51 protein-coding genes (1 of these 51 cut by a window edge) are annotated in these 46,173 nt (G+C 37.7%); 21 read left to right on the forward strand and 30 right to left on the reverse strand.

The window, feature by feature from the left end; genetic code table 11:
* On the forward strand, positions 1 to 24 hold the 3' portion of the coding sequence (locus tag BMX40_RS14210; protein WP_090871057.1) for a DMT family transporter. 300 nt of this gene lie to the left of the window's left edge; the window shows 24 of its 324 coding nt (coding positions 301–324); its start codon lies off the left edge, out of view; it ends in the stop codon at positions 22 to 24.
* A gap of 26 nt (positions 25 to 50) precedes the next feature.
* Positions 51 to 398, forward strand: coding sequence for a DMT family transporter (locus BMX40_RS14215; protein WP_090871059.1), 348 nt, complete (start codon positions 51 to 53; stop codon positions 396 to 398).
* 186 nt (positions 399 to 584) lie between these two features.
* On the opposite strand, the gene BMX40_RS14220 is transcribed toward BMX40_RS14215, so the two are convergent.
* From BMX40_RS14220 to BMX40_RS14235, 4 genes are all read right to left on the reverse strand, one after another.
* Positions 585 to 2,867, reverse strand: coding sequence for an ATP-dependent DNA helicase (locus BMX40_RS14220; protein ID WP_090871061.1), 2,283 nt, complete (start codon positions 2,865 to 2,867; stop codon positions 585 to 587).
* A gap of 100 nt (positions 2,868 to 2,967) precedes the next feature.
* Positions 2,968 to 3,150: a XapX domain-containing protein gene (locus tag BMX40_RS14225; protein ID WP_090871063.1), complete on the reverse strand. Its 183-nt coding sequence runs from the start codon at positions 3,148 to 3,150 to the stop codon at positions 2,968 to 2,970.
* Positions 3,151 to 3,163: 13 nt separating this feature from the next.
* Positions 3,164 to 3,319: a XapX domain-containing protein gene (locus tag BMX40_RS14230; RefSeq protein WP_090871065.1), complete on the reverse strand. Its 156-nt coding sequence runs from the start codon at positions 3,317 to 3,319 to the stop codon at positions 3,164 to 3,166.
* 80 nt (positions 3,320 to 3,399) lie between these two features.
* A complete protein-coding gene (locus BMX40_RS14235) occupies positions 3,400 to 3,924 on the reverse strand; it encodes a D-glycero-alpha-D-manno-heptose-1,7-bisphosphate 7-phosphatase (RefSeq protein WP_090871068.1) in 525 nt (174 codons plus the stop codon).
* A gap of 188 nt (positions 3,925 to 4,112) precedes the next feature.
* Here BMX40_RS14235 and BMX40_RS14240 point away from each other — a divergent pair, with 188 nt between their 5' ends.
* Positions 4,113 to 4,871, forward strand: coding sequence for a DUF2087 domain-containing protein (locus tag BMX40_RS14240; RefSeq protein ID WP_090871071.1), 759 nt, complete (start codon positions 4,113 to 4,115; stop codon positions 4,869 to 4,871).
* Positions 4,872 to 4,910: 39 nt separating this feature from the next.
* Here the strand turns inward: BMX40_RS14240 and BMX40_RS14245 are convergent, their stop codons facing one another.
* Positions 4,911 to 5,444: an endonuclease/exonuclease/phosphatase family protein gene (locus tag BMX40_RS14245; protein WP_244513568.1), complete on the reverse strand. Its 534-nt coding sequence runs from the start codon at positions 5,442 to 5,444 to the stop codon at positions 4,911 to 4,913.
* Positions 5,445 to 5,765: 321 nt separating this feature from the next.
* Here BMX40_RS14245 and BMX40_RS14250 point away from each other — a divergent pair, with 321 nt between their 5' ends.
* Positions 5,766 to 7,352: an alkaline phosphatase family protein gene (locus tag BMX40_RS14250; protein WP_090871073.1), complete on the forward strand. Its 1,587-nt coding sequence runs from the start codon at positions 5,766 to 5,768 to the stop codon at positions 7,350 to 7,352.
* A gap of 25 nt (positions 7,353 to 7,377) precedes the next feature.
* Complete coding sequence (locus BMX40_RS14255; protein ID WP_090871075.1) at positions 7,378 to 8,172, forward strand: polysaccharide deacetylase family protein; 795 nt, start codon at positions 7,378 to 7,380, stop codon at positions 8,170 to 8,172.
* Positions 8,173 to 8,319: 147 nt separating this feature from the next.
* On the opposite strand, the gene BMX40_RS14260 is transcribed toward BMX40_RS14255, so the two are convergent.
* Positions 8,320 to 8,667 carry a helix-turn-helix domain-containing protein gene (locus tag BMX40_RS14260; RefSeq protein ID WP_090871077.1) on the reverse strand — a complete coding sequence of 116 codons (348 nt, stop codon included), beginning with the start codon at positions 8,665 to 8,667 and terminating at the stop codon, positions 8,320 to 8,322.
* 457 nt (positions 8,668 to 9,124) lie between these two features.
* On the opposite strand from BMX40_RS14260, the gene BMX40_RS14265 reads away from it, so the two are divergent.
* Complete coding sequence (locus BMX40_RS14265) at positions 9,125 to 9,904, forward strand: carbon-nitrogen family hydrolase (protein ID WP_342028685.1); 780 nt, start codon at positions 9,125 to 9,127, stop codon at positions 9,902 to 9,904.
* A 378-nt stretch (positions 9,905 to 10,282) separates the two neighbouring features.
* Here the strand turns inward: BMX40_RS14265 and BMX40_RS14270 are convergent, their stop codons facing one another.
* Together BMX40_RS14270 and BMX40_RS14275 are read right to left on the reverse strand one after the other, a co-directional pair.
* Positions 10,283 to 11,371, reverse strand: a complete 1,089-nt coding sequence (locus tag BMX40_RS14270; protein ID WP_090871082.1) for a metallophosphoesterase — start codon at positions 11,369 to 11,371, stop codon at positions 10,283 to 10,285.
* Positions 11,364 to 12,317, reverse strand: coding sequence for a Gfo/Idh/MocA family protein (locus BMX40_RS14275; RefSeq protein ID WP_244513570.1), 954 nt, complete (start codon positions 12,315 to 12,317; stop codon positions 11,364 to 11,366). The genes BMX40_RS14270 and BMX40_RS14275 overlap by 8 nt, the downstream gene beginning before the upstream one ends.
* 115 nt (positions 12,318 to 12,432) lie before the next feature.
* Here BMX40_RS14275 and BMX40_RS14280 point away from each other — a divergent pair, with 115 nt between their 5' ends.
* Entirely contained in the window at positions 12,433 to 12,819 is a 387-nt protein-coding gene (locus BMX40_RS14280; protein ID WP_090871084.1) for a YidH family protein, read from the forward strand.
* An 88-nt stretch (positions 12,820 to 12,907) separates the two neighbouring features.
* On the opposite strand, the gene BMX40_RS14285 is transcribed toward BMX40_RS14280, so the two are convergent.
* The 4 genes from BMX40_RS14285 to BMX40_RS14300 all read right to left on the reverse strand — a co-directional run bounded on the left by BMX40_RS14285 (position 12,908) and on the right by BMX40_RS14300 (position 18,294).
* On the reverse strand, positions 12,908 to 14,611 hold the full coding sequence (locus tag BMX40_RS14285) for a methyl-accepting chemotaxis protein (protein WP_090871086.1): 1,704 nt from the start codon (positions 14,609 to 14,611) through the stop codon (positions 12,908 to 12,910).
* A 135-nt stretch (positions 14,612 to 14,746) separates the two neighbouring features.
* Positions 14,747 to 16,618 carry a PTS fructose transporter subunit IIABC gene (locus BMX40_RS14290; protein ID WP_090871088.1) on the reverse strand — a complete coding sequence of 624 codons (1,872 nt, stop codon included), beginning with the start codon at positions 16,616 to 16,618 and terminating at the stop codon, positions 14,747 to 14,749.
* 15 nt (positions 16,619 to 16,633) lie between these two features.
* A complete protein-coding gene (gene pfkB / locus BMX40_RS14295; RefSeq protein WP_090871091.1) occupies positions 16,634 to 17,545 on the reverse strand; it encodes a 1-phosphofructokinase in 912 nt (303 codons plus the stop codon).
* Positions 17,542 to 18,294, reverse strand: a complete 753-nt coding sequence (locus BMX40_RS14300) for a DeoR/GlpR family DNA-binding transcription regulator (protein ID WP_090871093.1) — start codon at positions 18,292 to 18,294, stop codon at positions 17,542 to 17,544. Before BMX40_RS14300 ends, pfkB begins: the two co-directional genes overlap by 4 nt.
* A 450-nt stretch (positions 18,295 to 18,744) precedes the next feature.
* On the opposite strand from BMX40_RS14300, the gene BMX40_RS14305 reads away from it, so the two are divergent.
* The 4 genes from BMX40_RS14305 (at position 18,745) to BMX40_RS14320 (ending at position 21,451) form a co-directional block, all read left to right on the forward strand.
* Positions 18,745 to 19,104 (forward strand): PadR family transcriptional regulator, encoded by a 360-nt coding sequence (locus tag BMX40_RS14305; RefSeq protein ID WP_090871095.1) that lies wholly within the window; start codon positions 18,745 to 18,747, stop codon positions 19,102 to 19,104.
* Positions 19,094 to 19,858, forward strand: a complete 765-nt coding sequence (locus tag BMX40_RS14310; RefSeq protein WP_090871097.1) for an HAAS domain-containing protein — start codon at positions 19,094 to 19,096, stop codon at positions 19,856 to 19,858. The genes BMX40_RS14305 and BMX40_RS14310 overlap by 11 nt, the downstream gene beginning before the upstream one ends.
* 77 nt (positions 19,859 to 19,935) lie before the next feature.
* Positions 19,936 to 20,493 carry a CDP-alcohol phosphatidyltransferase family protein gene (locus BMX40_RS14315; protein WP_090871099.1) on the forward strand — a complete coding sequence of 186 codons (558 nt, stop codon included), beginning with the start codon at positions 19,936 to 19,938 and terminating at the stop codon, positions 20,491 to 20,493.
* Positions 20,494 to 20,662: 169 nt separating this feature from the next.
* Entirely contained in the window at positions 20,663 to 21,451 is a 789-nt protein-coding gene (locus BMX40_RS14320) for a metal-dependent hydrolase (protein WP_090871101.1), read from the forward strand.
* Between the two features lie 76 nt (positions 21,452 to 21,527).
* On the opposite strand, the gene BMX40_RS14325 is transcribed toward BMX40_RS14320, so the two are convergent.
* Positions 21,528 to 23,204, reverse strand: coding sequence for a transglutaminase domain-containing protein (locus BMX40_RS14325; protein WP_090871103.1), 1,677 nt, complete (start codon positions 23,202 to 23,204; stop codon positions 21,528 to 21,530).
* Positions 23,205 to 23,373: 169 nt separating this feature from the next.
* Between BMX40_RS14325 and BMX40_RS14330 the strand changes: the two genes are divergently transcribed.
* Positions 23,374 to 24,375 carry an LLM class flavin-dependent oxidoreductase gene (locus BMX40_RS14330; RefSeq protein WP_090871105.1) on the forward strand — a complete coding sequence of 334 codons (1,002 nt, stop codon included), beginning with the start codon at positions 23,374 to 23,376 and terminating at the stop codon, positions 24,373 to 24,375.
* A 169-nt stretch (positions 24,376 to 24,544) separates the two neighbouring features.
* Here the strand turns inward: BMX40_RS14330 and BMX40_RS14335 are convergent, their stop codons facing one another.
* The 8 genes from BMX40_RS14335 to BMX40_RS14370 all read right to left on the reverse strand — a co-directional run bounded on the left by BMX40_RS14335 (position 24,545) and on the right by BMX40_RS14370 (position 31,300).
* Positions 24,545 to 25,027: a GyrI-like domain-containing protein gene (locus BMX40_RS14335; protein WP_090871106.1), complete on the reverse strand. Its 483-nt coding sequence runs from the start codon at positions 25,025 to 25,027 to the stop codon at positions 24,545 to 24,547.
* Positions 25,028 to 25,069: 42 nt separating this feature from the next.
* Positions 25,070 to 25,453 carry a VOC family protein gene (locus tag BMX40_RS14340; protein WP_090871108.1) on the reverse strand — a complete coding sequence of 128 codons (384 nt, stop codon included), beginning with the start codon at positions 25,451 to 25,453 and terminating at the stop codon, positions 25,070 to 25,072.
* A gap of 205 nt (positions 25,454 to 25,658) precedes the next feature.
* Entirely contained in the window at positions 25,659 to 26,273 is a 615-nt protein-coding gene (locus tag BMX40_RS14345) for a PH domain-containing protein (RefSeq protein WP_090871110.1), read from the reverse strand.
* Between the two features lie 171 nt (positions 26,274 to 26,444).
* A complete protein-coding gene (gene nagE, locus BMX40_RS14350) occupies positions 26,445 to 27,896 on the reverse strand; it encodes an N-acetylglucosamine-specific PTS transporter subunit IIBC (protein ID WP_090871111.1) in 1,452 nt (483 codons plus the stop codon).
* A gap of 115 nt (positions 27,897 to 28,011) precedes the next feature.
* Complete coding sequence (locus BMX40_RS14355) at positions 28,012 to 28,836, reverse strand: PRD domain-containing protein (protein WP_090871112.1); 825 nt, start codon at positions 28,834 to 28,836, stop codon at positions 28,012 to 28,014.
* Positions 28,837 to 28,878: 42 nt separating this feature from the next.
* The gene (locus BMX40_RS14360) at positions 28,879 to 29,361 is read right to left on the reverse strand and encodes a PTS sugar transporter subunit IIA (RefSeq protein WP_244513572.1); all 483 of its coding nucleotides are present in this window, start codon (positions 29,359 to 29,361) and stop codon (positions 28,879 to 28,881) included.
* A 364-nt stretch (positions 29,362 to 29,725) separates the two neighbouring features.
* Positions 29,726 to 30,631 (reverse strand): hydroxymethylglutaryl-CoA lyase, encoded by a 906-nt coding sequence (locus tag BMX40_RS14365; RefSeq protein ID WP_090871115.1) that lies wholly within the window; start codon positions 30,629 to 30,631, stop codon positions 29,726 to 29,728.
* Between the two features lie 366 nt (positions 30,632 to 30,997).
* Positions 30,998 to 31,300, reverse strand: a complete 303-nt coding sequence (locus BMX40_RS14370) for a hypothetical protein (RefSeq protein WP_090871117.1) — start codon at positions 31,298 to 31,300, stop codon at positions 30,998 to 31,000.
* Positions 31,301 to 31,429: 129 nt separating this feature from the next.
* On the opposite strand from BMX40_RS14370, the gene BMX40_RS14375 reads away from it, so the two are divergent.
* The 3 genes from BMX40_RS14375 to BMX40_RS14385 all read left to right on the forward strand — a co-directional run bounded on the left by BMX40_RS14375 (position 31,430) and on the right by BMX40_RS14385 (position 34,071).
* Positions 31,430 to 31,915 carry an Hsp20/alpha crystallin family protein gene (locus BMX40_RS14375; protein WP_170840806.1) on the forward strand — a complete coding sequence of 162 codons (486 nt, stop codon included), beginning with the start codon at positions 31,430 to 31,432 and terminating at the stop codon, positions 31,913 to 31,915.
* A 90-nt stretch (positions 31,916 to 32,005) separates the two neighbouring features.
* On the forward strand, positions 32,006 to 33,160 hold the full coding sequence (locus BMX40_RS14380) for an agmatinase family protein (RefSeq protein WP_090871121.1): 1,155 nt from the start codon (positions 32,006 to 32,008) through the stop codon (positions 33,158 to 33,160).
* A gap of 74 nt (positions 33,161 to 33,234) precedes the next feature.
* Positions 33,235 to 34,071 (forward strand): ATP-binding cassette domain-containing protein, encoded by an 837-nt coding sequence (locus tag BMX40_RS14385; RefSeq protein WP_090871123.1) that lies wholly within the window; start codon positions 33,235 to 33,237, stop codon positions 34,069 to 34,071.
* 45 nt (positions 34,072 to 34,116) lie between these two features.
* Here the strand turns inward: BMX40_RS14385 and gerPC are convergent, their stop codons facing one another.
* The 4 genes from gerPC to BMX40_RS14405 form a co-directional block, all read right to left on the reverse strand.
* Complete coding sequence (gene gerPC / locus BMX40_RS14390; RefSeq protein WP_090871125.1) at positions 34,117 to 34,599, reverse strand: spore germination protein GerPC; 483 nt, start codon at positions 34,597 to 34,599, stop codon at positions 34,117 to 34,119.
* 30 nt (positions 34,600 to 34,629) lie between these two features.
* Positions 34,630 to 34,830, reverse strand: a complete 201-nt coding sequence (locus tag BMX40_RS14395) for a hypothetical protein (protein ID WP_170840807.1) — start codon at positions 34,828 to 34,830, stop codon at positions 34,630 to 34,632.
* Between the two features lie 31 nt (positions 34,831 to 34,861).
* Entirely contained in the window at positions 34,862 to 35,086 is a 225-nt protein-coding gene (locus BMX40_RS14400; RefSeq protein WP_090871129.1) for a spore germination protein, read from the reverse strand.
* A 78-nt stretch (positions 35,087 to 35,164) separates the two neighbouring features.
* Positions 35,165 to 35,392 carry a spore germination protein gene (locus BMX40_RS14405; protein WP_090871133.1) on the reverse strand — a complete coding sequence of 76 codons (228 nt, stop codon included), beginning with the start codon at positions 35,390 to 35,392 and terminating at the stop codon, positions 35,165 to 35,167.
* A 179-nt stretch (positions 35,393 to 35,571) separates the two neighbouring features.
* Here BMX40_RS14405 and BMX40_RS14410 point away from each other — a divergent pair, with 179 nt between their 5' ends.
* The 5 genes from BMX40_RS14410 (at position 35,572) to cbiQ (ending at position 38,721) form a co-directional block, all read left to right on the forward strand.
* Positions 35,572 to 35,868, forward strand: coding sequence for a hypothetical protein (locus BMX40_RS14410; RefSeq protein ID WP_090871135.1), 297 nt, complete (start codon positions 35,572 to 35,574; stop codon positions 35,866 to 35,868).
* Between the two features lie 158 nt (positions 35,869 to 36,026).
* Positions 36,027 to 36,638: a CbiM family transporter gene (locus BMX40_RS14415; protein WP_090871138.1), complete on the forward strand. Its 612-nt coding sequence runs from the start codon at positions 36,027 to 36,029 to the stop codon at positions 36,636 to 36,638.
* 30 nt (positions 36,639 to 36,668) lie between these two features.
* Positions 36,669 to 37,076, forward strand: coding sequence for a hypothetical protein (locus BMX40_RS14420; protein ID WP_139177948.1), 408 nt, complete (start codon positions 36,669 to 36,671; stop codon positions 37,074 to 37,076).
* 85 nt (positions 37,077 to 37,161) lie between these two features.
* A complete protein-coding gene (locus BMX40_RS14425; RefSeq protein ID WP_090871142.1) occupies positions 37,162 to 37,983 on the forward strand; it encodes a DUF4198 domain-containing protein in 822 nt (273 codons plus the stop codon).
* 12 nt (positions 37,984 to 37,995) lie between these two features.
* Positions 37,996 to 38,721, forward strand: coding sequence for a cobalt ECF transporter T component CbiQ (gene cbiQ, locus BMX40_RS14430; RefSeq protein WP_090871144.1), 726 nt, complete (start codon positions 37,996 to 37,998; stop codon positions 38,719 to 38,721).
* A gap of 283 nt (positions 38,722 to 39,004) precedes the next feature.
* Here the strand turns inward: cbiQ and BMX40_RS14435 are convergent, their stop codons facing one another.
* The 5 genes from BMX40_RS14435 to BMX40_RS14455 form a co-directional block, all read right to left on the reverse strand.
* A complete protein-coding gene (locus BMX40_RS14435; protein ID WP_090871146.1) occupies positions 39,005 to 40,039 on the reverse strand; it encodes a Gfo/Idh/MocA family protein in 1,035 nt (344 codons plus the stop codon).
* A 4-nt stretch (positions 40,040 to 40,043) separates the two neighbouring features.
* Entirely contained in the window at positions 40,044 to 41,027 is a 984-nt protein-coding gene (locus tag BMX40_RS14440) for an ABC transporter permease (RefSeq protein ID WP_090871147.1), read from the reverse strand.
* A complete protein-coding gene (locus BMX40_RS14445; protein WP_090871149.1) occupies positions 41,005 to 42,534 on the reverse strand; it encodes a sugar ABC transporter ATP-binding protein in 1,530 nt (509 codons plus the stop codon). The genes BMX40_RS14440 and BMX40_RS14445 overlap by 23 nt, the downstream gene beginning before the upstream one ends.
* 122 nt (positions 42,535 to 42,656) lie before the next feature.
* Positions 42,657 to 43,616 (reverse strand): substrate-binding domain-containing protein, encoded by a 960-nt coding sequence (locus BMX40_RS14450; protein WP_425287862.1) that lies wholly within the window; start codon positions 43,614 to 43,616, stop codon positions 42,657 to 42,659.
* 117 nt (positions 43,617 to 43,733) lie between these two features.
* Positions 43,734 to 44,723 (reverse strand): LacI family DNA-binding transcriptional regulator, encoded by a 990-nt coding sequence (locus BMX40_RS14455; RefSeq protein ID WP_090871153.1) that lies wholly within the window; start codon positions 44,721 to 44,723, stop codon positions 43,734 to 43,736.
* A gap of 208 nt (positions 44,724 to 44,931) precedes the next feature.
* Here BMX40_RS14455 and BMX40_RS14460 point away from each other — a divergent pair, with 208 nt between their 5' ends.
* The gene (locus BMX40_RS14460) at positions 44,932 to 45,900 is read left to right on the forward strand and encodes a sugar phosphate isomerase/epimerase family protein (RefSeq protein WP_090871156.1); all 969 of its coding nucleotides are present in this window, start codon (positions 44,932 to 44,934) and stop codon (positions 45,898 to 45,900) included.
* Positions 45,901 to 46,173 lie beyond the last annotated feature (273 nt).

Raw genomic sequence — 46,173 nt, forward strand, 5'->3', positions numbered from 1 at the left:
TTAAACATAGAAGGAGTTCATTAAATCTATGGATAGAAAGAGGTAGAGGTATGAAGGGGTTTATTTATTTAACACTATCCATCATTTCAGAGGTTTTGGCTACTACAATGCTTAAACTGTCCGAAGGGTTTACAAACCTATTTCCGACTATAGGTTTAATTGTTGGGTATGTTATTTCCTTTTACTGCTTATCATTGTGTCTTAAAAGGCTTCCGTTAAGTCTAGCTCATGCCATCTGGGCAGGTGGAGGCACAATTTTAACAGCTTTAGTTGGTATGATCTTATGGGACGAAATCGTAACTGCGTTGAATTTAGTTGGTTTTCTATTAATTATAGGTGGCGTCATAATTTTGAATGCAACAAAAGATGTTGAAGCCGAAGAGGCTCCTTCATACTAACAATTCCTTGTGCAGCTATTAATGAAAATAGCTAGATATAATACTGTTGTTAGGAATTCGGAAAACTATTTATTAAAGTTTATCTTCAATCCGTGGAGGGTTCTTTATCCCCCACGAATTATCAGATAGTCCTGCATGTTAAACTTATAAATTATACAACCCTTTAAAGTGGAAGGAGTCACGATTTTAAGATTCATATCCAATCGTATAATTCTTCCACTCATACGGTAATAAAGCTTGATATTTACCCTGGAGAAAGCGATCATCTACTAAAGCAATTGTTCCTCTATCTTTATCCGATCGTATTAACCTCCCACCAGCCTGAAGAACTTTATTCATCCCTGGGTAAACATAAGCATAATCAAATCCATTTTTTCCAATAGATTGAAAGTAGTCTTTTATAATATTTCGTTCTAACCCGATTTGCGGAAGACCTACACCAACAACAATGACTCCCCGAAGACGATCTCCTACTAAATCAATCCCCTCCGAAAAAATCCCCCCTAAGACAGCAAAACCTACTAATCTTTCCGCGCTATTCGATTGAAATGCTTGCAAGAATTCCTCTCGCTCATCCTCAGACATTCCAATCTCTTGAATCTTTGTCTTGATTTGCGGGGCTGCTTGAATAAAATCTTCATAAACTAATCGCATGTAATGATACGAAGGAAAGAAAACCAGGAAATTCCCTAACCTATCCTCTAACATATCGATAAAAAATTTTACCATGGAATCCTTCGTTTTTTCTCGGTCTTGATATTTGGTTGATAATGGTTGAATAATTACTTCCGCATTCTCCCTAGCAAATGGAGATGGTATCGATAAGACATAATCATCATTTACACCACCTAAAAGATCTTTGTAATAGTCCCCTGGAATTAATGTAGCTGAAAAGAAAACTTTTGATCGGTATCCTTTTCCTGCTTTTCTAATAAGCTGGGAAGGGTCGAGACAAAAGAGTTTAATTTTCACTTCGCTTTTATGTACTTCTAAATAAGAAATAAACCGCTCATCATATAACTTGGATATCTTTACAAATGCTTGTGAAGCAAAATAAGCGTCTAACAACAAAGCATCTGCATCTCCATTTTGCGCTAACTCCGCTTCTGCTTCTAATGCAAATGATTCAGCAAGATCAACCAAATCACTATCTAATTCTTTTTTCAGACTCACCTGCTGCTTTTTTAATTCCAGTAAATGATCATTGATTGCTTTAGCTGCTTGCGCGATCGAACGGCTTTTTCCTTTATAATCCCTTTTCAATTGAAGGAACTGTGATTTAAATAATTCTGCTGAGTACATCTCTCGAGCCCGATCTACTAAGTTATGAGCCTCGTCAACTAGTAGCACCGTTTGCTTCTTTTGCTCCTCGTAAAGACGTTTTAAAGAAACGCTCGGATCAAAAATATAATTGTAATCACATATAACAGCGTCAGATGCATAAGCAAGATCTAATGAAAATTCAAAGGGACATACACGGTGTTTACGTGCATATGATTCGATAACCGTACGATTCATTTGTTTTTCATTTTCTAAAATATCTAAAACAGCTCCATTTATCCGATCGTAATACCCATCTGCAAATGGGCAATGCTCCTTAGAGCAGATCGTCTCGTCCTGAAAACAAACCTTATCTTTTGCAGTAATGGTTACCGTTTGGATATCCAATCCTTTCTTGATCAATAACGCAAATGCCTCTTCTGCAGCTGTTCTCGTAATCGTTTTGGCAGTTAAATAAAAAATTCGATTAAGATGACCTTCCCCGATTGCTTTGACAGCAGGGAACACGGTTGATATCGTTTTTCCAATTCCAGTAGATGCCTTTGCAAACAATGTCTTTTTAGCTACTGTTGATTTATAAACAGCACCAGCCAGTTGGCGCTGGCCACTTCGGTACTCTGTAAATGGAAAGGAAAGCTCCTTGCTACTTTTATCTCGACTTACCTCGTGTTCCAGTCTGTTTTTCGCGTACGGGATATATTTTTCAATAACATCTTGTACATAGGTTTCCATTTGTTCATAGGTCATGCTTCGTTGAAACTGCTTTTGCTCCTCTGTTTTCACATGCATATATGTTAATTGGATGGTTATCTTTTCTAAGTCATGATCCCCCGCATAAATATATCCATAGAATATCGCTTGCGCCCAGTGCACTGGATGCGTATCTTCCTGAATATCGTCAAGGCTATGAGACGTGGATTTAATTTCATCAATGATTACAGAGCCATCTTCATGAATAAGTAGTCCATCACAACGACCGTCAACTTGAATAAGGAGGTCATCATGAGGAATTTCAGCTTGAACATAGACCTCCTTTTGGTCACCTTCTTTATAGGTTTGTTGAATTCTTTGATGCGCCTTCGTTCCTTCTAGCATGGAAGTGGCAGACCGAAATCCTGACTCGATACTCCCACTTCGAAATACATACTCTACTAAACTTCTTACGGAAATCTTAATCCCTTTTACCATCGTATCACCCGTTCATTATCATTATGTTAAGTTTAGCAGTTTATCGAGAATAAAGAAATGTTCCTCAAATGAAAAGACCTCATCCATTACGGACAAGGACTCATTCAACCTCCGTTTTCCCACGTTTTTTATTATATTGATTAATAATAAGAAAGCCTGTAAAAATCCCTACAATCCCCATAATGCCAGCAAAATTTGGAGGAGCCGGAATAGGAAGGTTAAGCAGAGAAAATATTGCGCCTAAAACGATTCCTGCAATAAAGGATTGGATCGTTACCTTCATGTTTCTCACCCCTCTAAAATAAGTTGTTTACTAAGACAAAGCCTACAAAAACCCCTACAATTCCCATTACACCTGCAAAGTTAGGCGGGGCTGGTATTGGTAGCTTTAACAGTGAAAAAACGATACCTAGTGCAATTCCTGTTAAAAAAGAAATAATGACAATACCCAAGAAACTTCCTCCTTATTGCGCTTCCAATCTATTGCATTTAATTTTACCCTTCTCCTATGAATTATACTGTTAACATATGATTAATTTGGTAGCAACCAATTGGAGAAAGACAGCAGATCAGAAAAATAATAATCTGCGTTTGCTTCTTCTCTTCGATTCCCTACTAAAACTGTCTTTGTCCCTGCTTGTTTTCCAGCAACAATATCTGGTTCTCGATCCCCGACCATGTAGCTTCTTTTAATATCAATACGATGTTTTTTGGCTAAATCTATGATCATCTTAGGTTCAGGTTTACGACAAGCACAGCCAGCATGTGGTTTATGGGGACAGTAAGAAACATCATCAACGTATGCACCATATCCCTCTAAGTCTTTCGCCATTTGTTCGTGTACAGCATGAAGTCCCGTTTCCTTCATGTAACCAAGGCCTATCCCGCCTTGATTGGTAACTACAAACACTTTATAGCCTGCTCCATTAAACTTTTTAATAGCCTCTCCTACCCCATCTAATAAATAAAAGTCTTTCGGCTTATTAACAAACTTCACTCGGTTACTCAGCACTTCATTAATAACCCCGTCCCGATCAAGAAAAATCCCAATATCCATTTTGAATCATCACCTTCCATTACAAGTATCCCACCAAAACCCCATTTCATTCGATCTGGTGCCAGGCACCTGTCGGGTTTCGACAGGTGCCTGGCACCAGAATTAATAAAACGAAATAAATTATCGTTTGCTTATTAATAAACATTAACTTATAATGTTTTTATAAGTTACAATTTGGAGTTGTTTGAATGGCAAATGAAGCGAAGTTCTGGAATGCATCGATAGAAGAATTAACAAAGGGTTATATTTATGACTCTCAACTAGAGGTCTTTACTTGTCTCATTTGTGGGGAGTATTACCGAAAAGGAATTATTTACCCAAATGGGGAAGTGTTGTATGAAGCAAAACTAGCAATGAAACATCATGTGCAAGAAGCACATCAATCCATGTTTGAGTATCTAATGAACATGCCCAAAAAATACACGGGTTTATCTGATCTTCAAAAGGAAATTCTCACGTACTTTAAACAGGGATTAACGGATAAGGAAATTGCTAGAAACGTAGATGCCGGTAGTACGTCAACAATTCGTACACACCGTTTTAAGTTAAGGGAAAAAGAAAAACAAGCACGTGTCTTTCTTGCCATCATGGAATTATTGAAACAGGAAGAATACACGGATGAGTTAATTTCCATTCATAAGGGGGCAACAATGGTGGATGAACGTTATGCAATTACAAACGCTGAAAAGGAAAAGGTGTTAGCAACCTATTTTAAACAAGGGGTAAACGGTCCTCTGGAATCTTTTCCTAGCAAAGAAAAACGGAAGATTATTATTCTGCAACAAATTATCACGAACTTTGACACAACTAAAAAATATACGGAATTAGAGGTTAATGAAATATTAAAATCAACGTTCGATGATTTTGTTACATTAAGAAGGTATTTAATTGAATATGGTTTTATGAATAGAAGTAAAGACGGTAGTTCCTATTGGGTAAATAGGTAATTGCTTGTGTAGGAATATTCGATGGAACCATTCCAAAAGCTAAACAGAAAATACAATACGCAAAGGTAAATGATCGGAAGCCCCTGGTTCTATATGAATAATTTCTGCAGCAAAAACGGAAATAGATGAGCTTGTAAAGATATAATCCAACCTTCTTTTTGGCCGGATAGAGGGGTACGTATTTCCATCCCCTTTTCCTGCTATTTCCCAGGCGTCATGAAGATTATTTGTTATTTCATTCCACCCTTTGGAATGAGGCTTCATATTCCAATCTCCCATAACTAGTTTAGGAATAGGCGATTTGGATATCTCGTTAAGAATTTTTTTCATCTGCTTATGATGCAAAAAAGGATTCAAACTTAAATGGGTTACAAATAGTAGAATTCTTTTTTGCTCAATTTGTATCGTTGCTTCTAACATTGACCGCGCTTCTACTATTCCTATCAAAAAATGAAACCGATAATCTTTCTTCTGAATAGTGGGATAGCGTGATAATAATGCATTTCCATATTGCCTACTTTTTGCTTTTCCTTTTGTTTCGATATGGATGGAAGGTGTGAATGCATGTTCCATTTGTAATACACCCGCCAACCAGCTAACTTGATCTCTAAATTTACTACGTTTGGAGAAATTTTTATCAACCTATTAAGTCCAATAATATCTGCATTGCTTTCCTCTATAACCCTCACAATTCGGTCCAGGTTTAATTTATTTTGAACATTTTTCCCATGATGAATATTGAATGTCATTGCTGTTACTTTCATTTTTTCTCCTTTTCTCTTTTAAAATTAATACATAGAAAATGAATTAAAAATCATACTAAATTTTATATTATATATCTATTACGGATACATATAAACCTTAGAAATCTTGTAAGTAAAAAGGAAGGATCAGATGAAAAAAGGGCTATATATTATAATTGCTTCCACTTTACTAATTGGCATCGCCATCTTTTTGCTCGGAAGGAATAGTGCGAATCAAGCCATTGATCAAATAGAAATTAACCCTACTACTAATCCAATTATTTTGATTATCGTTGATTCCTTAATGGACCAACCTTTACAAGAGGCAATGAAAAAAGGGAAGGCACCAGCTTTTAAATTTCTAGCGGATAATGGTCACTATTACTCCGATATCATAAGCAGCTATCCTACAATGTCTGTTTCTATAGATAGTACCCTTCTTACAGGAAAATATCCAGATGAGCATCACATCCCTGGTTTGGTTTGGTTCAATACCGTTGAAAATCGCCTTGTTAACTATGGAAGCGCGAAAGAAGAAATAATTAAGTTAGGTATTAAACAGGTGGTTGAAGACCATTTTTATCATTTAAATCACACACATCTGAATTCGCAAACTAAAACAATACACGAAGTACTCGCAAATAATGGATTACAAAGCGGATCAATCAATGCTCTTGTATATCGCGGAGAAGAAAAAAATGAAATTAATCTATCTAAAGTATTAGCCAACTTTGATGTAATGCCGGAAAGTATAACTGTAGAGACACCTTCTATCTTTTCCTATGGTGCCTTTGCACAATACAGCCCTAAAAATAAAGAGAATACACAGATATGGGAGCGTTATGGATTTAATGATCAATTTGCAAGTGAAGAATTAAAACATGTCATTAATCACAATAAATTACCGGCTTTTTCAATTGTTTACTTTTCTGATCTAGATAAGGCTGTACATCAGGATGGCCCCACTAATCATATAAATGCCATAGAAAAAGCTGATAAACAGCTTCAACAAGTATTAGACATGTATGATTCTTGGGAAGAGGCTATACAGAGTAATGTATGGATGGTAATGGGAGATAGTGGCCAAGCCCCAGTTAAAATGGACAAGGAAGAATCTTTAATAAGTTTGCATTCTATTTTAGATCCTTCTTATAAGATTCATAAACCAGCAGAACCCGTGCAAGATGATGATCAACTCGTCTTTGCCTTGAATGAACGAATGGCATATGTTTATAACTTGGATGTGGCTCTTTCTCTTGAAGATATTGCACGAAAACTGCAAAAGGATTCGCGAATAAACTTTATCGCTTGGAAAATAGACGATCAGACAACTGTTATTCAAAACGGGAAGCCAAATGCGTTAACATTTCAACCAAAAGGAAACCTCCGTGACCAATATGGACAGACTTGGGCTGTCAATGGCGATCTCTCCATCCTTGATTTAAACAAGAATGAAGATTCCATAGATTATGGTGATTATCCAGACGCTTTAGCACGACTTCATAGTGCTTCGGAATCTCATAAAGGTGAATTTGTAATTATAGATGCCAAACCAGGTTATGAATTCATTGGAGAAGGTACACCTACCCATCCCGGAGGAGGATCTCATGGATCATTACACGAAGAAGATTCTGTAGTACCCGTGATCGTAGCTGGTACAGATTTAACACCCGGCCATAACCGTATTGTAGATTTTAAAAAATGGATTGAAGAAATCGTGTTAACAAATAATAAATAAAATAAATAGTAAAGGAGGTGATAATATGAGAGGCAATCTATTGACACTATTTGCATGTATTAGTTTTGTATTCTTTACTGTTTCTCCGTACGAAGCCCAACAAGAAGAGCTACCTGAACCAGAAGGCGGATCAGAATTAACCGAACGTGTGCGCCAACCAATTTCTAATATCGTTCTGCAGCAACGTTACCCCGAAAGTATTGTATTAAGCGGAAATCAAGCAGACACGAAAATTGCCCTAACCTTTGATGACGGACCAGACCCTCGTTTCACACCAGAAATTCTAGATGTTTTGAAGGCAAATGATATCCAGGCAACCTTTTTTTTAATGGGTGCAAGGGCAAAAGCATATCCTGAATTAGTCGCGCGAATAATTGAGGAAGGACATATAATAGGAAACCATACATATTGGCATCCTAACTTAGTGGAGCAAGCAGACATTGCTACATTAGAAAGAGAAGTAAATCATACAGAAGAGACATTAGCCGAATTATCCGGGTATCGAACCAAACTGTTTCGAGCACCCTATGGCTTTTTATACAATGACCTTGTTGAAAAATTAGCAGAAATGGATTACACAATTGTTGGTTGGTCTGTGGATTCTTTGGACTGGCAGGAAACTCCACCTGAAGTGATAGCTTCCAATGTCATTGGTAACATCCATCCTGGCGCCATCATTCTCATGCATGATGGAGCTGAGTGGGATGGAGATCGAACAAATACAATCCTCTCCCTGCAGCAAATTATTCCTGAATTAATTGGACAAGGGTATAGATTTACAACAATACCAGATTTATTGAACATCCCGTACCAAAAGTAGAAAGTACAGCAGGTATGAATTTCTGACTGGCACTAAATATAGCATAATCATACCATCAAAAAATTGTAAAAATCGTTCATGGATCGGACGAGTCATAACAAGAAAAGTGGCTACAATAGGATAACAATCCTCTAGCCACTTTTCTCTTTAATGGTCCACTTCTTTTAGCAATCGCTTTGCTTTAATGAAGGCAATTGCATCAATAATTTCTTCTTCACTTAGCTGTCTATTATCAACCATTAACATATGACCCTCGCGAACGTTTTTTTCTTCCAAGCGAAGGGGCTGTTTTGGGGTATTACCGTTAAGTAGATAATCAATTGAGACATCAAAAAACTTCGATATGCGTTTCACATGACTAATACTCGGCTCTTTTTTCTCCATTTCATAGCTCCAGATGACACTTTTAGTGAAACCAATTTGTTCAGCCATTTGCTCTGGGGATAACGCCTGTTGCTCACGTAATGCTTTTAACCTTTTCCCAAAACCTTCCATCTATATCATCTCCATAGAAATCTTTATTTATCGTACACACCTGTGCTGATAGTGATGCCCATTTTGCTATTCAACGAAATTAGCTACTAGTTTCCCACTTATAAAATCACTTTAAAGTGGCTCGAATATGGTGGCATACTATACAACACCCATTAAATCATTTGCTTTATTTTCAAAATATTCATATTATAATAGTATCATATGTGTTTCCTATGTCTATGGTTCATACGTTTTGTTCTTCATTTTTGTTTCATGAAATGGTATTATAATATGAATATGCAGAATGTTTCATTAATCATGCAAAATTAAAGCTATTTTACATATTAGCTTCCATGATGTATTAAAGGAAATATTCTATGGAAAAAGGGAAAGATCTTCAATTAATCAATTCAGCGGGGGCCTGTCCTCATCCCTCACTGATAAAAAGGAGCGTGTAATAATTTTAAAACTAGCCTTACTGCAAATTGATATTTGTTATGGAAATCCAACAGCGAATTACAAAACAATAGAAAAACAATTTGAAAAACTACATGCGAAAAATATTGATTTAGTAGTCCTTCCAGAATTATGGACAACTGGCTACGATCTAACTAGATTAGATGAAATTGCAGACGATGGCGGCAAGGAATCTCTTTCTTTTATTTGTAAGCTCGCCAAAAAGTATCGACTCAACATTGTTGCAGGATCAATAGCAAAAAAACTTCCCAATTCTGCTGTAACAAACACATTAATCGTTATAAATTGTATTGGTGAAATAGTTAAGGAATATAGCAAAGCACATTTATTCCGTTTAATGCAGGAAGAAAAGCATCTTATCGAAGGGAATGATCATGGTCTTTTTGAGTTAGAAGGAATATTAAGTGCAGGAGTAATTTGTTATGATATTCGTTTTCCTGAATGGATTCGTACACATATGCTTCATGATACAAAGGTTTTATATGTTGTTGCCGAATGGCCCAAGCAAAGGATTGATCATTGGAGAGCCCTTTTAATTAGCAGAGCAATCGAAAATCAATGCTTTGTAGTCGCATGCAACCGAGTTGGATACGATCCCCAGAATGAGTTTGGTGGTCATTCTATGATTGTAGATCCTTGGGGAAAGGTACTTTCAGAAGCCAATGATGAGGAAATGATACTATATGGAGAGGTTGAAATAGATCAAGTAGATAGTGTTCGAAAAAAAATTCCTGTATTCTCCGATCGACGGCCCGAATTATATTCTTTTGAAATAGAATAACCCTCGGTCATGTTTTATCATACGAGCGCTTAATCTAGTCAGCTGCTTAGACCTAAAGTTAAGCCGCTTTACATTGCTGTTGGTATATGCAAGCACACTTTTCAGCCACGTTTACTTTTGAATGGATAGTTGAATTTAATAATCCTGGCGCTACAGACTGAAAGAATCGTTTATAAATAAAACCACTTCTAAAAAAGTGGAAATTTCCGAGGAAATGGAATGCTTTTTGAAGAAACTTCCTTTTTTTGGAGATAAGATAAAAAGCACTACCTCATTTTAGAAAGTATCTAAAACCGGTGTGCTTTATAAAGTGAATCTTCATCAGTGGGGTATTACAGCCAGTTATATACGGGATAAACCTATCTTTAGTCACTAATTTCAAAGTAAGCAATGATTTGGAATCCATCCGACTTCACCTGTTATCTTCTTTATGAGCGTGTATCCTGCACATGAATCATCTATAATGAATACTTTCTCACCATTTGCAACAGATAAAAACGTGGTACTAAGATCCCCTTTCGAGCGAATATACTCATTTGATGTTTCAATATATTCATTTTTCACCCACTGCTGAATACCCAAATTGATATTTTTACAACGGGTAAAATAGTTATGGCGCTCCAATATTTCTAAGTCATAATTTGGATACGTAACAGTACCAATCCCACCATAAGAATCTTCATGATCTACTTGAACAGTAGCCGTGGTTTTTAGTTCATCCACATAAGAAAAATCGTAGTTACCGTTTTCTATTAGCAAGGCATTTAATTGGCCGTCTTTTTTGATCTGGTTTCCACCATCTAAAGCAATCACTCGTTTTTTTTCATCAATAATTGGATTGTTCGAGCTTATTTGCTTTGCCCGGTAATTTACAACCGGCCAATGCCCGACAATCACATTTTTATTTTCCCGATGCTCTTTTTCATAGAATGCTTTTGTGAATAACGCAAAATCCTCGCTCGTATTTCGCCAATCCTCTATATGATCAATACCAGCATGAACAATAATATGGCCAGCAAATTGATAGGCATTAGGCAGGGATTCTAGCCAGTTTATTTCTTCTCGAAAATGGGTACGGTAAAATTCTGCTAATTCATGTATACCAGAAAAGTCATCCAATGATTTATGTTTAAGAGTAAGCATTTCATTTAAAATAGAATACTTCTGGTTTCTCATGTATTGCAAAATGCCTTCTACTCCATCAAACACGTATCGGAACAACACATCACAGTTTCCTTTGGTAACAAAGACACGATCTGACTGAGCGACTAACTCCTGTACATAATGAACTACCTCTAAACTATTTGGACCCTTCTCACACAAGTCGCCATTCAGAAATAAATAGTCTTCTTTTGCATATTTTACTTGTGTTAATAGCTCTTTCAGCAAATCTAGCTGTCCATGAATATCCGATATTACAATGACACGATTATTTTTATCCAAGTCTAGTTCTTTTACATTAAGCATTTTGTTTCCCTAACAGTCCTTCTAATACTTGTTGAACAGCAAAGCCTTCCTCAAAGGTAACCAGACTTGCGCGTTCTCCAGCTACAGCCTTGACAAGTTCATCAATTAACCCTGGATATGGTTGCCTTTCTGTTAAAACTTCCTCACCTTCTTTTGAAGTGAGAATAAGTTGTCCCCAATTTAACAAGGAAATAACACCTTTATCTCCGTAGACCCGATAAGCCAATTCTTCTTTTTTACCAATGGAACTTAGTCCATTTATTAAAATTGGTGTACTATCCTTTAATTCCATACGCGCTATGACTCCAGTTTCACAGGCTTCTTCATTTTCTGGAAAATCGATAAACGATTGAATGTTAGAAATGGAACCAAAAACGCGTTGCGTTAGCTGAATAAAATGTGGTGTTATTTCACGAATAAATCCACCCTGTTCACGACCTGCTATCCAATCATTTTGTTGCCATGCACGTGGCCATTCTGGAAATTGCATGGTCAATTCAATGCGCTTTATTTCCCCTATCCTGCCACTTTGTATTTGATCGGCTAACTGCTGAGCTGAATTGCTATATGGGAGTGGGAAATTAATCGCATTGACCACACCTACTGATTTAGCTTTCTCCTGCATTTCCTCCGCCTCTTGGTAAGAGTTTGCTAGTGGTTTTTCACATAATATGTGTTTACCGGCTTCCAATACCGCCAATGCAATGGGATGGTGAAGTTTTGGAGGAACCGCAACATATACAACATCTACTGTCTCATCTGTAATAAGGTCATGATAGTCCGAATATGTACGTACTCCTGGTAGCAGTTCCTGCATTTCAGCTATTCGCTGTTCATTCACATCACTAATTGCTGTAATAGTTGTTGCCGCATGTGCGTTAAACTGTTTAAGCAACCTTTCCCCGATTGCTCCCAGGCCAATAATGCCAATATTTATATCTTTCAATTTATTTCATCCTTTCATGGTAGGCTTCTACTTGATTAAATATGTAATGAAACAGAATAAAAAACTGGAAAACTTCAAAAACTATACTGATTGTCTAAAAAAGTGAGTGTTCTCTATGAATAACGATAATTCAAAAAATAACAATAAGCAAACAATTGAATCGAAATACATTCAGCAGCACCTCGCCAATGAACGTACTTTCTTAGCATGGATCCGTACAGCCATTGCCATTATTGGGGTTGGATTTCTAGTGACCAACCTACACTTCACATCAGCTAATGCAGCATTTTCCCCAATTGGCAACGTGCTCGTTAGCTTAATTGGATTTACCTCGGTAATATTATGTATCCTGGCGATCATCATGGCAACGATAGGCTATGTAAAAAAGGGAAATTCAATAAATAAACAAACCTTTCGATCTGCAAAACTGTCCCTGATATTGATAGGAAGCTTTGTGATTTTGATTGCTATTTTATTTGGAATCTATATTGTTATGCTTTAAACCTTCATTAAAGTAATGAAATATAAAAAAACCAATCTCTAGTTACCCGAGATTGGCTTTTTTCATCATAACCTACATCTATTTACAGTTACTTCAGTTTAAATTTATGCGTATTTTTCCGTGATTCTTCGGCCATTTTAGAAAGCTGGTTTACGGAATCTGTTACATCCTCCATTAATCTTAATTGCTCCTCCGTTGATGAATAAACTTCTTGAGAGCTAGAGGCTGCAGATTCAGAAACTTTGGATATATTTTTCATCGATGCGACGATATGATCTGCTCCAGAAGCCATTTGCTGAACGGCTGCAGAAACTTCTTGGATTTGATCACTAACTTCGTTAATCGAAGCTCTAATTTCAGTAAATGATGCACCTGCATTATTTACAACATCTATTCCTTCGGTAACTTCTTTTGTTGCCGTCTCCATTGATTGAACGGCTTGATTGGTCTCCGATTGAATCGCCGCAATTAATTGCGAGATTTGTTGTGTCGAAGTTGCTGATTGCTCTGCCAGTTTCCGAACTTCATCAGCTACTACTGCAAACCCTTTACCGTGTTCCCCAGCCCGCGCAGCTTCAATAGATGCGTTCAAGGCTAGTAAGTTGGTTTGTTCTGCGATATCCGTAATCACTTCAATAATTTGGTTAATTTCCGTAGAACGATCTCCCAAACCTTTGACAACACCCGATAGCGACTCCACTGTGTCCGTAATTACTTTCATTTGGTCAACAGCAGTTTGAATACGCGTTTCCCCTTCGGAGGTTTTTTCCGATGTTTCGATCGCGGTTGCAGATACATTTTGCGAGTTAGTTGCAATTTGTTGAACACCTGTAGACATTTCTTCTACTATTTCCGACGTTTCTTCTACACTATTAACTTGTTGATCTACCCCACTAGCAAGCTCCTGCATGGTAGCAGCAATTTGTTTGGTAACATGGTTTGTTTTATCAGCTGTCCCCATTAAGCTATTAGATGAGTTTGCAACGTGCTCTGCGTTCGAACTAAACTGTTTGATTAACTCTCGTAAATTGTTTGCCATTAGGTTTAACGTGTCAGCTAAATCGCCTATCTCATCCTTATTTTTCACGTGAACGGCTTCTGCTGATAAATCTCCCTCAGCAATTTTCTTCGAATATCCGATAAGGTTCGAAATTGGTTTCGTTCTTTTTCTAATGATCCAAATCGTAACAAAACAAGCTAATGCAATTGGTACCAAACCAAGGAGAATCGTTTCTTGTACTGCATCCCATGTTCGATCCGTAACAATTTGCGCATTAAAATCTATCGCATTCAGTGCAATAATCTCTTTGTTGGGGTCGTGATCTTTAAAGATCGGTGCATACCCTGTTAATCTTTTCATTCCGCCATATTCATAGATCTCTGAATACAATGGCTGTTTCGTTTCCTGGATCTTATTTATGACCTCTTCATCAATATAAAAAGAATCACCCGCTTGAAAGCCTTGATTCTTCAAGCTTTCATCCGCAGCCAAAATGGTACCATCAAGTTCAATAATATACTGATTTTCGAATATATGTTTATGGTCAACGGTCCAATTAAGTGAACCTTCAAGCTCCGCTAACTTACTATCATTTCCACTTTTCACGGCCTCTACATCACTTGGGTTAACTAGTCCGGTTGTAATATTTGCACAACCAACCGCCTCAACTCCAGCCGCTTCATATGTATGATTATAGGTTACTAGATAATTAGCAATCGAAGTAATGAGTAATGAAATAAAGAATACAATAACAATTAAAATCCCCAACTGTCCAGAAAAAGTTTTCCTCATAATGTCTCCCCCTTTTGATGACACTTTCCTTAACAATACTATATTTGAGGGTGCCTGTCACCTCCCGAATTATGTCGAATTTTGGAATTAAAAACTGCCTAAGTCACTATCCGACCTAGGCAGCTATAAATAGGTTTATTTTACTTCTTTTTTCAGAATCCCTAACATGATAGCTGTAATCACAGCTCCGATAGCGATTGCTAATAGATACATAAAAGGATTTCCTTCAATAATAGGTAAAACAAAGACGCCACCATGTGGTGCTGGTAATCCAATGCCGAACAACATAGATAATGCTCCAGCTACGGCTGAACCTGCAACAACCGATGGAATGACTCGACCTGGATCCGATGCTGCAAAAGGTATCGCACCCTCTGTAATAAAGGAAGCACCCATAATAAAGTTTGTTTTCCCAGCGTCTTTTTCTTGTTTGGTAAATTTCTTAGCGAATAAGATGGTTGCTAATGCAATCCCAAGTGGTGGAACCATACCGCCTGCCATAATTGCAGCATGTGGTCCTAAGATTCCATCCGCAATCATTGCGATACCAAATGTATAGGCTGCTTTGTTAATTGGACCACCCATATCGATTGCCATCATTCCCCCAAGTATTAAACCGAGTAATACGGCATTACCAGTTCCCATACCTGCTAACCAATCACTTAACATGGTATTAAAGGCACCTACAGGTCGTTCAACGATAAAGAACATAATCATTCCAGTAATAAAAATACTTAATAGCGGATAAAGTAATACCGTTTTAATTCCTTCCAGTGATTGTGGTAGACCTTTTAAAACTTCTTTAATTCCAACGACTAAATAACCTGCTAAGAAACCCGCAATAATACCACCGATGAAGCCAGAATCACCTTGTGCCGCCATAAAACCACCGACCATACCTGGTGCTAAACCTGGACGATCTGCAATACTCATGGCGATAAAACCAGCTAATACTGGAATCATCAATCCAAATGCGTTTCCGCCACCAATGGTATTTAGCGCCTCTGCAAACCGATTGTAATCTTCATTTCCAGGTATATGTGACTCGATACCAAACAAGAAGCCGATTGCTATTAATATACCACCACCGACAACAAATGGTAGCATATTCGAAACACCATTCATTAGATGTTTATAGAATGCATTTTGACCTTTGCCTCCTTCTGAAGTAGATTCAGAGGATTTCTCTCCCCCTTGGTATCGTGATGCAGTGCCACTAACGACCTTATTAATGAGTTCTTCAGGTTTGCGAATCCCATCTGCTACTGCAGTCTGAACGACTGGTTTACCATTAAAACGCTCCATATCTACCTTGGTATCTGCAGCAACAATAATTCCATCTGCTTCTTCAATTTCTTTATCGGTTAGAACATTTTTTGCTCCACCCGAGCCACGTGTTTCTACTTTAATATCTACCCCTAATTCTTTCGCTTTAGCTTTCAGGGCATCAGCTGCCATATACGTATGGGCAATACCAGTTGGACACGCGGTTACAGCAAGGATTTTTTTACTTTTCACTTCTTGCGTTGTCTCTTCTTCATCTTCTAATTTTTCTTTTTCCTTTTGATCAATCAATGACAAAATTTCCTGCTCAGAAGTTGCCTCGATTAATTGCTGTCTAAACGATACATCCATCAACATGGAAGACAATCTAGCGAGTGAATCTAAATGATCATTATTTGCACCTTCACTAGCAGCAATCATGAAGAATAAATGACTTGGTTGTTGGTCTAGCGCTTCATAGTCCAGACCGGCTGTTGATTTCCCAAACGCGATTGCAGGTGTTTTTACTGCACTCGTTTTGGCATGGGGAATCGCTACCCCCTCACCGATTCCAGTTGTTCCTTGTTCTTCTCTTGCCCATATCGCTTGTTTGTATTTTTCTTTATCAGCTAGTCTTCCAGCAGAATCTAACTTTTCTACAAGTTCATCGATCGCTTCGGCTTTTGTAGTGGCTTGCAAGTCTACGATAATCGTGTCTTGCTTTAATAATTCTGTAATTTTCATCTTCTTTTCCTCCCTTTACCTTTTTATTAAAACCTGTGAAACCAATTGATCCACTGCATCTTTTTTACACAAATCGTTTGAAAAAGCTGTTGCACTTCCAGAGGCTACTCCATATTGGAATGCTTCTAAAAAGTCATTTGATTTATTATAGGAAGCAAGGAAGCCCCCAACTAAAGAATCCCCCGCACCAACAGAGCTTTTTAATGTTCCTGTTGGATTTTCAGCTTTGGCAGTAAATTGTTCATTTACAAAGATCGCACCTTCTGCACCCATTGATACGATTACATTCCTCGCACCGAACTGGATGAGCTCTTTCGCACCTTTTATTGCTTCTTCCTTCGTGTTTATTTCCTTTTCTAAAATCTCACTCAGCTCCGCTTGATTAGGTTTTATAAGAAACGGACGAAAACTAAGTAAATCCTTCAACGATCGGTTCGGGATGTCTAAAATAAGAGAAACCCCTTTTTCATCACACATTGCGGAAAGCTTCTCATAAAAGTCGAATGATATGGATGGTGGCAAGCTTCCGGATAATACAAAATAATCATCTGCTGTTAGTTCCTCAACCTTCTGAATAAGCTGCTCTTGATACGTTTTAGGAATGGATGCGCCACTTCCATTCACTTCTGTTTCTTCCTTTGCTGTTTTAACCTTCATATTAATGCGAGTTGGCTCATCATGGATGACAAAATCAGTGTTGATACCTTCCTCGTTTAGTCTTTCGAGGATGAATGTCCCAGTAAAACCGCCAATAAATCCTAACGCTGTTGAGTCAACACCTAAGTTTTTAAGTACCCTAGATACGTTAATGCCTTTACCCCCCGGGTAAAATGCTGTGTCTTGAACTCGATTTAGCGTCCCTAGCTCTAGTTGTTTTGTTTCAATCTGGTAGTCTACAGATGGATTTAATGTGCATGTGTATATCATTTATCTACAACCTCAATACTTGTTTTTTCTCTAAAGTCAGATAGAGTTTCTGGATTTGTTTCATTTGTAATAATTGTTGCTGCATCTAGCTCATCAATTTGTGAAAATGTAACTTCATGGAATTTAGAATGATCGGCAACAACAAAAGCACGTTGACTCAGCTTGATCGCCGTAGATTTTAACGCTGCTTCCTCTGGATCTGGAGTTGTAAAGCCATCATGTAGGTGAATACCATTCACACCGATGAAGGATTTATCAAACCGAAATTTCTCTAAGCTTTGGATCGCTAGTTGACCAATTAATGCTTCTGTTCTAGGTTTAACAAAACCACCTAATAAGTAGGTGTGGATCCCTTTTTCAAGCAACGGCTTTATATGACTAGGACCATTTGTAACTACTGTAATATCCTTTGCTGATATATGTTGGATCATTTCGTAAGTTGTTGTACCTGCGTCTAAATAGATGGAATCGTTGTCCTTGATTAAGCTAACTGCATAGGCGGCAATTTTGCTCTTTTCGGATAAATTTTTTGTAGATTTTTCTAGAACACTCGGCTCTTCTTTCGTTTGATGCAAAAGAGATGCGCCACCGTGAACTCGTTTCAGTCTATTCTGTTGCTCCAATTCACTTAAATCGCGACGTATGGTAGATTCTGATGCGTTTAATTCCTCCACCAATTCATGGATCCTGACAATCTTTTTTTGCTCTAACAAATGCAAAATCATCCGATGTCTTTCTGCTGTTATCAATATGGACACCTCCATTTACTATAAATATAGTTTTCCTAAATCAACCAAAAACAATCATAAAGTATATTTTCAATCAGTGTCGATTTCTTTATTCCCCCACTTAACCTCCTAGGTTAAACTTCGTAGGTTGAGATGGAGGTCTTACGTCCAGTTACATGTGGGAAAATTAATACCACTAATGGTTCGACCTATCTTAACTCTAATAATAAATAAACCGCTTCCAAAAGTCAATCAAAAACAATCAAATTCTTTCACAAACAATCAATAATGATTATTGGGGTGCCAGGCACCTCGTGAAGGTGCCTGGCACCCCTTTTGTCAGTTTTTGTCGAATCATTTACCTTGTAATACATGTTAGTTGGTTTTATAATTGTTTTATATCTTGCATTACAAGGTATTTTCTTTCGCTATTACCCTTGTAATGCAAGGCATTGTATGAGGTGATTAAAAATGTCTTCAACGCAGATGTTAAAAGGAATTTTAGATGGGTGTTTGCTTGCAATTATAAAAGATAATGAGGTCTATGGATATGAACTTGCTGAAAAACTTGAGAACTATGGCTTTGATTCGTTTAGCGAGGGAACGATCTATCCTTTACTCATGCGCATGCAAAAAGAAAAGCTCGTATCTTCCACACTTAAGAAGTCTACTGCAGGACCCAAAAGAAAGTACTATTCATTAACGGAAAAAGGGGAGATTGAATTAAGTCATTTTCTAGAACGATGGCATACGTTACAAGCCAATGTGAATCGTGTAATAAGCCATGAGTCAAAAAGTATACATAAAGGAGTTGAATTGGATGAACGATAAAATGAATTTATCAGAGAGAAGCAAGTCTTTCTTAGAGGAACTACGTGTTTACTTATTTTCTAGTGGAAAAAATTCAAATGAAATCGATGAAATTGTTGAAGAGCTCGAAGCTCATTTGGAGGAAGCAGAAGCAAAGGGAAAATCGATTGAACATGTAGTTGGAAAATCTCCTAAAGAATATATGCAAACTGTATCCAATGAAATGGATATCGATTACCGCACATGGATTAAATATGTAGTATTAATTATCTTAGGCTCTTTTTCCTTTTCAATCATTGGTGACCTTCTCGAGGGAAATCTTTCTTATTCTCTTTTTGAGATCGTTGGCCATGTTGTGATTATTGCCATATCCATTGCTATTATATTTAGCAGCTACCGGTATATATCAGGAAAGAACTATTCAACTATGAAGCAGTTCAGTATCTTACTTATTCCAGCAACTTTACCTTTTTTATTATTTTTAGGTTTAATTTACTTAAATCGATCCATTGAAACACCCATCATTCATATTAATACAGTTTGGTCCATCACGATTGGTGTTATTACTATCCTTTTTATAATAGGCGTATCCATTTGGGCAAAATCATTGATCCTACTAGTTTTTGTAGCATTTTTGACACTACCAGAATATTTTCTGTCCAAAACAACTATGACGATACAGGACCAGCTCATTATTAGCCAACTCATTACCATAGGTGGAATTGGAGTTTATTTATTTTTATCAATGAAGAAAAATTATAGAAATTTGAATTAATTCCCAAAAGGTATACAATTAATTTAACTGAAACATTTAGGAGCGACCTGCGTATACACTTCCTAGGGGGAATTATCTTGAACATTACGTTGAAACAAATTTTTACCATTCCAAATATATTATCTTATATTCGAATCATCTTGATTCCAATCTTCATTTACTATTATGTCAATGCTGCAGAGGCAAAAGAATATTATGCTGCAGCTCTTATCATCTTGTTGTCTGGATTAACGGATATGTTTGATGGCCTTATCGCTCGAAAATTTGATCAAATAACAGAGCTAGGAAAAATTGTTGATCCGATTGCTGATAAATTAACACAAATGGCAATTATTATTTGTTTGCTAGTCAGCTATCCCTATGTATGGATTCTCATTACTTTATTTGTGTTTAAGGAGCTCTTTATGGGAATAAACGGGCTCGTTCTATTGAAGAAAGGGAAAAAGTTAGATGGTGCCATGTGGTTTGGAAAGGTCTCTACTGCAGTGTTTTACGGTGCGACATTTCTCTTAATCGCTTTTCCAGAAATTAATCCAGAAATTGCCGCAGCTCTTATGGGAATAACGGGAGCATGTCTAACATTATCCTTTATTTTATATATACCCGAGTTTATCAAGCTACACCACCACGCATAGACCACAACAGGTTGCCCTACTCATTAAGTGTTTGGGCGACCTGTTTTTTAATTTGGTGCTCATTTTGGTGCCAGGCACTTGTCGAATTCGACAAGTGCCTGGCACCTTTTTGTTCTTAATTAAGATCAGAAGAATAGGTTATACTATACAACTTTTGGGGAGGAATTTGATGAAGATTTTAAGACTTGGTCATGCCATGTATGCCTTAAAAAGTAAGGAAGGCAAAACCTACGTAATCGATCCATTTATTGAAATGAATCCAGGATTTCCGCAGGAACTAGATAATGAACAATTTTACCAATCGATTGATGGGGTATTTTTAACACACGGACATTTTGATCACACGAGTGGATTAAACAACTTTCTAGAATATAATCCTAATCTATTCATTGTGGCCCAATATGAATTGGCTTTAATACTGTTACAGCAAGGAATAAAAAATGTACTCCCAATTAACTTAGGTGGATCCGTTCAATTAGAGGATGTAACTGCAACAATGGTGCTGGCGAAACACACTTCTTCTTATGGAGAAACCGAAAACACGCCCGTATATGCCGGGGAAGCTGCAGGTTATATTTTTGATTTTGTAGATGATTATACACTTTATCACACTGGGGACACTGCATTGATGTATGACATGAAGCTAATTCAAGAGGTTTATCAACCAGAAATTGTTATCATTTCCTCTTCTGGACATTTTACCATGGGTCCTCGAGAGGCTGCTTACGCATTAAAACATTTACTAAACGTCAACTACGCCATTCCTAGTCATACGTTTCCATCTACAGATACCGCAGCTTCTCCACAAAAACTAGAAAACTTACTTCAAGCATTTCCAGTTGTAGAAAACATGATTGCTAGAGACGAGGAATTAAAGGAACTACTAAAAGGAATGGATGAGGTAGAAGTAATCACACTAGGATACGGAGAAGAAACACACATCGAAAAACCAAGATGACCCAATCGATATAAACAAAAAAATTCGAGGGAGTGCCAGTAGGTGCCAGGCACCTACTGGCTCCTCGAATTTTTGTTTAATACATGATTCCTTCTCGGGTGTGGGTTTCGGCAAAAAAGGATGGTGCTGGGTCAAAATAGTCTTCGTTATAATTAAAATGAAAGGTACCATCTTGAATATACCCAGCCCCCCAGGTAGGGTCCATCTCAATCCACTTTCCATCTGTTTTCACTTCAACCCATGCATGACGCTCTCCAGCATAACCTTCTACATAATGCGCTTCCATCCCAATGGCCCGGAGTAATGCCGTTGCTAGAAATGCATAATCCTGACAAATACCAATTCCAGATTCCAGCGTTGTTAACGCACTATCCCCAATATCAAATATATCTTTTTCTGCTTTTTCTACATCGTATGCAACATGCTGAGCAACAAATTCGTAGATTGCTTTTGCTTTTTCACGTTCGCCATGAATACCTGCAGTAATTTCTTCCGCTTTTTGAATAATTTCTGGGTGGTCTGATTCAATCCCCCTAGAAGGAAGCAAATCACGTTGATCCGTAATATGAGCTACCTGATGCCCTACTTTAACAACCGATTCAAAATAAAACATCGACTGGTCATGTTGCTCCATGCTAGGAACGTTTACAGTCACCTCGTATTCGCCAGGGCCAAATCGAAAATAGGCATTCCCCTCAAATTGATAGTTTTCTACTGGTACGAGATAGCCTGATTCCTCACCTTCTCCTACATGATTAACCATGACAATAATATGGGTAATTTCATCAGCCCCTGGGGTATCCGGATCTATTTCCCCTTTAATTGGATATTCTAACTCATCCCATTCGTTCACAGTATCCCACGAAGGATCTTGTAACGTTATCCCGCGATCGGTATAAGTACGATATGCCTCCATTTCAGCAAATGCCGATTCCGATTGATTTCTAGCATAAAACATTGCGGAATCATAATATAGACCATCTTCTTCATTATACAATTGGATTCGTACCAAGTGATTTCCTTTTCCAAAGTATAATGGGATATCCCCTGTAAAGAGGCCATCCTTAACCGGCAGCATTACTTGTCTATTTTCACCCTCACGCTCCACTTGTACAAGAACCATCTCACCCCCGTAATCTTTTGGGACTACTCCTTCTACGTAGATGCTCTGATCCAACTCATTTAAACCTTGTTCCGGACGAATAAGTTCTAATTCCTGTTCCACACCATACTTTGTATATTCAACTTCCCGCTGAATATCTTCACTCTGGTTGTTCACGGTAAAATTAGCTGCCTCTACATAACTTCCCTCATCCTCGGCTTCACTCCCTGGTAACCGAATACTCACTTGATATTCCCCTAAACCATTATGCATCGAGATTTCCTTAGCAAATTCACCAGATTTAATTGGAAGATAATAGTTGAATTCACTATGCTTTAATTCCTCTATTTGGGACTCCGGTGTGACCACAATCCAGACTTCATCATCAGAAAGAACAGCTGTATTTTCTATTTCACCTTGTATTTGAACAGTATTTTGTGCATTGATCGTACTATCTGAAGGTGTCCGTAAAGAAAATCCAACCTCCTCTGCATAATTGCTAAATTGTATAGCAGATACTTCTGATTTGATATCCGCTACTGCTTCTTGTTCTTTTGGATTATCACTACTTTTATCAATTGGTTGTTCCTCTTCTTTTTGACATCCTACAAGTAAAATAGCAACAACGAATAGAACGATTACTTTCTTCAATTATTCCTATTCCTCCTTTCTAACAGTCTTTACTTCATATATTTATAGCATACTATATTTTTAGATTTTTCATATTATAAAATATCACTAAAATCACCGTCCCTAATCTTTTGCACAATTTGTGATACACTAAGCGAGAATGATTTCTATTTTAAGAGGTGCTTCCTATATGAAAATCAGTATCCTAGATCAGTCACCAATTGGCTATCAACAGTCACATGCAGAAGCATTACGTCATACAGTTACACTCTCGCAAGAAGCAGAAAGGTTAGGATATAGTCGATTTTGGGTTTCGGAACATCATAATGAAGCTTTTTTTGCTGGCTCTTCACCCGAAATACTCGCCACATACTTAGCAGCGAAAACATCGACGATCCGCATCGGAACTGGTGGAGTCATGCTGCCTCATTACAGCCCATACAAGATAGCGGAAAGCTTTCGCATTTTGGAATCCCTTGAGCCAGGAAGAATTGATTTAGGGATAGGACGAGCACCAGGTGGAAAACCTGCTGTATCACGTGCTATTCACTATGGTAGTTCTACTGGTGGTGTAGATCGCTATGCAGAAAAGGTTGATGATCTACGTCATTTTTTATATGACAGTATTCCCAAAAATCATTGGTTATCTGGTATTTCCGCTGTACCAAAGGCAGGGACCGCTCCAGAAATTTGGCACCTTGCTACGAGTAAAAGTGGTGCAGGCTTTGCAGCTGAAAAAGGACTCCCTCTCGTTTTTGCTCATTTCATTACACCTAAAAAAGGGTTGGAGGCTGTTACGTACTATCGGGATCATTTTAAACCTTCCTTCCATCAACAAAAACCGAAGATCATGGTCGCCGTTTTTGCAATGGCTGCAGAAACGGAGGAAGAAGCAGAAAAACAAGCTCGCATCCATGACTTAGCCTTGCTGTATATTGCTAATGGAAAAGCTATCGAGGGTATTCCCACATACGAAATGACCGATCAACATCAACCTGTTGGTCTAGAGGATCAAATAATACGAAAAAACCGGGAACGGATGATTGTCGGTACACCAGATAAAGTAAAAGATTCTTTATTGGAACTCCACCAAACATACAATACGGATGAGTTAATGCTCGTTTCACTCACAACGGATATACAACAAAAGTTGAAAAGTATACAGCTTATTGCCAAGGAAATGAGTCTTTAGCAAAAGCGCATCCGCCCTCAGTAGAGACGTACGGATTCCACAATAAAAGGACCATATTGGATAAATTCCATTAGGTCCTTTTTTAAAACAAGAACTTATTTTTGTTGCTCAAGCATCTACCGACATGCGTTTTATAGGCTGTAAAAAGCAAAATCTTCACCGTTTAGGTTCATTTATTTATTGCTATAAATAAATCAATTTCATTATCCATATCGTCTGGATTATATCGCTCATCCCAAAGCTCAAAATCATACCCTAAAGGCATACATCTATTTTCTACCATCCATTTCCCATAGAGGTAGTCATATGTTTGGTATATTTCTGCTTCTGGTCCTTTATGGGTTGTAGTTACATACGTACAATTCGGAACCGTATGAAGAATCCCCCCTTCTGGTACTTCTCCTGGGTTAGATACTTCATACCCAATTATTTGCGTAAACTTATCTGTATATGGGTGGAACCCCTCTTTCATTGGATAAACCTGAATGAGATAAACATGATCCCCTATTTTATTTGGGATCTTATCGGCATGAAACTGTAACCGTTCTAGCGTTTTTTTACTTAGCTGTTGTTCTTCGATTTCTTTCAAGTTTGCAACAAAATGATACCCAATCACATGAAAAGATGATTTCTTTACTATTTTAGCCTCCACACAATCAGCTCCTTGAAGTTATGTCATCATCATGATGTTGTATTACTGACACATCATCAGTAAATTTCCATCCGGATCTTTAAAAGCAAACCAGTGATCATCCTGAATATCTGTTACAAGCTCGGCTCCAATATCCTTCATGTATTGATACGCCTTCCAAATATCGTCGGTTTGAAACATAAAAGCAGGCGTTCGGAAATTCGGAGCACCTCCTTCATCATTTCCACCCCACATTGGCATCTCATCAAGAATCAGACCAACGCCTCCCATATCTAGGACGTACAGATGACCAAACTGAATTTCTCCATTAGCTGGAATACCTAGCATTTCACAATACCAATCCTTCGCTTTATGAACATTACGAACAGGGATAAATACCGTACCAATCTTTTGCTTGATAGGACTGCTCACACTATTATTTGTCATGCTTTTCACGACCTTTCGTTACGTTGTACTGGTTACTGGAACTTCCATTGCAAAGGGTGCGTTTAACGCACATTTATATGCAATAGAATACATTTCTATGTGGATTTTTGGCTCAATTATTTGCATTTTTGCTTTACCACCTATGTATAAGCTAAACTAGGTGCCTGGCACCAAGTATACTTGGTGCCAGGCACCTAGGTAAAAATTAATTATTGATGTACTTTTCGAACACGTTGCCAAAATCCTTCTGATGGTATTGCTCCCGGATCGTTTTCAGCCAAGAAAAACCGTACTCTGTAAGCTGTTTGTACTGATCTGCTAAGGCAACATCATTTGTTCTAGCATTTTGCAAAACTGTTACAGCTTTTTCTAAACTCTCCCCAGCTAGATTCTGTATTGCATTGTTTTCTGTTGTTACTTCAGATATATAAACCAATGCTTTATAAAGATCATTCAATTTATCCAGCTGTTTTTTGTCTACATCAATACTAAATGCTTCATTTCCTAAATTAAACTTAATTTCAATATCTAAGTCGACTTTCCCTGCCGTTTCTAAAAGGACATTCGAAATCTTATGCTGGGAATACGGGTAGCGTTTTAACGTTCGTTTAGAGGACACCGCATTCTCACCATCAACATGTATGAATGCTAAATTCGTAAAGCAATACTCATCTGCTTTTGTTTTTATTAAGAAGTAGATCTTTTCATCATCTTCATGTCGAACATAGTCGTCTGCATCTGTTTTGTCATAATCATGCGGCTCAATAATCTTACCTATATCAGACAATCCCAAAGCATCTGATGCAATCTTTTTTAACATACCTATCTCCTCCTCATTTTTATTACCGCCTATATTATATCACACTATTCAGACAACTAAAGCGATCTTAAAAGGTATTTTGCAACAATCTCCTACAAATCCCGACAGGTGCCTGGCACCTAAATGTAAAAAAGCGAATGGCCTTTGATTGGCCGTTCGCTTTTGGCTTTTTTATTCTTTTCTTAGTTTTGCTACTTCGTCTGCAACGAATTGAACGTTGGTTCCGACAACTACTTGAATGTTGTGTTTATCAATAACGTTAATCCCCGGAACTCCTGTAGCTTTAATTTTATCTTGATCTACTTTATCCATATCTTTAACTTCTAGGCGTAGGCGTGTTACACAGTTATCTATGGATGTCACGTTCTCGTCTCCGCCTAAACCGTCATAAATTTGTGATGCCATACTTGCAAATCTTGCTTGTTTATCACCAGTTGTTCCTTCTGCCGCCTCTTCTACAACCTCATCATTCTCACGACCAGGCGTTTTCAAGTTGAATTTCACAATTAGGAAACGGAATAGTAAATAGTAAATAACCGCAAATACCAAACCTTGCAGTAATAACATAAATGGTTTATTTGCAAGTGGTAAGCTTGAACTTAATACAAAGTCTACAAGACCCGCGCTAAACCCAAATCCTGCAGTCCATTGAAATGTTGCTGCAATGAATAAGGAAATACCAGTTAATGCAGCGTGTACTACATAAAGCGCTGGAGCTAAGAACATGAATGAGAATTCAAGCGGCTCTGTTACTCCTGTAAAGAATGCTGCGAATGATGCAGCCAATAGCAATGAAGCTGCTTGCTTTTTACGTTTCGTTTTTGCAGTATGATACATCGCTAGGGCTGCACCTGGTAGTCCAAACATCATAATAGGAAAGAATCCTGCTTGATACATGCCTGTAACACCTTTTTCACCTGTGCTTGCCCAGAAGTTACCAATATCATTAATACCTGCAACATCAAACCAAAATACAGAGTTCAATGCATGGTGTAGGCCTGTTGGAATTAATAACCGGTTAAAGAATCCATATAAACCTGCACCTGTTGCACCTAATGTACTAATTCCTTCAGCGAAAGATACAAGTCCACCATATACAAATGGCCAAACAAAATATAGTATTGCAGAAGCTACCAACATTGCAACAGAAGTCATAATTGGCACAAGACGTTTCCCACTAAAGAACGCAAGTGCATCAGGTAATTGAACTTCACTAAATCGATTAAACATGTTAGCTGCGATTACACCTGAGAGTATACCAATAAATGCATTACCAATATTCCCAAATGCTAAGTCAACATTCTCGGCCTCCACACCCTGATACATTGCGACTGAATCGGGCGATAATAAGGTTGTTACTACTAAAAACCCTACCAACCCACTAAGCGCAGCAGACCCATCTCTCGTTTTTGCCATTCCCAATGCAACACCAACTGCGAATAAAATTGGAATGTTGTCGATAATTGCACTTCCTGCTGTTATAAGGAATGCGGCTATTATATTTCCTGTTCCCCAACCGTCGTGGTCAATCCAATAACCAATACCCATCAAGATCGCAGCAGCTGGTAATACAGCAACTGGAAGCATTAATGAGCGTCCGAGACGTTGTAAATATTTCATCATTTTAAAATTCCTCCTATCACTTATCAAATATTATCCTTTGCAATTTTACCGAAAATTACTTAGAAACCCGTATCGATTGGTTCGGCCAAACTCATAATTATTATAAAAGTGCATGTTACATTTCATACTTCCTTAACCGCTCAATGTGAAGTGATATATAGCCTAGCTCTTCTTCTGGTAGATCAATACCATGTAATGAAGCAAGCTCCTTTCTCACTTCCATCGCACATCGATACGAATGCTCAAATTTTTTCTTAATCATGCTTAACATCTCCGCATCCATGGTATGTGCTTCATAATGATGTGCACGTGTTAGCGCAAAACGCAGATGGGTGATGAGACGTTCATAAGCAAGGTCTTCTTGCTTAATCGTGATTTCTAAGTAATTTTGAATGGTTTCCACCATGTCCCTTAAAATTGCTGTTTGTCTGACCGTTTCGTGTAAATCACCTCCTTGAATCTTCATTGTATGAATATGAAGGGCAATAAAGGCAGCTTCATCAATCGGCATCTCGATACCTAGCTTGTCGTTAATAAGCCGAAGTGCCCAAAGCCCAATATCAAACTCTTCTTTGTACAAAATTTTAATTTCTTGTAAGAGTTTGTTTTTCAAATGGATTCCTTGACTCTCTCTTTCAATAGCAAACGATAGATGATCTGTTAAAGCTAATGAAATATGCTCATTTAATTTTATGCCTAATTGCTTCTCCGCATGGGCAATTATTTCTTCCGAGAGAATAAAGTGTTCTTCTGGTATTCGTAATAAAAGCTGCTGTAACTTCTCATTCTCCTTTAGCACAAAAAGCTTCTCAATCTTCTTTGGGTTGACAATGTCATTTTTCCCTTTGTTGAATGCCACTCCTGCACCAATTGCGATCTTCTCTTGATCCTCATCAAGTATAATAACTGCATTATTATTTAATACTTTTTTAATTCTCACTAAAACCACGCCCTTATAGGTTTTATTATTCTTAGAGTTACCTTAGTACGTGATTAATACTGTTTCAGCTGCTTCACTCTGTTGTGACTCTGTAAAATTATATTCTTTCCCAGTTGTAGAGCTATTTGTGATGACAATAGGAGAAATAATGTCTTTTGCATGTTCCTTAATATAGTCCAAATCAACATCTAACAGCTTCTTACCGACGGACACCTTATCTCCCGTCTTCACATGCACCGTAAACCCTTCCCCTTCTAATGCAACTGTTTCCAAACCTACATGTATTAATATTTCCGTGCCATCTTCTGCAAGGATACCGACTGCATGCTTTGATGGAGCTACTTGAACAACTTCACCATTTATAGGCGATAGAACCTCGCCCTTTGTCGGCCTTACAGCTATGCCCTCTCCCATCATCTTTTGACTAAAAACTGGATCTGGAACATTTTCTAATGTGATCACTTCTCCAGTAATGGGTGCATAGATTTCGTTTTGCTTCGATTTCTTAAACATACCTTTAAACAAGTTAAAGACTCCCTTCATTTTCCTTGCTGCTATAAAACTTATGATAAAAAGGATTTATTCCTATTATGCTAGAATTTCTAAAAATTACCCTTTAGAAGCACTAGTCCAAACATTAATTATATCAAAAAAGGCATGGGGGTACATAAAGAGGAGCCTAGCTTCTCTTTAAAGGTACCACCATGCCTAATCGAATCAGTAACATGTGATCAATCATTTAATTGTATGGTCATCATACCATTTACCTATAAAAAAATCAACACTTTTTTGTAAACGGTATCAACTTTCAAATTATAGCCTTTATCCGTCCTAATTAATATAAGTCACCGTCCTTTTACTCTACGACGGTGACCTACATCTTATCTAATTATTGCTGAGCAGCTTCATAAGCTAGCGATTTACTAGGAAGAGACTTTCCCAGTTTATTTTGTATATAAAACGCTGCTTCCTGTACCTTTTTTTCATCAATTCCTGTTTTAATTCCCATACCGTGAAGCAAATAAAGAATATCATTCGTCGCTACATTTCCCGCTGCCCCCGGGGCATATGGGCACCCCCCTAGTCCACCAATGGAACTATCAAACCTTGTAATACCATATTCCATCGAAGCCATGATATTTGCAATTGCCATTCCCCTCGTATCGTGATAGTGCATAATAATTCTATCTTTTGGATACCTCTGTAAAACTTGTTCCAATAACTGTTCAACCTGAGAAGGAACTGCAGTACCAATTGTGTCTCCTAGGGATAAATCGTCCACACCAAATTCCATTAATTGATCACAGACTCGAATGACGTCATCTGTAGAAACGCTTCCTTCGTATGGACAATCGAAAACAGTAGAAACATATCCCGTTACGTGCTTCCCCTCTTTCCTAGCTCCTTCAATTACTTCTCGTAAAACTGGATAGGTATCATCTATTGATTTATTTATATTTTTACGATTATGTGTTTCGCTAGCAGACATAAATACAGACGCACCATCAATCCCTGCTTCCAAAGCTAGTTCAAGTCCCTTCTTGTTTGGTACAAGTGCTGAGTAACGAACATTCGGATTTCGTTTTAACTTCTGCCCCACTTCATGCGCATCAGCCAATTGAGGGACCCATTTTGGATGAACAAATGATGAAAACTCAATTTCTCTGACTCCAGAATCAGAAAGCATATTGATCCAAGCAATTTTATCTAATGTCGGTACACGATTCTTTTCATTTTGCAATCCATCCCTCGGACCAACTTCTTTTATTTGTACTTCCTTTGGCCATCGTTTCACATTGCTCCCCTCCCATTACAAAAGTGAATACGCTTACATATATAAAACTGAAAACAATTTCCTTGGTATATCTTATTCTAGATTACTGGATAAGGTTATCATCCTAACCAATTCAAATCTCATTTAGTACATATATATTCAATGATGTTTCTTTTCATTCAACTTTGTTGAATACAATATATAATAAATATTCACACAATGTCAATAGGAATGAGGTGAATATGGTATTGCAACACTAGATAGTACCGTTTCATAGGCTGGTCATTCTCATATCTATTTTCCTCATTTAAAACTTGCTATTTTGAGTTTGAATAAAAAACTCTTGTCTTAAAAAATAAAGACAAGAGCTCAAATCAATGTAATTTACTAATTTTCTTCCTTTAACGCCAAATAATATTCTTCCTGTGTTGGTACAACTTGTTCTTGAATACAAATTTCAATTAGTTCCCGTAGTCGTACATTCTGTTGGAACATCTGTTCATTCACCTCTTGCAAATAGTTCACTTTATCCCCGCTAGGAGCTGATTGATTCGATTTTACTGACTCTACTGCATTTTTCACGGTTACATCCATCTCTAATCGAAGCTCTTTAAGTTGGGCTGCTAATCCTCTATATTCTTCTTCTAACAATCTCACCCGCTTATTAAGATGTTCAACGTTATTATTCAATATTAAATCCCCCTAACCGTCCTTACATATTTACGCTAAAGAAATTTGATTATAACTTTTTAAATACAGGCACTTTTTCATCCCATCGTTACTAAACTAAATATGACTGGGCGAAGGGAGTGGTGTTTTTTGAATAAGTATTGGCCAAAAAAATGGAATGAAAAACTACCTAACTTCCTAGGCGAGGATTTCTTTTCTAGTTTTGATTTTCTAGAAAACAACCAAGAAGAAGGTGAAAATAGTAACGATAACACAGCCAAATCCCCTAATTTTTCAAGTCTAAAGGTAGATATTTGCGAACTGGAAAACGAGTTGCTACTGGTTTTTCGCGCCCCTGGAATTATGCTTGAGGATGTTGAGATAGATGTATATGACAAAACGCTAGAAATTTCCGGATATATACAGGTTGACCATAAGAAATTTCGTCCGATCCATTCAGAGCTATATCAAGGTCCAGTAATGAGAAAAGTTAAATTGCCATATCCTTGTCGGCATGACAAAATTAAAGCTTCATACCATCATGGATATTTGTATGTACACTTACATCGTTTAATTCGTACAAAGAAGACGTTAAAGAAAATTGATGTTCATGACTTGGATGATGCAAAGGATTAAGATTATTTTGCATGAAATAAGCTTTCTGTAGAATATACTTAATCGTATGAAAAGTAGCCATAAAGGAATTTGGCAATAGGAGGTGTTTTCTTGGGTTTCTTTGATAATCACGGTTTAAGTTTTCGACAAAAAAAAGCGTTAGAGAGTGATCGCACAACCGATTTATTAGGTATCGAAAAGGCAGCAGAAGAAGCTAAAATCCCAGAAGTGGAGGGAGAAAAGGTAACGGAGCGCTCCCTCCAGTATGGTCTAGAAGCGGCTCCATCTATAGGAGACCGAACTATTTCAACGTTTACAAGAGAACCACGGCCAGCCTACGCAGGTATCCCCACTTTTTTACGTACCCCTTTTCTAGAAGATGTTCGCCGTGTTGGTGAATACGATGTTGCATTTATCGGTGTCCCATTTGATATTGGAACAACTTATCGAGCTGGAGCAAGATTTGGGCCAGAGGCAATCCGTAGAATCTCTAAATTGTACACGTCCTACAGTTATGAACATGGAGTCGATTTAAAAGAATCACTTCACATGTGCGACGTTGGCGATGTATTTACAATTGCTAACATTGAAAAAAGCTTTGATCAAATCTATAAGGCCGTTTCCCACGTTTTTGCACAAGGGACATTACCTGTCATGCTCGGTGGAGATCATGCGATTGGGTATCCTTGTCTACGCGCCATAGCTGATAATGTCGACGGTAAAGTCGGGATTATTCATATGGATCGACATTTAGATTTACAGGAAAAAGACATGGATGAACGAATGCATACAACCCCTTGGTTCCATGCAACAAATATACCAAACGCACCACCAGAGAACCTCGTACAAGTTGGTATCGGTGGTTGGCAGGTCCCTCGCGAAGCAGTGAAAAATGTACGAAAATTTAATACAACCGTTATTACCATGGGCGATATTGAAAAACATGGGATTGATCGTATAGCAGACATTGCATTGGAGAAGGCATGGAAAGGGGCAAAAGCTGTTTATTTAAGCGTAGATATTGACTCATTTGATAGCGGATTCGTACCAGGAACAGGGTGGCCAGAGCCAGGTGGATTTTTGCCCAGGGAAGGGATTCAATTTGTAAATCGTGTTGCAAGTGAGGGAATATGTGGAATGGAACTTGTTGAAGTATCTCCACCATATGATGTTAGTGATCAAACTGCCTTATTAGGAACAAGGGTCATTTCCGATGCTTTAGCCTCAATGGTCAAGGCTGGAAAGATAGGAAAGCAATTTGCTTAAGTAATTCGGGGTCCCAACCTAACCGTCGGGGCTCCTTCTCGTTTTCTTACTAGATGTAGAAAGGAAGATCTTGAATGAACGCAATTGATATTAATCAAGTAACCTATCGATATGATAGTGGGGTAGAAGCATTATCGGATATTACATTATCTATACCTTTCGGAGCAAAAGTTGCACTTCTAGGACCAAATGGAGCAGGAAAATCAACATTATTGCATCATCTAAATGGACTAAAAATTCCTAGCAAAGGTTCCATAACCATTTTCGGTACAAAAGTAACAAAAAAAAATATTCATTCAATCCGCCAGCAGGTTGGCCTTGTATTTCAAGACCCAGATGACCAAATATTCTCCGGAACAGTGTGGGATGATGTCGCTTTTGGCCCAAGAAATCTACATATGTCAGAAAATGAATTGGAAGAGATTTGTACTGCAGCATTAGGGAATGTTGGGATGTTAGAGTATAAAGATAAGGCACCCTATCACTTAAGTTACGGTCAAAAAAAGCGTGTTGCTATTGCTGGGATATTAGCAATGAGACCAGATATCGTTATCTTGGATGAACCAATGGCCTTTTTAGATCCATCGGGTCAAGATGAAATTGCCGGATTATTGCAAGGACTTCACTATATGGGAAAGACAATTTTACTATCTACTCATGATGTGAATTTCGCCGCTTCCTGGGCGGATATGGTTGTCCTACTAAAGGAAGGAAAATTACTCACAGTTGGGGACAATCAACTATTAGCTGATGAGAAGTATATTAGAGAGGCAAATCTTCATTTACCGATCATAGCTAGAACCTTCAAAATGGTTCCTGAATTCTCGGATGAAAAACTTCCGATTAACGAACAAGAAGCTTTCCGATTATTATTTAAGCGATTAAACGAAAATAATAAATACCAATACTAACCTCAAGCTTTCGTAGCAACGATAAATCACGCTACGAAAGTTGAGTTATTCTTGAACATCCGCGTCAGTTTCTTTTTCTTCATTTTGTTGATTCATCATTGCATTTTGCATTTCATCCGTATTGATATCATTAAACATTACTGGACCATTTTGGGAGAGTAGTTCCTGTAATTCCTCCGCATCACTCCATGAGGTTAACCCCACTAACAAAGCCCCGGATAAATCTTCGACATGTAAATCTTGTATTTTATAATTAACATTCTCCACATTAATCGTTTTTTTGCTTGCTAATTCATCCTTCATCTGCTTATTCTCTTCTTCCAATTTGTTTAGTTTGTCATATATTTTTTCCAAATGTTCCATAACTGTATTGGGTTCTACCTCTTCCTTTGGTAACTGTTTGCTATCTATTTCTTTGCTTTGCTGTTGTGGCATATGAAAAATAGGATTCTGATAATATGTTTCGTAAAAAGGAAGAGGATAATACCGATATAACGGATAAGGGTAATAAGTTTTATTCTGACTCATCTTTTCGCTCCTTTAACTAGTTGCTAACCTCTAATCCATAGGTGGCAGTGGATACTCAGGAGTAGGGACTAATGGCTTAATTTCTTCCTCTTCCATTTCTTGATCCTCAAAATGAGCTTTGGGAAATTGAAGTTGTTTGGAGGTGTTTTTCGCAAAAATTACCTTTCCGACATTCATTGACCCCAATGTACTAATGGAATTCACTCGAATATTTCTTATGTTTATTTGCATTTCCATAGAGCTTCAGCCTTTCCATATCAGCTTAGAGTTGTTTTTGCACCTGATCAATGATATCTGAATCATTGGCATAGTTTACATTATTAAATTGAAGGGGACTATTATTTGCATCTCCAATATGATAATATCCAACGTTCATTTTTACATTTACTTGATGGCTAGTGTGCCACGTATTACCTAAGTTTAAGGAACCATTACTTTCAATAGAATTGATTCGTATTCCAAAAATATTATTTGTGTGGCCCTCCATACACATCCTCCTCATACCTTTAGACGAATTTCTGCAACGCATTATTTAATAGGGAGATAGCTATCTCCCCAAACATTTTTATACTTGAGCCTGTGCTTGATCCGTTACATCTGGATCGTTTGATATATTGGAATTGTTAAATTGAAGGGGGCTAAAATTTGCATCGCCTGGCTGCCAATAACCAGTATTTTGTTTCATATTGGCTTGATGCCCTTTATGTGCTGCATTCCCATAGTTTATGGAAGAGTTACTTGTAGCGGAATTAATTCGCACTCCAAAGATATTATTAATATGAGTTGGAATCATAAACACCACCTTACCTTTCTCTAATACCTCATTTTATTCACTTCAACAGCAAACTGTGAAGAGATCGATGGAAAACCTAGGTTTATGGAGGAAAACAAACTAAAGCACATCAATAATAGCATTCTAAAGATTGGTTGAATACACATATAAAGATAGGAATAATTAAAGGAGGGAATACATTGACTTATCCGTATTATCCAGGTTCAATGCCAGTTCATTACGGAAATTACCAACAGGCAATTCCTTACATGAATCTGGCAAGCCAAGGGTGGTCCCAACAACAACCACAAATGATGGGGATTAATCAGAGTACAGGCAATGTTTGTGCATATGCCCCTAATCAAGCCGTCCAATATAATAAACTCCATGTCATGCATTGGCCATCAGATGATTATAAGAAACCACACCCAAAAGGATTTACTCACACAATGCATACGAAACAATACCCAGGACAATATGTCCCTTACCGTCAGTAAAAAGGCAAACGCATTAGGATAGGAAGGTTTATACGCTTTCTTATCCTAATTGTATTTCACAGGTACACAGTTACTTTCCAACTAAATCGTAATTGTTGTTCATATTATCCTTCTTCGATCAATATATTTAGGTGAATTCGATTATTGGAAAAGGAGGGATGTATTTGCACGTCGCGGACGGTGTGTTGACCCTGCCTGTAGCTATTTCCACTTCCATAGGAGCTATTGGTGTTTTAGCCTACGCTTTAAAAGGAACCAAAGAAGAAGACATCCCCAAAATCAGCCTACTATCTGGTACATTTTTTGTTGCATCTCTCATCAATATCCCTATTGGACCCACATCTGTACACCCTTTACTCGGAGGGTTTCTTGGTATCATCCTTGGTCGTCGTGCTCCATTAGCAGTTTTTGTAGGGTTGGTTCTCCAAGCATTGCTCTTTCAGCATGGTGGTGTAAGTACGTTTGGAGCTAATTTATTATTAATGTCTATTCCTGCATTGCTTGTTCATTGGTTATTTACATACGTAAAAAAACCATCACCATTCCAAAAAGGGTTTATCGGCGGATTTGTAGCTATATGTATAGCTGTACTTCTACTAATCACTCTCTTAATGTTTTCCGATAGCCGTTATGGTGATGGAGCATTTTCAGTAATACGAATAGTTATAGTAGCTTACCTTCCGCTTGCCCTATTAGAAGGGGTACTAACGGGATTTGCTATTAAACATCTATATGCAATGAAGCCAAGTCTTTTTCACCGTTCTCTTTAGTTTAGGTAACACGAAAGGTGAGGAAAAAAATTGAGGAAGAACAAACTGATCTTCATTTACCTAACAATATTGATTCTTTTTTTAACTTCACTGGTCCCATCAACTGTTTTTGCTCACAAGATGCTTGTTGAGCACGTGGAAGACGGGATAATCTATATTCATTATGATAATGGAACACCCGCAAAGATAGCCACCGTCACCTTATATGATGAACATGGAAATATTTTATTAGAGGAAGTTGCCAATGATCATGGTTACGTCTATTACGACGGTGAAACCACAGTATATCGGATTGTAGCTGACGATGGGATGGGGCATAGGGCCAGTTCGGTTAAGAGTGAAGAAAACAATGAGGAAAGTATACCTTCCTTTATGAAGGCATTACTTGGGGTGTCTATTCTATTATTTGTCGCTGCTTTCTTTTACTATCGTAATTAGATTAACAGATGCATCTGTGAATTTATTCAGTTGAAGAAGGGTAACTCTCTTTAACTGCAATCAACAATAATAAAGAGGTGGGAAAATGAGAAAGCTTTTCATAGTTGCAATCTTTTTATTGAGCGCGTTGTTTATTATTATACCGAACGTTTCGGCACATGAATTGTATATTCAAGTAGAGGAATTAAAGGATAGCGAAGAGCTTCGAGTGGATATTTTTTGGGGACACATCCGTGATTACGTTAGCGAATCAAATCTAGAAGACTTCCAGTTATATACGCGCTATCCAAATGGAGATGTGAAACAGTTAGACTTGGAAGAATCTGGTGTTCAAGCAAGGACATATGTACCAATTACCAGTGACGGAACGTATACTTTTTGGGCTACAAGAGAAAAAAGTACATATACTCCAGAGGATAGTGGGGTAACCCAGTTAAGTAACCATATGGCTAAAGTCATTCATCACGTTGGCACTTCTTCATCGTCTAATGCTAACGAGGAAGTAGACATGGAATTTGAAATTATACCAGATGTTGATATATCAGCATTTATAACAGGGGTATTTTCAGGAACCGTCAACCTAAATGGTAGCCCTATTTCTGATGCAACGATTCATGCATATGGTCCGGACCAAGAAGTTATCGAAGAATCCACAGACACAAATGGTAATTTTGAAATGAATCTGGATTCAAATGGCAAGTGGTTAATAAAAGCGAATGTCCTTCAACAGGAACAAGGTACTATGCAAGGAGAAGCATATGAAGAGATCAGCAATACAACGACATTATTAATTGAAACTGATGGTGACGATACATCCTACAATCTCTGGTTACTCCTTCTCATGCTTGTTATTGGTTTATTTGTTGGTGCAGCTGTCACCTTATTCACCTTAAAAAAGAAGAAATAGGGTGTGGTAAACATGGAGGAAACCGTATACGATCAGCAACAGACGCAAATCCCTAAGTGGGCCCGTTCATGGGAATCAAGAAGTAAACTAATCGCCGCTATTTGCTATATATTTGGTGTCATTAGCTTAACCACTCTACCTACGTTAATCATCGCATACACGTTTTCACTGATAACACTAGTATCCATGCGTATTTCTTTCATTTTATTATTAAAACGTTATTTAATCATTACCCCCTTTCTATTACTAATGACCCTCCCTCTTTTTAGCCAGTACACTATGGATAATGCATTATTTGCTAGTTTAATTATTATTAAAGCATTTACATCCATGACGGTTATTACGATTTTATTAGAAACCCAATCACTAGATACATTAATGAATAGTTTAACAGGTTTAAAAATGCCGCCCATGTTAATAACGATTTTAATTTTATCGTATCGATATGTGTTCTTATTCCTCGACGATATTAGTAGAATGATGACCGCTGCAAAATCTCGTTTCTTTAAAGGAGAATTAGGGGTCAGAAGTTTGAGAGTTTATGGGCATTTTATTGCATCTTTACTCATTAAGGCTCTACACCGCTCCGATAAAATGTATGAAGCAATGGCATCCAGAGGATTTAATGGTCAATTGGCTTTTCAAAGCACAAAAAAAGTAGGTTATCATGACATCTTTAAAACCTGCTTAACCGTTATTGTTATTGCCTTACTCATAATATTCGAGAGGACATCATGAATGGGATGTAGCATTATGGACTGATGGTGTACTACCTAACTACCTTTTGTACCATTAAACGAAACAAACACATCATTGGTGAGGCGCAATTCATTCTGCTAAACTGCAGAAATAACTTATCTAATGCATGGTTGTAGGTTTATTCCGCTTATAACCAGCAGTAAGACCCCCACTTCAAACCTTCGAGGTAGAATCAAGTGGGTTAAGTGGGGGGTGTAGACCCCCCACTGATTGTTAGATTCACTTTATTTATTTGACTAAAATACTTTTATCCCTATCTTCATTAGATCCGTACTACCTGTTCCGTTTCAGCTGCTTCTAAAATACCTAAAACAACACGCAAGGAAGCTAAAGCATCCTCACCAGAAATAATTGGCTTTTCACCTAATCGAATACTCCTGACAAATGCATCAATGACACCACTATTGGTTTGATTATCATTCGTTTGAATAGCTTCCAATTGATAATGAATCCGTTCTCCGTTTTCTTTAATCACTTCAATCTGATACAACTCATTATGGTATATCTTTAGAATTCCCTTCTCACAATAGATAATGGTACTATTATCTTCTTCTCCATAATACGTCCAAGAAAAAGATGCAGTACCTAAACGACCAGACTGTGTTTTCAAATTACAAACGATATTATCACAAACTTCAATTGGATTTCCGTGTTCATCTACTTTATCGAGCGATCCTTGAAAGGCACTCACCTGTTTAATTTCATCCCCCAGTAGATAGTGAATTAAATCAACCTTATGAATACCAAGGTCTCCCGCTACCCCAAATCCAGAACGATCCTTTTTAAAGAACCACGTAGAATTAGTGCTATTGATACTCCAATGTTCAGGTCCATTATGACCAAACGTTGTTTTAAAGGTAAGTACCTTTCCTAGTTCATCGCTGGCGATAATCTCTTTTGCTTTTTGATGAGCCCGCGTAAATCGTTGGTTATGATCAACCATCAACACTTTCCCTGACTGTTTTTCTGCTTCAAGTATTTCATTGGCTTGAGCAATTGTTAACGAAATAGGTTTTTCGGCTAAGACATGTTTACCACTTAACAATGCTTTTGTTGAAAATATATGATGGGTTTCATTCGATGAACAATCACTAATTGCCTCGATAGACTTATCCTCTAGTAATTCATCCAACGACTCTGCCACCCGCCCATTGAATAGGTCAGCCAATGCTTGTGCACGGTCCCGATTTCGATCATAAAACACGATTTCATCAATATACGGATTCCCCTTATATTCTGGTGCATGACGGTGCTTGGCAATGGAGCCGCACCCAATAATACCTACCTTCATATTCATCCTCCTACTCTCTTTTTTGAAATACAACGGCAATAATAATTATTAGCCCTTTTACAAACCCTTGCAGATGGGTGGAAACGTTCATTAAGTTCATCATATTATTTAATATTCCTAAAATAAGTACACCAAAAAATGTTCCAATAATTTTCCCGCGACCACCAGTCATTCGGGTACCCCCAATTATAACGGCGGCTATTGCATCTAATTCATATTGCATCCCCGAACTAGATGATGATATTGAATTTAATCTGGACGTCTCTATAATAGCAGCTGCACTAACGAGCAATCCTGCCAAACTGTACACTCCAATTTTAACTCGATCCACTCGAATCCCCGATAATAATGCAGCTTTTTCGTTACTTCCAATTGCATATACATACCGACCAAAACGGGTCTTATGCATCAGAATAAAAACGAGTACTGTCATAATTATGAAAATAATAACTGGATAATGAATCATCCCTAATTTACTATTGGATATTGCAGAAAATCCATCCACTTCACTAGAGATGCTACCACCATTTGCCGTATACAATGCAATCGACCTTGCACCAGCCATCATTCCTAAAGTAGCAATAAATGAAGCGATCTTCCCTTTTGCAATTAATATTCCATTTAAGAAACCGGCAAAAGCACCGACGATACATGCAGTTAATAATCCAATAATAATACTACCAGAAGCATTCATGGCCATAACTGTTAGAACACCGACAAGGGCTAGAACAGACCCAACGGATAAATCAATCCCACCGGAAAGCATAATAATAGTCATACCCAATGATATAATCCCAATAATGGAGACATGCATTAAGATATTTAGTTGATTTGTTAAGTCAAGAAACCGCGGACTCATCATAGAAGCAACAATAAAAATAATTAAAAATGCGATAATAACACTGTATTCCGACCACAGCCAATTTAGGCGATCCTTCATAGTGGTTGACGATTGCTGCTGTGGACTTGGTTCATGAAGTTGTGTACTCGGCATTTGTTTCACCCTCCCTCTTCGATCCAGTAGCATAGCTCATAATTGTATCCTCTGTTGCCGTTTTCCCATTAAATCTTGCCGTGATCTCTCCTTGATACATGACGTTAATATGATGGCATACCTTCAATATTTCTGGCGCTTCCGAAGACAAAATGATAATACCTTTTCCCTGATTTGCTAAAGAGACAATATGCTCATATATTTCACGCTTTGCCCCTACATCAATGCCCTGTGTTGGGTTATCAAAAATAAGAATGTCGGTATTGACCTCTAACCATTTTGCAATGACTACCTTTTGTTGATTTCCACCACTTAATCGGTCAATTGGAACATTTGGATTATGTACTTTGATATTTAATAGTTTTTTATAGTGTTGGAATTTACTTTTCTCTACTTTTTCTTGAATCAATCCCAGCCGTTCAAAATGAGACATCGATGATAAACTCATGTTGTGAATAACATTTAAATCTTTAATAATTGCATTTTCCTTACGATTTTTAGGAACCAAGCCTATTCCTGCCTTTAGAGCTTTCTGCGGGTGATCCATTTTAATCAGGCGATCATGGATCGTGATGTTACCTGTATATTTTTTCCGATAACCAAATAACGTCTCAAACAACTCAGTTCTGCCATCGCCTGCTAACCCTGTGAATCCGACAATTTCTCCTTTATGAACTTGAAAATTAATATTGCGGAACAAACCTACATTCGTTAAACCTTGAACTTCTAATAATACATCACCAAATTCCTGTGCTTGGGTAAAACGTTCCTCAGAGACAGACTTTCCAACCATAAGCTTTGTAATAGACTCTAAATCCTCTTCCTTCAGGTTACCAACTCCAGCAACTTCTCCATCACGAAGAACGGTAAAACGATCACATATCGCCTTTATTTCCTTTAATTTATGGGAGATATAAATAATGGAGACTCCAGAATGTTTTAAGTTTCTCATCAACGTAAATAGCCGATCTACCTCATGTTCTGCTAAGGCTGTTGTCGGCTCATCCATAATAATCAATTTTGACTCATGTAAAAGTGCCTTGGATATTTCAATTAACTGTTTATAGGACGTATCTAAATTTCGAACATACGCTTTTGGATCAATGTCCACTCCTAGCTTACCTAATATATCCCTTGCCTGATTACACATCTCCTCTACGTTCACAAAGCCAAACTTATTACGTAACTCGGCACCTAAAAACATATTTTCGTAGACGCGAAGATCAGAAACGACATTAAGCTCTTGGTGAATAAAACCGATACCATGCTGCTGTGAAACCCTAGGATTAGTCATATCTATTTCACTATCATCAATAACTATTTTTCCTCGATCTGGCTGGTGTACTCCACCGAGTATATTCATTAATGTGGATTTCCCCGCACCGTTTTCACCTAATAAGGCATGAATTTCTCCCTTCTCCACTTCCAGAGAGACATCTTTTAGTACTTCAACACCATTAAAAGCTTTATCTATTTGACTCATTTTCAAGAAAGGATGATCTGGCATTTATTATCACTCCTTTAGATAGGAAAATAGGAAATACATATTGTATTTCCCACTTTCCATTAGTACAACGAGATCATGGCCCAAGTATTGTTTGGCCACATCTCAACAATTAAAATCTATTCTTAGAACTTTGAATCTGGATCATAATAATCTTCTACATTATCTTTGGTAACTTGTGTTGCTTCAATAATTACCAAATCTTCTTCAGCTTCTTTTCCACTAGCAAGATCAGCAGCTATCTTTACACCCTCTTTAACCTGACTTGGAGGGTATAAGAAAGTAGCTGAAACTAAACCACCATTTTGAATGCTCTCGAACACTTCTTTAGCTCCTCCAGCACCAGTAACAAACTGAATATCATCTCTACCAGCTTCATTGATTGCTTGAATGACTCCTAGTGCCATACCATCATCTTGGGTGAAAACAGCATCAATCTCTGGTTGTGCCTGCAAGATATTTTGCATTACCTCTAATGAAGTTTCCGTAGAAAAGTCACCATTCTGGGACGCAACAATTTCCATTCCTGGCTCCTTCTCAATTGCTTCCTGAAAACCGGCTCCACGCTGTTCTGTTACAGAACTAGGCGGACCTGTGATTTCAACAATTTTGCCTTGACCTCCAAGTTGTTCAACAAAATACTCACCAGCATTAACTCCGATACCTTCATTGTCCCCTTTAACAACTACGGTAGCTGCATCGTTTTCTAACTCACGGTCTACTATTACGAGTGGGATTCCTTCATCTGCAACCTTTTGACCAACTGGTGAGAGTGCTGCAGATTCAATAGGCAGCATGACAATAGCATCGACTCCTTGCGAAATTAAATCATCCACGTCATTTGCCTGCGAATTCGGATCATCCGCGTTTGTTATGACATAATTAATCCCTTCACTCTCTTTTAATTCCTTTGCCTGTGTTTCCGCATCGTCAATGAGAGCTCCCATCCATCCATGTGTTGCTGAAGGTAAGGAAATACCGATGGTTAATTCTCCATCACTACTCCCTTCTTCACTACAAGCAGCCAAACCAATTACTGCCATTAAAGAGATACAAAAAACTAGGATTTTCTTCAACTTATTCACCCCTTTGTTTTAATAAAGCCGCTTCCCCAGTATGTAATCGATTACAATTTACATCTAAGGCCAGCGCTCTACTATTAAAACTACTTTAATAACAGAGCGCTGGTCTTAGGTGCCTTCTTATCCTGAAGTCGATTCGCGTATAATTAATTCATGATCCAGTACAATACTATCTACTTCGTTTCCTTTAATTTTATCGATTAACATATTAGCTGCAATGGTTCCCATTTGGTACATCGGTTGGGCTATTGTAGTTAACGTAGGATGGGTCATATTGGAAAAGTCAATCTTATCAAATCCAACAATGGCGATATCATTTGGGACAAGCAGTCCATGTTGATGAATTTCTTTCAATGCACCTATCGCTAACAAGTCCGAAACCGTAAATACAGCTGTAGGTCGATCATCGAGATCTAATATCTTCCTCATTGCCTGCCTACCTTGATCGAAACCTAGTTCTTGTGTGTGAAACATATAGTTATCTTGAACTTCAATTCCATTTTCTCTTAGGGCTTTTTGATACCCTAACTTTCTTTGTCTCGCATAAAGAAACTTCTCATCGGAATTAATCAATGCAATTTTTTCATGACCTATACGAATCAAATGTTTCACAGCACGATAAGCAGCATCTTCATTATCAATCGTCACATATGGAATACCACTATCTAAAGCATATTCACTACACTGAATAATAGAATGATGTTCGGCTAACTTCATTAATGTTTCCATGTTAACAGCAGGATCCATGGAAATAATACCATCCGCCATTTTCTTTCGTACAAGATCAAAGTAAATATTTTCTCTTTCTGGGTTAGAATCCGTCTCACATAAAAGAATATTGTAGTTATGCTTTAATGCAGCTGTTTCAATCCCCTTAATAATTTCTGAGTAAAACGGGTTGGAAATGGTTGGGATTAGAATTAGTAAAATTCTACTTTCCGAATTTCTTAAATTTCTCCCGAGCATACTCGGTTCATAATTTAATTCCTTAATCGCATCTTCAACCTTAATACGAGTCTTTGCAGTTACTGTTCCCTGATCATTTAGAACCCTTGACACTGTTGCAACGGAAACGCCTGCATATTTAGCAACCTGATGAATATTTGCCATGCTTCTCTTCCTACTTTCTGTATTCTTAAGGTGATCGTTCTTGTAATCGTTTACAAAAACATCTTAATATATACAAAATTATCTGTCAATAAGAAAATTAAATTTAGTTAAAACTATTGATTTATTTTAGTGTTTTCTATAAGGTTAAAATGTAATGGATTACAAAACTTTATTTTCAGAAAAATTAGTATGGAAAGGAGTTAGTTAAATGAAATTAGGTGTTTTTACCGTATTATTCTCCGATAAGCAATTTGATGATATGTTAGACTATGTCTCCTCTAAAGGCTTGGAAGCAATTGAATTAGGAACTGGTGGTTTCCCAGGTGATGCGCATTGTAAAATTGATGAATTGTTACATGATGAGGCAGCAATAAAACAATTTAAACAAAAAGTCGCTGATCGAAATTTAATAATTAGTGCCCTTAGCTGCCACGGAAATCCACTACACCCTCAGAAAAGCGTTGCACAGCCGGCTGATGAACTATTAAACAAAACCATACGACTCGCCTCCAAGCTAGGTATTCCAGTTGTTAACACATTTTCTGGTTGCCCAGGCGATCACGAAAATGCATTATATCCCAACTGGCCAGTATCACCATGGCCACATGATTTTCAGGAAGTATTAAAATGGCAATGGGAGGAAAAGTTAATTCCTTATTGGAAAGATAAAAATGACCTTGCGGAGGCTCACAACGTTAAGATCGGCTTAGAATTACATGGTGGTTTCTCGGTACATACGCCTGCAACCATGTTACGGTTACGGGAAGCGTGTGGTCCTGCAATTGGCGCGAATCTCGATCCTAGTCATATGTGGTGGCAAGGAATCGATCCTATTGAAGCTATTAAAATCCTTGGAAGAGAAAATGCGATTCATCACTTTCATGCAAAAGACACGATCATAGATCAACAAAATATGAACCGGAATGGCTTAACTGACATGACTGATTATGCGCAAATGAAGGATCGCTCGTGGTATTTTAGAACAGTTGGCTTTGGGCATGATGGGAAAACATGGGCTGATATGATAAGTATGCTTCGGCTCATGGATTACGATTATGTGGTCAGCATAGAACATGAAGATGGGCTCATGTCGATAGACGAAGGATTCACAAAGGCAGTAGAGAACTTAAAGCCTGTTATGGTAAAGGAATCTGTTAAGGAAATGTGGTGGGCTTAGTTTTTTAACACATAAGTGCTTATTCATGGGAATCCGAATACTTATGAATTTGTTCAGATTCCTCTTCACGAGTTATTGCGTGTTAGGTATATTATACGCCGAACAGCAATGCGGTTCACCCTGACAGTCCGCTTTCCTCAGGGACACTTCAGCCATGGTAGAGAATGAAGTCTTGAAACCATGGTTCAGACGAATTATTTCAGCCATTTAGCGGAATGAGGTTCCTCTCTTTCTTTGATGTGGATCGTGGTTCCGTTAAATGACATATAAACG

Origin of the sequence: Oceanobacillus limi (assembly GCF_900111445.1) — a bacterium.
GTDB classification, from domain to species: domain Bacteria; phylum Bacillota; class Bacilli; order Bacillales; family Amphibacillaceae; genus Ornithinibacillus; species Ornithinibacillus limi.

Bases quoted from the DNA above. Each gene is read 5' to 3' on its own strand.
- BMX40_RS14435 (WP_090871146.1), bottom strand. From the start codon at position 40,039: ATGAATATGAAGGTAGGTATTATTGGGTGCGGCTCCATTGCCAAGCAC.
- BMX40_RS14395 (WP_170840807.1), bottom strand. From the start codon at position 34,830: ATGCAAATAAACATAAGAAATATTCGAGTGAATTCCATTAGTACATTG.
- BMX40_RS14225 (WP_090871063.1), bottom strand. From the start codon at position 3,150: ATGAAGGTAACGATCCAATCCTTTATTGCAGGAATCGTTTTAGGCGCA.
- BMX40_RS14290 (WP_090871088.1), bottom strand. From the start codon at position 16,618: ATGAAAATTACAGAATTATTAAAGCAAGACACGATTATCGTAGACTTG.
- pfkB (WP_090871091.1), bottom strand. From the start codon at position 17,545: ATGATATACACATGCACATTAAATCCATCTGTAGACTACCAGATTGAA.
- BMX40_RS14245 (WP_244513568.1), bottom strand. From the start codon at position 5,444: ATGGAACATGCATTCACACCTTCCATCCATATCGAAACAAAAGGAAAA.
- BMX40_RS14415 (WP_090871138.1), top strand. From the start codon at position 36,027: ATGTATTTGCACGTCGCGGACGGTGTGTTGACCCTGCCTGTAGCTATT.
- BMX40_RS14400 (WP_090871129.1), bottom strand. From the start codon at position 35,086: ATGGAGGGCCACACAAATAATATTTTTGGAATACGAATCAATTCTATT.
- BMX40_RS14305 (WP_090871095.1), top strand. From the start codon at position 18,745: ATGTCTTCAACGCAGATGTTAAAAGGAATTTTAGATGGGTGTTTGCTT.
- BMX40_RS14235 (WP_090871068.1), bottom strand. From the start codon at position 3,924: ATGGATATTGGGATTTTTCTTGATCGGGACGGGGTTATTAATGAAGTG.
- BMX40_RS14320 (WP_090871101.1), top strand. From the start codon at position 20,663: ATGAAGATTTTAAGACTTGGTCATGCCATGTATGCCTTAAAAAGTAAG.
- BMX40_RS14255 (WP_090871075.1), top strand. From the start codon at position 7,378: ATGAGAGGCAATCTATTGACACTATTTGCATGTATTAGTTTTGTATTC.
- BMX40_RS14280 (WP_090871084.1), top strand. From the start codon at position 12,433: ATGAATAACGATAATTCAAAAAATAACAATAAGCAAACAATTGAATCG.
- BMX40_RS14425 (WP_090871142.1), top strand. From the start codon at position 37,162: ATGAGAAAGCTTTTCATAGTTGCAATCTTTTTATTGAGCGCGTTGTTT.
- BMX40_RS14385 (WP_090871123.1), top strand. From the start codon at position 33,235: ATGAACGCAATTGATATTAATCAAGTAACCTATCGATATGATAGTGGG.
- gerPC (WP_090871125.1), bottom strand. From the start codon at position 34,599: ATGAGTCAGAATAAAACTTATTACCCTTATCCGTTATATCGGTATTAT.
- BMX40_RS14260 (WP_090871077.1), bottom strand. From the start codon at position 8,667: ATGGAAGGTTTTGGGAAAAGGTTAAAAGCATTACGTGAGCAACAGGCG.
- BMX40_RS14445 (WP_090871149.1), bottom strand. From the start codon at position 42,534: ATGCCAGATCATCCTTTCTTGAAAATGAGTCAAATAGATAAAGCTTTT.
- BMX40_RS14310 (WP_090871097.1), top strand. From the start codon at position 19,094: ATGAACGATAAAATGAATTTATCAGAGAGAAGCAAGTCTTTCTTAGAG.
- BMX40_RS14215 (WP_090871059.1), top strand. From the start codon at position 51: ATGAAGGGGTTTATTTATTTAACACTATCCATCATTTCAGAGGTTTTG.
- BMX40_RS14460 (WP_090871156.1), top strand. From the start codon at position 44,932: ATGAAATTAGGTGTTTTTACCGTATTATTCTCCGATAAGCAATTTGAT.
- BMX40_RS14455 (WP_090871153.1), bottom strand. From the start codon at position 44,723: ATGGCAAATATTCATCAGGTTGCTAAATATGCAGGCGTTTCCGTTGCA.
- BMX40_RS14345 (WP_090871110.1), bottom strand. From the start codon at position 26,273: ATGTTAAAAAAGATTGCATCAGATGCTTTGGGATTGTCTGATATAGGT.
- BMX40_RS14240 (WP_090871071.1), top strand. From the start codon at position 4,113: ATGGCAAATGAAGCGAAGTTCTGGAATGCATCGATAGAAGAATTAACA.
- BMX40_RS14340 (WP_090871108.1), bottom strand. From the start codon at position 25,453: ATGACAAATAATAGTGTGAGCAGTCCTATCAAGCAAAAGATTGGTACG.
- BMX40_RS14220 (WP_090871061.1), bottom strand. From the start codon at position 2,867: ATGGTAAAAGGGATTAAGATTTCCGTAAGAAGTTTAGTAGAGTATGTA.
- BMX40_RS14405 (WP_090871133.1), bottom strand. From the start codon at position 35,392: ATGATTCCAACTCATATTAATAATATCTTTGGAGTGCGAATTAATTCC.
- BMX40_RS14285 (WP_090871086.1), bottom strand. From the start codon at position 14,611: ATGAGGAAAACTTTTTCTGGACAGTTGGGGATTTTAATTGTTATTGTA.
- cbiQ (WP_090871144.1), top strand. From the start codon at position 37,996: ATGGAGGAAACCGTATACGATCAGCAACAGACGCAAATCCCTAAGTGG.
- BMX40_RS14330 (WP_090871105.1), top strand. From the start codon at position 23,374: ATGAAAATCAGTATCCTAGATCAGTCACCAATTGGCTATCAACAGTCA.
- BMX40_RS14440 (WP_090871147.1), bottom strand. From the start codon at position 41,027: ATGCCGAGTACACAACTTCATGAACCAAGTCCACAGCAGCAATCGTCA.
- nagE (WP_090871111.1), bottom strand. From the start codon at position 27,896: ATGATGAAATATTTACAACGTCTCGGACGCTCATTAATGCTTCCAGTT.
- BMX40_RS14250 (WP_090871073.1), top strand. From the start codon at position 5,766: ATGAAAAAAGGGCTATATATTATAATTGCTTCCACTTTACTAATTGGC.
- BMX40_RS14270 (WP_090871082.1), bottom strand. From the start codon at position 11,371: ATGCTTAATGTAAAAGAACTAGACTTGGATAAAAATAATCGTGTCATT.